Annotated in this window: 55 protein-coding genes (1 of these 55 only partly in view); 20 read left to right on the top strand and 35 right to left on the bottom strand. The window is 46.7% G+C overall.

Translation table 11 applies throughout. The features are described from left to right. The 4 genes from QT987_RS05625 to QT987_RS05610 form a co-directional block, all read right to left on the bottom strand. Window positions 1–2,402 carry the 5' portion of a CHAT domain-containing tetratricopeptide repeat protein gene (locus QT987_RS05625; protein ID WP_333238035.1) on the bottom strand. The gene continues 418 nt to the left of window position 1, outside the view, so only the first 2,402 of its 2,820 coding nucleotides appear in the window; the start codon lies at window positions 2,400–2,402; its stop codon lies off the left edge, out of view. A 35-nt stretch (window positions 2,403–2,437) separates the two neighbouring features. Then, entirely contained in the window at window positions 2,438–3,211 is a 774-nt protein-coding gene (locus QT987_RS05620; RefSeq protein WP_333238033.1) for a DUF928 domain-containing protein, read from the bottom strand. A gap of 536 nt (window positions 3,212–3,747) precedes the next feature. Continuing rightward, a complete protein-coding gene (locus QT987_RS05615; RefSeq protein ID WP_333238030.1) occupies window positions 3,748–5,679 on the bottom strand; it encodes a CHASE2 domain-containing protein in 1,932 nt (643 codons plus the stop codon). 95 nt (window positions 5,680–5,774) lie between these two features. Then, window positions 5,775–6,446: a response regulator transcription factor gene (locus QT987_RS05610; protein ID WP_333238028.1), complete on the bottom strand. Its 672-nt coding sequence runs from the start codon at window positions 6,444–6,446 to the stop codon at window positions 5,775–5,777. A gap of 363 nt (window positions 6,447–6,809) precedes the next feature. Here QT987_RS05610 and QT987_RS05605 point away from each other — a divergent pair, with 363 nt between their 5' ends. Next, window positions 6,810–7,628 carry a methyltransferase domain-containing protein gene (locus QT987_RS05605; protein ID WP_333238025.1) on the top strand — a complete coding sequence of 273 codons (819 nt, stop codon included), beginning with the start codon at window positions 6,810–6,812 and terminating at the stop codon, window positions 7,626–7,628. 555 nt (window positions 7,629–8,183) lie between these two features. Here the strand turns inward: QT987_RS05605 and QT987_RS05600 are convergent. From QT987_RS05600 to QT987_RS05580, 5 genes are all read right to left on the bottom strand, one after another. Then, window positions 8,184–8,774 carry a Uma2 family endonuclease gene (locus QT987_RS05600; RefSeq protein ID WP_333238023.1) on the bottom strand — a complete coding sequence of 197 codons (591 nt, stop codon included), beginning with the start codon at window positions 8,772–8,774 and terminating at the stop codon, window positions 8,184–8,186. Between the two features lie 150 nt (window positions 8,775–8,924). Then, window positions 8,925–11,138: a phosphoketolase gene (locus QT987_RS05595; RefSeq protein ID WP_333238020.1), complete on the bottom strand. Its 2,214-nt coding sequence runs from the start codon at window positions 11,136–11,138 to the stop codon at window positions 8,925–8,927. Between the two features lie 328 nt (window positions 11,139–11,466). After that, window positions 11,467–12,690, bottom strand: coding sequence for a COP23 domain-containing protein (locus QT987_RS05590; protein ID WP_333054773.1), 1,224 nt, complete (start codon window positions 12,688–12,690; stop codon window positions 11,467–11,469). Between the two features lie 321 nt (window positions 12,691–13,011). Further along, window positions 13,012–13,332 (bottom strand): hypothetical protein, encoded by a 321-nt coding sequence (locus QT987_RS05585; protein WP_333238017.1) that lies wholly within the window; start codon window positions 13,330–13,332, stop codon window positions 13,012–13,014. Between the two features lie 265 nt (window positions 13,333–13,597). Further along, window positions 13,598–14,206, bottom strand: coding sequence for a COP23 domain-containing protein (locus QT987_RS05580; RefSeq protein WP_333238015.1), 609 nt, complete (start codon window positions 14,204–14,206; stop codon window positions 13,598–13,600). A 681-nt stretch (window positions 14,207–14,887) separates the two neighbouring features. Between QT987_RS05580 and QT987_RS05575 the strand changes: the two genes are divergently transcribed. The 3 genes from QT987_RS05575 to QT987_RS05565 all read left to right on the top strand — a co-directional run bounded on the left by QT987_RS05575 (window position 14,888) and on the right by QT987_RS05565 (window position 17,127). Beyond that, window positions 14,888–15,493, top strand: a complete 606-nt coding sequence (locus QT987_RS05575; RefSeq protein WP_333238013.1) for a hypothetical protein — start codon at window positions 14,888–14,890, stop codon at window positions 15,491–15,493. 138 nt (window positions 15,494–15,631) lie between these two features. Next, window positions 15,632–17,008 (top strand): cytochrome P450, encoded by a 1,377-nt coding sequence (locus QT987_RS05570; RefSeq protein WP_333238011.1) that lies wholly within the window; start codon window positions 15,632–15,634, stop codon window positions 17,006–17,008. Beyond that, a complete protein-coding gene (locus tag QT987_RS05565; RefSeq protein ID WP_333104963.1) occupies window positions 17,005–17,127 on the top strand; it encodes a hypothetical protein in 123 nt (40 codons plus the stop codon). The genes QT987_RS05570 and QT987_RS05565 overlap by 4 nt, the downstream gene beginning before the upstream one ends. 420 nt (window positions 17,128–17,547) lie before the next feature. Here the strand turns inward: QT987_RS05565 and QT987_RS05560 are convergent, their stop codons facing one another. After that, the gene (locus tag QT987_RS05560; protein ID WP_333238009.1) at window positions 17,548–17,835 is read right to left on the bottom strand and encodes a hypothetical protein; all 288 of its coding nucleotides are present in this window, start codon (window positions 17,833–17,835) and stop codon (window positions 17,548–17,550) included. 494 nt (window positions 17,836–18,329) lie between these two features. Between QT987_RS05560 and QT987_RS05555 the strand changes: the two genes are divergently transcribed. The 3 genes from QT987_RS05555 (at window position 18,330) to QT987_RS05545 (ending at window position 20,847) form a co-directional block, all read left to right on the top strand. After that, window positions 18,330–18,590 carry a MoaD/ThiS family protein gene (locus QT987_RS05555; protein ID WP_333238006.1) on the top strand — a complete coding sequence of 87 codons (261 nt, stop codon included), beginning with the start codon at window positions 18,330–18,332 and terminating at the stop codon, window positions 18,588–18,590. 490 nt (window positions 18,591–19,080) lie between these two features. Further along, complete coding sequence (gene thrC, locus QT987_RS05550; protein WP_333238003.1) at window positions 19,081–20,379, top strand: threonine synthase; 1,299 nt, start codon at window positions 19,081–19,083, stop codon at window positions 20,377–20,379. Between the two features lie 192 nt (window positions 20,380–20,571). Continuing rightward, window positions 20,572–20,847: a MoaD/ThiS family protein gene (locus QT987_RS05545; protein WP_333054763.1), complete on the top strand. Its 276-nt coding sequence runs from the start codon at window positions 20,572–20,574 to the stop codon at window positions 20,845–20,847. Window positions 20,848–21,073: 226 nt separating this feature from the next. On the opposite strand, the gene QT987_RS05540 is transcribed toward QT987_RS05545, so the two are convergent. From QT987_RS05540 to QT987_RS05530, 3 genes are all read right to left on the bottom strand, one after another. Continuing rightward, window positions 21,074–22,960: a ribonuclease J gene (locus QT987_RS05540; protein WP_333238001.1), complete on the bottom strand. Its 1,887-nt coding sequence runs from the start codon at window positions 22,958–22,960 to the stop codon at window positions 21,074–21,076. A 297-nt stretch (window positions 22,961–23,257) separates the two neighbouring features. Beyond that, window positions 23,258–24,151, bottom strand: a complete 894-nt coding sequence (gene dapA, locus QT987_RS05535; protein ID WP_333237998.1) for a 4-hydroxy-tetrahydrodipicolinate synthase — start codon at window positions 24,149–24,151, stop codon at window positions 23,258–23,260. A 106-nt stretch (window positions 24,152–24,257) separates the two neighbouring features. After that, window positions 24,258–25,301, bottom strand: a complete 1,044-nt coding sequence (locus tag QT987_RS05530) for an aspartate-semialdehyde dehydrogenase (RefSeq protein ID WP_333237996.1) — start codon at window positions 25,299–25,301, stop codon at window positions 24,258–24,260. A 1,011-nt stretch (window positions 25,302–26,312) separates the two neighbouring features. Here QT987_RS05530 and tig point away from each other — a divergent pair. The 3 genes from tig to clpX all read left to right on the top strand — a co-directional run bounded on the left by tig (window position 26,313) and on the right by clpX (window position 30,279). Further along, entirely contained in the window at window positions 26,313–27,734 is a 1,422-nt protein-coding gene (gene tig / locus QT987_RS05525; RefSeq protein WP_333237994.1) for a trigger factor, read from the top strand. A 502-nt stretch (window positions 27,735–28,236) separates the two neighbouring features. Then, the gene (clpP, locus tag QT987_RS05520; RefSeq protein WP_333045253.1) at window positions 28,237–28,926 is read left to right on the top strand and encodes an ATP-dependent Clp endopeptidase proteolytic subunit ClpP; all 690 of its coding nucleotides are present in this window, start codon (window positions 28,237–28,239) and stop codon (window positions 28,924–28,926) included. 9 nt (window positions 28,927–28,935) lie between these two features. Continuing rightward, a complete protein-coding gene (gene clpX / locus QT987_RS05515; protein WP_333103398.1) occupies window positions 28,936–30,279 on the top strand; it encodes an ATP-dependent protease ATP-binding subunit ClpX in 1,344 nt (447 codons plus the stop codon). Window positions 30,280–30,535: 256 nt separating this feature from the next. Here clpX and QT987_RS05510 read toward each other — a convergent pair whose 3' ends face one another. Continuing rightward, window positions 30,536–32,617 (bottom strand): DNA polymerase III subunit gamma/tau, encoded by a 2,082-nt coding sequence (locus tag QT987_RS05510; RefSeq protein ID WP_333237993.1) that lies wholly within the window; start codon window positions 32,615–32,617, stop codon window positions 30,536–30,538. Between QT987_RS05510 and QT987_RS05505 the strand changes: the two genes are divergently transcribed. Both QT987_RS05505 and QT987_RS05500 read left to right on the top strand, forming a co-directional pair. Further along, entirely contained in the window at window positions 32,594–32,830 is a 237-nt protein-coding gene (locus tag QT987_RS05505; protein WP_333208245.1) for a hypothetical protein, read from the top strand. The two genes, QT987_RS05510 and QT987_RS05505, sit on opposite strands and share 24 nt — an antisense overlap. A gap of 325 nt (window positions 32,831–33,155) precedes the next feature. Then, window positions 33,156–34,067, top strand: coding sequence for a hypothetical protein (locus QT987_RS05500; RefSeq protein ID WP_333054755.1), 912 nt, complete (start codon window positions 33,156–33,158; stop codon window positions 34,065–34,067). Window positions 34,068–34,084: 17 nt separating this feature from the next. On the opposite strand, the gene QT987_RS05495 is transcribed toward QT987_RS05500, so the two are convergent. The 4 genes from QT987_RS05495 to QT987_RS05480 all read right to left on the bottom strand — a co-directional run bounded on the left by QT987_RS05495 (window position 34,085) and on the right by QT987_RS05480 (window position 38,742). Next, the gene (locus QT987_RS05495) at window positions 34,085–34,807 is read right to left on the bottom strand and encodes a DevA family ABC transporter ATP-binding protein (protein ID WP_333054754.1); all 723 of its coding nucleotides are present in this window, start codon (window positions 34,805–34,807) and stop codon (window positions 34,085–34,087) included. A gap of 125 nt (window positions 34,808–34,932) precedes the next feature. Continuing rightward, a complete protein-coding gene (gene devC / locus QT987_RS05490; RefSeq protein WP_333237989.1) occupies window positions 34,933–36,093 on the bottom strand; it encodes an ABC transporter permease DevC in 1,161 nt (386 codons plus the stop codon). Window positions 36,094–36,289: 196 nt separating this feature from the next. Then, window positions 36,290–37,933 carry an HlyD family efflux transporter periplasmic adaptor subunit gene (locus tag QT987_RS05485; protein WP_333237987.1) on the bottom strand — a complete coding sequence of 548 codons (1,644 nt, stop codon included), beginning with the start codon at window positions 37,931–37,933 and terminating at the stop codon, window positions 36,290–36,292. Window positions 37,934–38,004: 71 nt separating this feature from the next. Next, window positions 38,005–38,742, bottom strand: coding sequence for a phycocyanobilin:ferredoxin oxidoreductase (locus QT987_RS05480; protein ID WP_333208240.1), 738 nt, complete (start codon window positions 38,740–38,742; stop codon window positions 38,005–38,007). 129 nt (window positions 38,743–38,871) lie between these two features. Between QT987_RS05480 and tatA the strand changes: the two genes are divergently transcribed. Next, complete coding sequence (tatA, locus tag QT987_RS05475; protein WP_006632937.1) at window positions 38,872–39,063, top strand: twin-arginine translocase TatA/TatE family subunit; 192 nt, start codon at window positions 38,872–38,874, stop codon at window positions 39,061–39,063. A 61-nt stretch (window positions 39,064–39,124) separates the two neighbouring features. On the opposite strand, the gene panB is transcribed toward tatA, so the two are convergent. From panB to QT987_RS05425, 10 genes are all read right to left on the bottom strand, one after another. Next, the gene (gene panB, locus QT987_RS05470; protein ID WP_333237983.1) at window positions 39,125–39,901 is read right to left on the bottom strand and encodes a 3-methyl-2-oxobutanoate hydroxymethyltransferase; all 777 of its coding nucleotides are present in this window, start codon (window positions 39,899–39,901) and stop codon (window positions 39,125–39,127) included. A 20-nt stretch (window positions 39,902–39,921) separates the two neighbouring features. Beyond that, window positions 39,922–40,221: a type II toxin-antitoxin system RelE/ParE family toxin gene (locus QT987_RS05465; RefSeq protein ID WP_333054748.1), complete on the bottom strand. Its 300-nt coding sequence runs from the start codon at window positions 40,219–40,221 to the stop codon at window positions 39,922–39,924. Beyond that, the gene (locus QT987_RS05460) at window positions 40,218–40,484 is read right to left on the bottom strand and encodes a type II toxin-antitoxin system ParD family antitoxin (protein WP_333054747.1); all 267 of its coding nucleotides are present in this window, start codon (window positions 40,482–40,484) and stop codon (window positions 40,218–40,220) included. Before QT987_RS05460 ends, QT987_RS05465 begins: the two co-directional genes overlap by 4 nt. 148 nt (window positions 40,485–40,632) lie before the next feature. Further along, window positions 40,633–41,049 (bottom strand): aspartyl protease family protein, encoded by a 417-nt coding sequence (locus QT987_RS05455; protein ID WP_333237981.1) that lies wholly within the window; start codon window positions 41,047–41,049, stop codon window positions 40,633–40,635. A gap of 153 nt (window positions 41,050–41,202) precedes the next feature. After that, complete coding sequence (locus QT987_RS05450) at window positions 41,203–41,472, bottom strand: hypothetical protein (RefSeq protein WP_333237979.1); 270 nt, start codon at window positions 41,470–41,472, stop codon at window positions 41,203–41,205. Window positions 41,473–41,721: 249 nt separating this feature from the next. Continuing rightward, a complete protein-coding gene (locus QT987_RS05445; RefSeq protein WP_333237977.1) occupies window positions 41,722–42,522 on the bottom strand; it encodes a hypothetical protein in 801 nt (266 codons plus the stop codon). Between the two features lie 64 nt (window positions 42,523–42,586). After that, window positions 42,587–43,066, bottom strand: a complete 480-nt coding sequence (locus QT987_RS05440; RefSeq protein ID WP_333237975.1) for a hypothetical protein — start codon at window positions 43,064–43,066, stop codon at window positions 42,587–42,589. Between the two features lie 90 nt (window positions 43,067–43,156). Further along, window positions 43,157–43,540, bottom strand: a complete 384-nt coding sequence (locus QT987_RS05435) for a toxin-antitoxin system TumE family protein (protein ID WP_333054741.1) — start codon at window positions 43,538–43,540, stop codon at window positions 43,157–43,159. A 1-nt stretch (window position 43,541) separates the two neighbouring features. After that, window positions 43,542–43,919 (bottom strand): hypothetical protein, encoded by a 378-nt coding sequence (locus QT987_RS05430; RefSeq protein WP_333054740.1) that lies wholly within the window; start codon window positions 43,917–43,919, stop codon window positions 43,542–43,544. An 83-nt stretch (window positions 43,920–44,002) separates the two neighbouring features. Continuing rightward, window positions 44,003–45,760, bottom strand: coding sequence for a serine/threonine-protein kinase (locus QT987_RS05425; protein ID WP_333237973.1), 1,758 nt, complete (start codon window positions 45,758–45,760; stop codon window positions 44,003–44,005). Window positions 45,761–46,379: 619 nt separating this feature from the next. On the opposite strand from QT987_RS05425, the gene QT987_RS05420 reads away from it, so the two are divergent. The 3 genes from QT987_RS05420 to QT987_RS05410 all read left to right on the top strand — a co-directional run bounded on the left by QT987_RS05420 (window position 46,380) and on the right by QT987_RS05410 (window position 48,739). After that, window positions 46,380–47,810, top strand: a complete 1,431-nt coding sequence (locus tag QT987_RS05420; protein ID WP_333045238.1) for a form I ribulose bisphosphate carboxylase large subunit — start codon at window positions 46,380–46,382, stop codon at window positions 47,808–47,810. Between the two features lie 137 nt (window positions 47,811–47,947). Beyond that, the gene (gene rcbX / locus QT987_RS05415) at window positions 47,948–48,358 is read left to right on the top strand and encodes a RuBisCO chaperone RbcX (RefSeq protein ID WP_333237970.1); all 411 of its coding nucleotides are present in this window, start codon (window positions 47,948–47,950) and stop codon (window positions 48,356–48,358) included. Between the two features lie 45 nt (window positions 48,359–48,403). After that, window positions 48,404–48,739: a ribulose bisphosphate carboxylase small subunit gene (locus QT987_RS05410; RefSeq protein ID WP_190745620.1), complete on the top strand. Its 336-nt coding sequence runs from the start codon at window positions 48,404–48,406 to the stop codon at window positions 48,737–48,739. Between the two features lie 210 nt (window positions 48,740–48,949). On the opposite strand, the gene QT987_RS29860 is transcribed toward QT987_RS05410, so the two are convergent. The 4 genes from QT987_RS29860 to QT987_RS05390 all read right to left on the bottom strand — a co-directional run bounded on the left by QT987_RS29860 (window position 48,950) and on the right by QT987_RS05390 (window position 51,498). Continuing rightward, window positions 48,950–49,180, bottom strand: coding sequence for a hypothetical protein (locus tag QT987_RS29860; protein ID WP_445299609.1), 231 nt, complete (start codon window positions 49,178–49,180; stop codon window positions 48,950–48,952). Between the two features lie 21 nt (window positions 49,181–49,201). Then, window positions 49,202–49,861, bottom strand: coding sequence for a restriction endonuclease subunit R (locus tag QT987_RS05400; protein WP_333237968.1), 660 nt, complete (start codon window positions 49,859–49,861; stop codon window positions 49,202–49,204). A 169-nt stretch (window positions 49,862–50,030) separates the two neighbouring features. Beyond that, on the bottom strand, window positions 50,031–50,264 hold the full coding sequence (locus QT987_RS05395) for a hypothetical protein (protein ID WP_333237966.1): 234 nt from the start codon (window positions 50,262–50,264) through the stop codon (window positions 50,031–50,033). Window positions 50,265–50,274: 10 nt separating this feature from the next. Beyond that, on the bottom strand, window positions 50,275–51,498 hold the full coding sequence (locus QT987_RS05390) for a hypothetical protein (RefSeq protein ID WP_333237964.1): 1,224 nt from the start codon (window positions 51,496–51,498) through the stop codon (window positions 50,275–50,277). 220 nt (window positions 51,499–51,718) lie between these two features. Between QT987_RS05390 and QT987_RS05385 the strand changes: the two genes are divergently transcribed. Continuing rightward, the gene (locus QT987_RS05385) at window positions 51,719–51,988 is read left to right on the top strand and encodes a hypothetical protein (protein WP_333138436.1); all 270 of its coding nucleotides are present in this window, start codon (window positions 51,719–51,721) and stop codon (window positions 51,986–51,988) included. 127 nt (window positions 51,989–52,115) lie between these two features. Here the strand turns inward: QT987_RS05385 and QT987_RS05380 are convergent, their stop codons facing one another. After that, window positions 52,116–52,490, bottom strand: a complete 375-nt coding sequence (locus QT987_RS05380) for a hypothetical protein (RefSeq protein ID WP_015179219.1) — start codon at window positions 52,488–52,490, stop codon at window positions 52,116–52,118. A gap of 262 nt (window positions 52,491–52,752) precedes the next feature. Between QT987_RS05380 and QT987_RS05375 the strand changes: the two genes are divergently transcribed. Continuing rightward, window positions 52,753–53,322 carry a Uma2 family endonuclease gene (locus tag QT987_RS05375; RefSeq protein WP_333237962.1) on the top strand — a complete coding sequence of 190 codons (570 nt, stop codon included), beginning with the start codon at window positions 52,753–52,755 and terminating at the stop codon, window positions 53,320–53,322. A 7-nt stretch (window positions 53,323–53,329) separates the two neighbouring features. Here the strand turns inward: QT987_RS05375 and ruvC are convergent, their stop codons facing one another. Both ruvC and bchI read right to left on the bottom strand, forming a co-directional pair. Continuing rightward, window positions 53,330–53,863 (bottom strand): crossover junction endodeoxyribonuclease RuvC, encoded by a 534-nt coding sequence (ruvC, locus tag QT987_RS05370; protein WP_333054731.1) that lies wholly within the window; start codon window positions 53,861–53,863, stop codon window positions 53,330–53,332. An 89-nt stretch (window positions 53,864–53,952) separates the two neighbouring features. Further along, a complete protein-coding gene (gene bchI, locus QT987_RS05365) occupies window positions 53,953–55,068 on the bottom strand; it encodes a magnesium chelatase ATPase subunit I (protein ID WP_333237961.1) in 1,116 nt (371 codons plus the stop codon). A gap of 111 nt (window positions 55,069–55,179) precedes the next feature. Here bchI and QT987_RS05360 point away from each other — a divergent pair, with 111 nt between their 5' ends. After that, window positions 55,180–55,365, top strand: a complete 186-nt coding sequence (locus QT987_RS05360; protein ID WP_333103367.1) for a hypothetical protein — start codon at window positions 55,180–55,182, stop codon at window positions 55,363–55,365. 102 nt (window positions 55,366–55,467) lie between these two features. Continuing rightward, window positions 55,468–57,671: DUF4114 domain-containing protein (locus tag QT987_RS05355; protein ID WP_333237958.1), on the top strand; the 2,204-nt coding region annotated here is incomplete at its 3' end.

Raw genomic sequence — 57,671 nt, 5'->3', positions numbered from 1 at the left:
ATCGATGCTTGGGGCATTTTTTGGACGATCGCAGCTTTTGTCCCTTGTGCGCCTGTGATGGCTTGAGTATTGAGCAGAGGCGCGATCGCGATCGCTTCAGCTTCGGCTCCAGGTAGAGGAGACAATTGCTGTTTGGGCTCTCCGGGAGACAAAGATACCTGTGGCATCGTGGGATTACCGAGCACCAGAGCATTTCCGCGACCGTTGGCTGGCTGATTGCCTAACTTCTGTCGTTGTTGTCGGGTTAAATCCAATACTTGAATCGAGGGGGCGGTGAGAATGGTGTGTTTTTCGATTAAGTAAGTACCGTTGGCATCTTGCAGGGCGGGAAAAGGCACCTGGAACAGGGAACCTTGGGGAATGAAGATGACGTGGGCATTGGGATCTTTTGGGAGGAGGCTGGCAATGGGCTCGATTAGCAGTTGATGCAGCGTCGGTAAGTTGGGTTGGGGTTGGGCAGAACCAAAACTGCTGCGACTGCGGACAGCGAGAAATTCTTGATTGCCAATAATTAAGCTGGCTAGAGAGGCGTTGTGTTTTTGCCACAGGGGTTGGAGGTCAACTTCGCGGAACGTGATTTCGCCCGTCGGTTGAATCACCCAAATGTAAATCGCGGATTCACGCCCTAGTTGTTTGCCCTCAATCTGGAAGGTGTCGTAGATGATGGAATACTGCACCAAAGTGGCGTTCTGTGCTTTCGCGATTTGGCGGATTTGATCCTGGTTGGGAGCAGTGGCGATGACCGAATTGGCATCACCAGTTGATAAGCGTTGTGTCAGTAGATCGACAAAGGCACGGGCACGTCCCCGTTCGGCAATTTCTAAAGCGGCGATCGGGTTATTCTGAGCCACCCGAACTTTTTCTAACATCCTATAAGTGCTAGCTTGTCCTTCAAAGATGGAGACTTTATTCGCATCGTTGGAGCCTAGCATTTGACGCATCGATTCCCAAACTTGAATGGCATTGACGAGCATTTTTTCAGATTCTGTTGGGTTGCCAGCTTTTAAGAACGTCGCTCCAAGGTTGTCGAGCGCCGTACCTTCTCCAAGGCGGTCTTTAAGGTCGCGGGCGATGGCTAAGCGCTGCCGTGTATACTCAATGGCTTGGGGATAGTTGCCTAGAGAGCGGTAAGCAAATCCTAAATTGCCCAGTGCCCTACCCTCTCCAAGGCGGTCTTTAGTTTCGCGGGCGATGGCTAAGCACTGCTGTGCATACTTGAGGGCTTGGGCATAGTTGCCCAGAGAGCGGTAAGCGATTCCCAAATTGCCCATTGCTGCACCTTCCCCTCGGCGGTCTTTAATGGAGCGGGCGATGGCTAAACTCTGCTCCATATACTCGATGGCTGTGACATAGTTGCCCAGAGAGAGGTAAGCGGCTCCCAAATTGCCCAGTGCAGCACCTTCCCCTTGGCGGTCTTTAATGGAGCGGGCGATAGCTAAATGTTGCTGTGTATACTCAATGGCTTGGGGATAGTTGCCCAGAGAGCTGTAAGCGATTCCCAAATTCCTCAGTGCAGCACCTTCTCCAAGGCGGTCTTTAAGGTCGCGGGCGATGGCTAACCACTGCTGTGAATACTCAATTGCTTTAGCATAGTTGCCCAGAAAGCGGTAAGCAACTCCCAAATTGCCCAGTGCTGAACCTTCCCCGTAGCGGTCTTTAATGGAGCGGGCGATAGCTAAAGTCTGCTGTGAATACTCAATGGCTTTGGCATAGTTGCCCAGAGAGAGGTAAGCTGCTCCCAAATTGCCCAGTGCCCTACCTTCCCCGTAGCGGTGTTTAATTTCACGGGCGATGGCTAACCACTGCTGCAAATACTCAATGGCTTTGGCATAGTCGCCCAGATAGTGGTAAGAGGTTCCCAAAATACGCAGTGCATTACCCTCCCTTTGGCGGTCTTTAAGGTCGCGGGCGATGGCTAACCACTGCTGTGAATACTCAATGGCTTTGGCCGAGTTGTTCAGAGAGTGGTAAGCGAGTCCCAAATTGCCCAGTGCATTCGCTTCCCCAAGACGGTCTTTAAGTTCGCGGGAGATCGCTAAATTCTGCTCCATATACTCGATGGCTTTGGCATTGTTGCCCAGAAAGCGGTAAGCGACTCCCAAATTGCCCAGTGCTGCACTTTCCCCGTAGCGGTTTTTGATGGCGCGATAAATTTGCAGTGCCTGCTGGAACGAATTCAACGCTGCTGGGAATTGGCTAGTCTCAAGCTGTTGAATTCCTTGCTCCACAAGCCGATCGCCCTCTGCTTCACTAACCTCGATCGCCCCAGCAACAACCGGGAGTTGAGATTGCTGAGGAATGTAAAAGGCAACCAACAAAAAGCAAAAGGCGAGGGGAAAAAGGAAGCCCGATCGCACTTTAAGATCGCTGGATTTAAGCAGTTTTAGCGAGAAAGATTTCATAGGATTTAGTCTGTGGATTGCGAGGGTTAGCGCCGTCATTGTCGCTGTTGTTCGATCGCCCTAATTTGTCGCAATCGATCGCTCCAATCTTTCAAAGGTTCGGCTTCCGAACTAGCAAGAGAATCTAGCAATTCCAGCACAGCCGCTTGGTTTTGAGAAGTCTCAGAGGCTTTCCGCGCTTCCGCGATCGCGTCATACCACAGCCCAGACTCCGCATACAGGTCGATCCGCTGTTGGGGAGTTTGCGCCGCTGCAAGTTGAGTCTGCAACGATGCAGCAGGCGCAACGACTTGGATTTCTGCCGCCGCCACGACATTCCTCGAAGGAACATTCGGATCGCACACCAACACCACTTGCCACTGATAGGATTGCCCGATCGACAGTTGGGGCCCATTTGAAGGCAAAGCAACGGACATTATTCCCGGCTGACTCTGGATCTCGGTTCTGTAAAGCAGTTGTCCCGATCGAGCAAACAGCCTCAATTGCAACGGACGAGAAGTGCGATCGGGTACAAACCAGGTAAAAGTCGGATGCCCAGAAATCGTCTGTCCCACATGGCTAAACGGCACTAAGGCAGTCAATCTCGCCGATGAATTAGCTTCGCAACTGCCCCCGCGAGTGGTATTCGTCCCCGTTTCTTTCGGTTTAGAAGGGTTTTCAGGAGGAGTGTATTGTGCCAGCGCTACAGGAGCGATCCAGAACGAAACACTCAGCATTAAACTCGCAAGGCCCGCAGAGTAAACGGTTCGACGCTTCAACTCGTGAGTCATCATCGCAATCCCCTCTGTAACTATTTCTACAGTAATCATCAATACACAAACACAATAGAGGACTACCTGCAAGCGTCCTTGCGGGAAGGTGCAAAGATAAGTACCTACACAAAATTAATTACACATCCAACTTTGTTACTCTTTAGACGTATCAAGGGTTTCAAGTCAACTCAGTCGGCAATTAATTTTGTTTACCTACTTATTGGTGTCAGCTTAAGGGCAAACCCTCAGTCCGGCAGTCCGGCAGGGGTTTAAACCCCTGCCTCAAAGCGAAAGTCGTCTGAAGACGACTAATGAGTTCTTCAGTCCTCTTTGAGAGGACTTTCGCTATGAGACAGGGAATTCATTCCCTGGCGGACTGCCGGGTGGGCGGGAGGACTGGGTGGACTGACAGCTTAAGTTGACACGCTTTGGGCATTGCCGTATCCAGAGTTGCCGTGTTGTCGATCGTTATATCTGAGCTCTTGAACCATTCTCAAGAACGGGCAAGATGCCCGTTCCACAAAGAGTGAATTTCTTGTGGAACTGGCATCTTGCCCGTTCATAAACGATTTGACAAGGGTGAACCCAACCAATTACCAGAACCACCGCCGTTTTGCTGACCAGGTTAACTCGCACACCATCCCCTTCGGTTGATTCGGGTAGCGCCGAAATGCTCCGCCTAACTGTTTGGCTAAGTTCTTTGCAAGCTGGGTTCCTAATCCTGAAGGTTGAAGTTTAGGGTTTGGCTCTTCGGTTGTTTCCCTGTCTCGATCGATTTGGGCCAAGCTAAGCGTTTCTGACTGAGACGGTTTCCCCCTACCATTATCCGCCACCCGAATCACCTGCCGATCGCCCTCCTGAGTGCAAATTACGGTCAAGCGAGTGGCTTCGATCGCGTGTTTCCCCACATTGCAGAGCGCTTCTTCCAGAAAGCGGCAGAGTGCTCGCTTGTGTTCCAACCGCAGATGCGAGGTGTTCAAAGGATCGAACTGCACAATTTTGAATTTGAGCGTTTTGAGGTAAGGCAGTTCTTGTTCTAACGTGTTGCAATAGACTTTGTAGAGCAATTCATGCAGTGGAGCCTGCAGGGCTAATTCGATCGCACTTCCCATTCGCAAATGCGGTTCATCGGCGATCGCTTCTCGCTGCACTGAGCCGTAAACTGCCCGCAATTCTTGATTCAAGCGTTGCAACTCCGGTAGAAACGGCGGCGGCGGATCTTGCTCCCCAACTGTTCTCAAAATCACCACTAATGTTTGTAAAGGCCCGCTATGAATCGCATTAAAAGTTTGTTCGATCGCAAATTGACGTTCCTCCAAGCGCAGTCGGAGTTCCTGTTCGTGGCGATAAAATAACGCTGCCGTCAACCCAACCCCATTCAACACGAGTACGAGCAATACAGGTACGATTGGCACCCACCATCCCAAAAGAATGAACCAGTAACAGAGCGCGATCGGGGTAATACTAGCGATTAAGAGCCCGATCACAATTTTCCAGGGCGATCGCAGAAATTGTCCCAAACTCATCCCCAAGAGTCCCCAGACCGCAATCCAGAGCGTTTCCCAGCCCTCCCCCCAAACCTGAAGCAACGGTCGCCGATCGAGCACCGCGCTAATCATCTGGCTGGTTTCGTGGGCCTGCATTTCGACTCCGTAAATCCGTCCGGGATTGATACCTGCGATCGCACCTGAACTTGCCAAATCCTTCGCGCTAAAAGACATCATCCCAATCAGCACAATTTTGCCTCGAATCCAATCCGGGTTGACCTGTCCCGATTTGATTTGCGAGAGAGAAAGCAGGCGAAACGGCATTGTCCCGCTGCGAACATTCAGCAAAATTTGGTTCCCGCCTGCATCCGCCCCCACATATCCGCCAGAGTTTGACTGCACTCTGGTCAATTCAATGCTGCCAAAGCGCTTCGCCTCCCGATCGCGAATTCCATTACCTAACTTAATTCCTCGGGTTGCTAAATAGAGTTGTGCCAGCCGGATTGCGAAGGAAAAACGGTATTCCTGTCGATCGTTGTTAGTGCCCAATAAACTGCGACGCTGGTAGCCATCCGCATCGAGTACGAAATCTGCAAAGCCAACCTGTTCGGGTGGTAGCGCGGGCGGAGGTGCGACGGTAAAGCCACTGCGATCGGGCAGTGCAATCTCCACTCCGATCGTATTCTTGCTGCTGCGAAACACCGATGTCAGTTCAGCATTACCCGGTTCAACCGGAATATCGCGGACAATATCCAGCCCGATCGCGATCGGTTGATAGGCCTGCAAGCGTTTGAGTAAATCTGCAATATCGCGATCGGGAATCGGATAAGTTCTAGCGCGTTGAATATCCTCCTCAGTGATGCCGACAATTACAATCCGTTCATCCATTGGCTCAGGGGGACGCAGCCGCAGAAATCGATCGAACGCAACCAACTCCCAAAACTGAAGCGCACCGCTCAATCTAGCCATCATCACAGCGACAATCACCATCAACCCTGGAAGCGAGCCGCGCCGCCAAGTCGAGATATCTGCTTTCACTGCTTGTTCTCGATCGGGCTTCAATAATAGACATCTCCAATAATTCTTGTGGAACAGGCATCTTGCCTGTTCTGGACTTGGTATTCGGTCGAGGCCTAATCAATCAATCCTTGTTCCCTAGCTCGCACTTCCGTTTGAATCCGCAGATTTTTGTCATTTTCGGTATGCACATCTAGCACATCTCGAATCTTACTCCAGTAACACTGCACAGTGCGTTCAGAAACATTCATCCGTTTGGCGATCGCAGTATCCTGCAAGCTCTCGTGAAAAGCAAATTGCAACACCTGCATCCAGGCGGGTTTGAGTTGGAGCCCATTGCGGATCTCTCTGGGTGTAGAAATCCGCTCGTGCAGCGCCCAATCAACCATTGCCAGCAAGTCTTTGATCGGGTGGCTCTTATCGACAACTGTGAAGCCGCCCATGTGATTGTCGATCGACGGTTTCAGCCAAACTAAAGTCCGAACATGGGCACTCTGCACCACAATATTCAGACTCGGATACTTATCCATCAACGTTTTGAGGAGTTGAAGCCCTGAATTCGCTTGCGCTATGGAGCCGATCGTCTCTGGCATCACCAGATCCACAATCACCAAATCCGGGGTTCTCTGCGCTATTTGCTCAAGGGCTGCCTGAGCCGTCGAAGCCGTCAGAATGTCTGCCTCTGGATATTCTTGCTTCAGAATGTTAAGCGTGCCACCTAACACCATCGCATGGTCATCCACAACTAAAAAGGTTCGTTTTTCAGATTGAGCTAGAGTTTTGGGCATAGTGCATAAAATAAAAATAGTAAGGGATGCGGGAAAATCAGCATCTTTAGTTTAGGTAATCCGTCATCTTCTTACAATAGAGGAATTACCGGGTTTCCGTCCTGCATCTGTCCGCCAAATGTAGTTGTGGATGTCGGCAACGAGAATTGCGCTTTAGCGCAATTCTGATGATTGTGTTGCAAAATCCGCACTTCATCGTCCTGTATTCATCTCTCTCTTCTCGAACTCTGCGTTCTCTGCGTCCTCTGTGGTTAAATCATTCCCATGCCACCGGAAACGATCTTACGCACAGATAACTCGATCGGAGATTTGATTATATTTCTATTATAATCCTGGTATCCTAGTAAGAATAAGGATAATTTCATGCCAGCAGAAGGTTCGTATCAAGCAAACACGTACAATCTGGAACTTGACGCAGAAATTCAACGGTTAAAAGCTCAAGTTCTCCTCAGTTGGGAAAAGGAAGCGCGCAATTTAAAGTGGTTCGGTTTAGCCGACGGGATGAATGTTTTGGAAGCAGGTAGCGGGCCTGGATTTTTCACCGAAAAACTGTTAGAATTGCTGCCAAACAGTTCGGTAACAGCGGTAGAAATTGACCCGGTACTGCACGAAAAAGCAGTAGCATATTTGCAGGATAAAGGGGGCGATCAAGTAAATCACGTCCAAGCATCGGTTGCGGATACTGGTTTGGTGGCTAACACTTTCGATTTTGCGATCGCCCGTTTGCTGTTCGTTCACCTTCCCGATCCCGTCGCAGCAGCTAGAGAAATATTCCGCATCTTGAAGCCTGGGGGAAAACTGGTGATTATCGATAGCGACGCGGATATGTTTTGGCTGACAAATCCACCGTTGTCAGTCGAGATTGTCCGCGAGAAATTCAAGCAGGTGATGGCGTCGCGGGGCGGCGATTTATCGATCGGGAGAAAGCTGTGCCGCATTCTCAAAGAAGCTGGGTTTGGTAGCGTTGATTTAGAAGCGGTTGTCAGCCACAGCGATATCATCGGAATTAAGGCGTTTCAACCTTTGCTTGACTCCGGGCCCATTTTGCAAATGGTCAAACAAGGGCTGATTTCAGAGTCGGAAATAGCCAGCTATATGGTTTCGCGGGATGAGTTTGTCGCTGCGGGCGATCGATCAATGATGAGTTTTTGGTTGATGGCGTGCGGGGGAAAAAATCAATAAAATTAAGACAGGTTTTTCACAAAACATTGATATTCTGCCGCAGCAAAACCTCTAGCACTCTTGCTAAATTCCCAGCTAACAAATCAAATCCGCGCTTCAGCGTCGGGCGTAAAATCGAGTCAATAGTCAACAATCACAGACGGTGCCACTATAATTTATCTAATTCATCTGCGTTAAGCTGTTCTCCATTTAAATTGTGTGTCAAAAATCACTCAAATTATTGTGGGATGGGCTTCTAGCCTGTCCCGAATATGCAATTTAAACGCGCAACAGTTTAATCTGTGTTTATCTGCCCTCATCGGCAGTGAAAAAAAGAGAATTTTTTACCGCATATAACAATGGATTGACGCAGATTCACGCAGATGAAGGAAGAGAGATAGGAATAATTTAGTAACTTTACACATACCAGTCGAACCAATCGTTGGAGCCGATCGCGCAAAGGCTGTTTGTGAGAGTCAATGGTTCTCTGTCACATTTTAGCTTAACCAATCAAGTCGTTAGCGAAACCCTCGCAGACGATCGCACTTTTTACCAACTCCTCAGCATTCAACCCACTTACCTAACCCCATTAAGAAACTCTGTCCTGGCCTCAATCCTTGAAGACATTAAAACGCAACGCACCAGTAATTCTAAATCCAATTCCGGCAGCAACTCACTTCTGGAAACTTGCTCATAATTATCCTCCCGCAACCCATACACAGCCAACTGATTATTTTCCCAAAACCAGACTTCAGGAATGCGAAGTCGCAGATATTTAGCTAGTTTATTGGTGCTACCGCTAGTCATCGTTACTTCAACGGCTAAATCGGGATGCTCTTTTCTTGAACCTATATAATAAGACTCGTCTGGTTCAAAGGATACATCTCTTGCCCGGTCTCTGCGAGTTGCGCTTCCTACAGGAATATATTCAATTCCCCTTTCACAAAAGTAGAGTTGTAGCAAAAAATTAAGAAGACAACTGATTGTCTCATGTGCTTCACCCAGTGTCATAAACTCGATCCACCCATCAAGATAAGTTATCCGCAAACCCGGAGAGTCGGCCATCAAAGATTCGAGATCCTCAAATTGCTCCCAAGTATAATAACCGGGGAGAATCAATCGCTGTTCTGCAAGCGTACCTATTTCTTCTAAAAGTTGTGCTGTCATAGGTATCACCATCCTATTTGAATATTACTAGCCCCTACCCAGCACAAACCAGGCAGGGGCATTCACTCACATTCTAGCTTAATAGACATCTCTAGAAAAGCAAGCTTTGAACAGGCAGGATGCCTGTTCCACAATAATTATTGGAGATGTCTAATGAACTAGCTCGATCGCCCTTTTAGTCAACGCCTCAGCAGTCAACCCATTAAACGCCATCAACTGACCAGCACTAGCAGTAGTTTCCCCCCGCTTCCAGGCGAAAGTATCCCGCTTGCAATTGCTCCGTAGCATCACAGGTTCCAACATCCCAGAAGCACCGCCTGTCACGCCAATCAAAGCATCTCCGCCAAACATTTCTGCAAATTTCTCATCGCTCAAAAAGCCGCCGTCAGCTTCCGAACAAGTATCCCAAGCAACATCGCTAGCACGATACAAACGCCGGGGATTCACAACAGAAACAATCCGCACTCCAATCCCTTCTGTTTCCAAAAATGCCGCCGCTTCAAACACTGGCATTAACGTCATGTCGCCGACAACTGCAAACACAACTGTCTTATCTCCTGCTATTTCGTGCAGCACTATTGCACCGTCTTGCAAACCTTGGCGAGTCTGTTCAAAAGTAGTGCGAATTGGCAGTGGCGACTTGCTCGCAGTAATCACAACTCCCTTATTTTTAGCAGTCAAAGCCCACTCGTAACAAGCTTGAATGCTGTTAGCATCCGGTGGAAACAAAGGAAACACATTTCCGTTCCGCATCATCGCCGCAAAATAAGCCTCAATTTCCGGCCGTTGGTGCGTCCAACCGTTGCGGCCTTGTTCCAATGCACCCGCTGTAAATAAAGTGACAGTTGCCGGAGTTGGACGGCGCAATTCTGCCATTGCTTGGGTTACAGTTTGCCAAATTGGTAAACCGTTGATGGCAAAAGATTCGTAGGAACACCACAAACTCCGCGCTCCAAATAGCGATAAACCTACCGCTAAACCAGCGCAAGCATCTTCGCTCAAAGGTTCGTAAACTTGACCGTTGGGCGATTGATTGTACAGGTCATCTGTCGTTGGGTGGATAATCTTTAGAGCTTGGTTGATATTGGCAATTGCCGATGCTTCATTGCCGTCAGCATTAGTCACAAGAAAAGTACGATCGCACTCGCCGACTTTCCCTACCAAACGTCCCATTGCTGTTGTCGAAATCTTCGCTTCTCCCCCAACTGCAAATTCTTCTAAAGGCAATTCGCCTAAATCTGCCAGCGGCAATGTAAACTCAGTAACAACTGTTTTCGCCGCCGGCCCGCCGCCCGCACGCTCGCAATTTGTCCGCACCAATTGCCAAGCAGCAGCAGTTAAAGCGCGCTCTTTTAAAGCACTGACAATGTGCGGAGCATCCAGCGTATCTTTCGGATAAAGGTTGTGAGATTTTGCTCCGCGCGCGTGGACGCCGGCACCTTTTAACTGTTTGATAATAAACGCAGTTAATTTGCCACCGAGAGCAGATTTTGCCGCTTTGTCTACTCCTTGTAAAACAGCTTTGGTAAATGCCATCCGCTGTTCGAGCGAAAAAGCAGTGCTGTCCACATAATCTTCCGGTTGATTTTTATCGTCAAATTCCTTAGCATCAACTAAGATAACTTCTTCAAAACCGTTCCCTTGCCAATAAGCAATCATTTCAGCATTAGTTTTAGTCGAAACCATGCTGTGATGTTCCTGAGAATATCCGTTCCAAACCAACACAGGGAAAAAGTTAGTAACACTCGGATAAGCAGTGTGGAAATGCGCCATACTGCTCATCGGATAGGGTTCGCCCATGCCGCCGTCGCCCATTGTGAAAGCAAACAGTTTTTCGCGGTGCAAAAGCGCTCCAGCCATTGCGAAATGCTGCCCTTGTCCGAGGGGGCCGGCCGGTGCTAAAAGGCCGGGAATGAAACCGGAAAGATGTCCTAACAAACCGTCTTTTTCTCGGAATTTATCGCGTACTTGCTGCACGTTGAAAATTCCCATATCCTCCAAAGATCGATCGAGAAACATGGCACTGTAAAATCCCGGCGCGTGATGGCCGACTTCGGTGACAATGTTCTTGTGTCCGAGCATCACCAAAGCGGCATAGGCCTCAGCTTGGCTAGCAAAACCCCCCGGATGTCCCGATGCCTTGCTGGCGGTGACTTGCAGCGTCAGGTAGCGCAGCGCGTCTGCTCCCAGCATCGTTTGAAAGACGGCGACGGGATCGGCAGGATCGGCGATCGACTTGCTCCCCTCGGCGATCGCAGGTGTTTTCCCATAAGTATCAAAACCAGGGACTGTTTCAGAAAAATATTGAATGCCTTCGCAAAAAGCGGGCGTTGTTGACGTTGCCTGCGGGGTAGTTGCTGTCATGCTTGATACCGGAAAAATTTGAATTGGATTAATATAATAGTAATTTTATAGCTTCCGTGTTCCAAAAAATCATGAGTTCTATTAAGCTGTTGCGGCCTTTAAATTGTCTGTCAAAAAACAATCAAAGTCTTGTGGGGAGTAGGGGTTGAGCGTCCCGCCCGCCTCGAATATGCAATTTAAATGCGCGACAGCTTATGTCAGTGATAAATAAGTAAAATCTCTCAAATTTTCAGCTAATAAGTAGTTGTTTGAGAACCCGGAGTTTTTTAATAAATCCGGGTTCTGTGTTTACCCATTACTAATCCCTCTCAAATCTCAAATCGCCAATCTAAAATTGTTCCAGCCGTTCCCGCACATCGATATACAGCACAGTACCGCTTTCAGAAAGAGAAGGCACAGCTTTTTGATTCCGCAGCCAAACAAAAAAACTGCTAAGTGCAGGAGTCGGATCTTGATCGCGGCGCAGCGTGTAGATCAAACCTTCGCAAGGCCCATTAACGCGGCTAGTCGTGCAAATCGCTTTCTGGTTATTTACTATACCCACCGTCACATAATTTAGCTGTTTATTTCGGTTATAATTCTCAAGGCGCTGAGTCACTTGTTGGCAGCGAGTTAAAGGATCGTAGCCAGAACTAGAAAAGAAATTAGAATTCCAGCGAATCCAAGGCTCCCTGAACCCTTGCGGATTTTGATACACAGTCACCGGCTCGCCCGTGGAGGTATCGCATACAAATCCTCCATAACTCCGATTCGGCTGGTTTTGATCCGAGGCGCTGCTGAGAGAAAGATTGCTGAGAATGTCCCAGCCGTTACGCTTGTTTTGTGAAAGCAATGCCATAAAAGCATCGATCGGGATTGCCGCATTTAACCCCGTTTTTATCTCCTCAATCTGACCGTTCCACTGACTTCTAATTGTGCCAACAGTATCCCCCTGACCGTGAATTCCTATTACCCTGCCATCAGCATTAAATACAGGCCCGCCGCTCATCCCGCGCCTGGTTACAGCTTGGTAGCGCAGACGATACCCTGATGAGGCGCTGCCCAAGCGAGAAGAGATGATACCAGTAGTAAACTCAAGTTTTCGTTCAACTCCCGAAATTGGCAGCGGATAGCCAGAAACGTAAATAGCAGAACCAACAACAGCACGTTCTGACTCGCCCATTGGTGCTACTGGATACTGTTCTCGGCTCTGAAACTGGATCAAAGCCAAGTCTATATCCGTGTCATTTTTCGGTAGGCGCTGTATTCTAATCGCAGCATAATCCTTCTCTAAATGAGTGCGAATGCTGTATTTTTGAGCGAGGCTTGCCACTACATGATTAGCTGTCAAAACAGTGTAAATATTACCCTGTTTGGCAATAATTACTCCCGAACCACTAGCAAAAAAACCCAGCGTATTGTTGACTTCCACAGTTGTCAAGGTCGCTAGCTGGGCAATTTCTTCGGCTGTTTTGGCACAGGCAGCATATTGTTGACTGACAAGCGCCGTCACTGTTAATGCACCTGTCAAGATGATTGTCAGCGCGTCAAACCGCAAACTCCACACATTCATCGATAACTCCCTAGATGAAACGAGGCGAACTGCCAATATATACTAATTGGAATTCCCCAACTGGATTTAACCATTTTTTCCGATAATTCCGCTGTTGGTTCACTTCCCTCTTCAAAAGCATAAACGCAAAAATTTGGATCTCGATACTTGCCCCTACAGTTAATCCCAATCAAGAAACCTTTGGCATTAAAAATCGGGTCGCCACTCATACCGATTTTACCTCATTTGTATAGCCCAACCTATAACCTTGAGGCAAAGATTGGGGTAGCGGCACCGAAACGAAGCCCGCGTCAATCGATTTTAGATTTTAGATTTTAGATTTTAGAGGCGACCCCACGGATAAATGCTCTTTCTTGAGGATTTTCGATTTTCGATTTGGGATTGACTTGCGCGAGATAAATCACGTGGCGGGTACCACCTTTGAAATTCGTGGTCAGCGAAACTCCCAACCTCAGCACCCGCAGGAAAGCCGACTGCCAACACTGGCTCAGACACCGCTCCGGGTTCAAGGCTGAATAGTGCTATTTTATACTCGATCGCGCTGCGAAACATAACGATCGCCCGATCGGTATTGCCCAGCCGCCTCAGAACTCCTAGCAGTGGGTGGAGGAGGCCGTCGTCGGTGACAAGTCCGATCGCCACAACCTGCTAGTTAGTGAGCACCGTATAGGTTTGGCCCTGCTGCCGGACGATCGTCCCGGAACCAGAAGATATTCCGGTCGGGATGCGTACCGCTGTTTGACCAAGAATTTCTTGATGGTACAAGCCCCCGGCTTGATCCGTGGAATCAATCCAAAATCTAAAATCTAAAATCCTCAAGCCCCCGAATTTATCCGTGGGGTCGCCTCCAAAATCCAAAATCTAAAATCTAAAATCTAAAATCGAATGACGCCCCAACTTTTCCACCTCAATCCTTGGAATTGGTGATGGGATGGAAAATTTGCCAATCTTTAAGGCTGTCCGAACGGTGGGGAAAAGGGGGCAGTTGCGCGCTATCGGCAGTGTTTTCCCCTAGCTTTTCGCTGACATCAATGTAAGGAATTTTACTGGTTTCATCAAAAGACGGCATCCCGACATATCCTTGGCGCCAAGCCAACAAATTATACAAAGAGCCGATCGGGTCTTGGCCGGGTCTGAGGGTATAAATCAAATTTTGACACCGCCCATTGACTTGATTCGCCGTGCAGATGACGTTCTGGCCGTTCATTTGGCCCGCAGTAATGTACTTAAGCATTCGTTGGCGGCGATAGATTTCGAGGCGTTGACTCACTAATTGGCACCGAGTTGCCGGATCGTAGCCAGAACTGGAGAAATAATCGGAAGTCCACTCAATCCAAGGCTCTACGGCACCTTTAGGGTTTTTGTACACCGTCACCGGCGCACCGGTCGAGGTATTGCACCAAAATCCACTTTCCCCCGGTGCTCGCCGACCGTAACTCGGTCCAGAAGCAACCGTCAGGCCACTGAGGGCGCAAGCTGTTGCCGCCAAAACTTTTGTCAATAATTGCTTTTTCATGATATGTCCACTCTTTATTTAGAGGATTCGGGACAAAAATCACCGAATGCTGAGATAACCCTCTTGACGCGCCTGTTCATTAAAGATCCGCTGACTTCGGAATAATGTTATTCGCGACTTGACCAGAAACCCGTTTTTTTTACGAAAACACTTCGTTGCAGCCGTTATGCCTGGTTAAAAAACCCGGTTTTTTTGCTCTTGATGCGTAAGTTTTGATATTGTTCGCGACTTGCACGTTCCCTCTAACCGCGATTTCGGCGCTGTTAAAAAAGCGATCCGAAGCCGAGCTTAAAATGCGCGCGCCAGTCGGAATTCTGTCCTCATTACTACTAATCAAACTCAGGCTTTTACCAACCGGAAAGAGGCTTTTAACCTCAGACCTTGGAAGGGATCGAGTTGGAACGGTACATCACACCACTGACAAGGTATTTGATATTACTTACGAGCTGGGTCGCAAGCTTGATCTGCTGAGACAGGTAAACTGCTGGGTCACACCAGCGAGGGGCAAAACCCCTCTTATCTGATCTAACACTAAAATCCACGTATTAACAAGAACTCTTAACTTGTTTTCATCTCCGTACTGCGGGAAATACTTCTAAGTGAGTGTAATCAGGGTCTAAGTGCTTTCTACCACCAAAATTCACCCTCCATACACTGACGTTTAGTAAAGTATTAAAAACTATGAACCGTATCTGCAAACCGTTAGGATATTTAGGCCTTTGGTTAATTTTGATGGGCGGTAGCAGTTGTTCTAGCTCCGATGCAGCTACCTCAACCGAAAACCAGAGCCAACTCTCAGCAAGCGCCACTCAATTCCAACACCTACAGCTAACGGGAAATCAAATTGAGGCTCGATCGAGTCAATTCACGCAGCCTTCTAACTCTGTTGCCTCTGTTTTAGGCAGTGCTGACCTCTCAGAAAATACTGCCACCGTTACGGTTTATAAGGTAGATAATTTGTGTCAAACTCTGAACCCGGAAACAGTTACAGGCCCAGAGAACCAGTTAATGTCATCGGCGGTTAATGAAGTGTTAAAGCAGCAGATTTTCGATAGTCTTGGTTTGGCTGGCTATCGCCTCAAGATCGATCGCGACCTCGGAATAGCTACCGTGGATCTGCGAGCCTCCGGAAATTCGCGGCAGAAATTGCAAAATCTGTCGAGTTGTCAAATGTTAGGTTTGTTCGGGGGCGTGCGCCAAACTTTAACCAGTTATGCTCCTTGGCAAATCAAAACTGTTCGTTTTACAGAGCTTGGAGAGAATATTTTGAGCACAGTTCGAGAATAAGCTATTAAAATTATTGGAGATGGGAATTACACAATTCTCCCCTTAAAAACAAGGGTTGGGAGGGATTGAATAAACCTTCAAACCCTTTGAAGTTTTTTGATACTGCTAAGTCCTGTGACCCAAACCCCGGTAATTCCTATGACACTACCTAACGGCCCCACAGATCCACCCCTTGTGCAGCTAATTCAATGGATCGGCGATCCCCTGACATTCATGGATAAATGTGCCAAACAATACGGCGACATTTTCACCGCTCAACTGAACAAGGGGAAACCATTGGTGATGATCCGCCACCCCCAAGCTGTCCAGGAGATGCTCAACAGCAACGCGTTTCACGCTCCAGGCCGCCTGAACAGCCTCCTCAAACCCTTGCTGGGAGAACAATCCATGTTTCTCCTCTCAGGAGAAAGGCACAAACGCCGGCGCCAATTATTGATGCCGCCCTTTCACGGCGAACGGATGCGGAATTACGGCCAACTAATTTGCGATATTGCTCAAGATGTTGCCAGCAAGTGGTCGGTCGATCGACCTTTTGTGGCCCGCAGCGCCATGCAGGAAGTCACCATGCGGGTAATCTTGCAGGCTGTCTTCGGCATGGATGACGGGCCGCGGTTACAAGCACTCAGGCCCTTACTTGCCTCAGTCGTCGATATGACCAACTCTCCCCTGCGATCGAGCATACTGTTTTTCGGCTGGATGCAGCAAGATTGGGGCTCTTGGAGTCCTTGGGGACGCATGAAACAGCGGCAGCGGAAAGTTGACGCACTCATCGACGCGGAAATTGAAGAACGCAGACAGCAACCAGACACCAGCCGCACCGACATTCTCAGCTTAATGATGGCCGCGCGCGACGAAAACGGGCAACCAATGACGAAGGAAGAATTGCGCGACGAGTTGATGACGCTGCTGCTGGCCGGCCACGAAACCACAGCAACGGCCCTAGCTTGGGCGTTTTACTGGATTCACAGTTTGCCCTCGGTGCGCCAGAAGTTGCTGCAAGAATTGGACAGTTTGGGGGAAAATCCCGACCCGATGGAGATTTTCCGCTTACCTTACCTGAGTGCTGTTTGTCAGGAGACGCTGCGAATTTACCCCGTGGCAATGCTGACGTTTTCGCGAGAAGTTCTCACGCCCGTGGAACTGATGGGATATCAACTCGAACCGGGCACGGTTGTCATCGCCTCGATTTATTTGACCCACAGACGGGAGGATTTGTATCCAGAACCCCTGCAATTTAAACCGGAACGGTTTTTGGAGAGGCAATTCTCGCCTTATGAGTATTTGCCCTTTGGAGGTGGCAGCCGCCGCTGTATCGGCTTGGCGCTGGCACAGTTGGAGATGAAACTCGTGTTGGCAACAATTTTGCGGAATTTCGACCTTGTATTGGCCGAGAAAAAGCCCGTACAGGCCAAACGCCGAGGGGTGACTTTAGGGCCGGCTGGCGGCGTGCGGATGGCACTGCTGGGGCGGCGGATGCCGCAGCCGAAGCCTGAACCTGTTGCTACTGGGGTTTGAAGTCGCAGCAGTTGCAGCGGGCGATCGAACTTTCTGCTTTGAGTGCAAACAATTTAGCGAGAATGTGCGATCGTCCGCCAATGCCACCATTTTTTGTAGCACCCGCTACAGATAAATAGCTAGAATCCTTAACCTGTAAGCCTCCCCCCTCTCAATTTTCAAATTCTCAGTCTAAAATAATAGGAGCCTCGCAAACACAGCCTGAAAGCAAAAGTGGGTGATTGCAATAGTCCTCTTGATATCTCAAAAGCATCCCTGCCATACTTTAAAAACATATGCATACCCTGTTATTCAGCAAGGTCGGAAGCGTGTTGGCATTGCCACCAATCTTCCGGCCTCTTTATTTTTTGGGCTACTTCAGGCATTGGAGACAAGATGCAGAAGGCAAGGCAAAAATATAAATTCTCCCCCTGTCCCCCTCTGCCCCTCTCCCCAATGTAGAGCTTCTCCCTCTAATTCCAATAGAATCCGACAGCAAGTTTAAGGAATCACTAAGGAATAATTAATAACTTGTTAAATTATCTCCTTTGGCCCTTCTCTCAATCTTCTGTTTTCAGAAATTCTGACACCGAGACAGACTTCGGGAGACTCTCCATATCTTGAATTTCGCTTTCGTGGGCAAAAAACTCGACTTCTTTGTCGTCAATCTGGATTTGATAGCTAGCGGTAGCTGTCACAACCCGTCGCTTTTTTTTATCTTCTATTAAAACCCAACACACGACAGGTCTTACCCATCTCTCAACGTGCTGGTTTTGCTTGGTACTCCCAAAGGCATACCAGCCTTTAGCTTCAATAATCTGAAGCACTTTAAAATCGTTACTTGCCATATATCTCTATCGCGTTAACTTCAGTATTCTTCTTAGATAGAACGGCTAGCTTGCTAAGCATGGCAAAGGTTTGACTATCCCAAGCCACACTTTATAACCTGATTTTTTGTCAGGAAAAGCGGGTTGGCAGGGCCTTGTCTGCGTTGTTGCCTGCTAAATGTAGTGCGAGCTTTTTGTACTCTCCCACAATTACCGTAAAGTATCTATACCGCATCCTCAAAAAATATTCTCGCATTAGCCTCAACAGCAGCCAACTAGACCTTAGCTAGCTGCATCTAAGTGGATGCCAACTGCTTCTAACGCCTGGTTGGTGAGAGCGATCGGCATACAATCCTGTTAAGAGTTTTTGCTGCAATCAACTATCATCTTTACCCGATGGGGTAAAACTTAACTAGAGGTTGCCGCTTTCAATTCTAAGCCTCGGTGCGCCTAATTACTAATTAATTGTATGGTGTAGTTGATAATTGCCAAACCGTCGATCGCACTCAACAGCCGTGTCTAACTCTTCGATTACCATCACCGTTAAACTGTTCGCCGCCTTCGGTGAAGCCTACGGCGTTTCGGAACTTACATTAGAACTTCCTCCCGAAACCCCAGTGTCTCAAGTGCTCGAAAGCTCGATCGCCCAATATCCTCAATTAGAACAATGGCGCGATCGCACCCGCTTCGGCCTCAACATGGAATTCGTCCCCCCCGACACCATCCTCCAAGACGGCGACGAAGTTGTACTCATCCCTCCCGTCAGCGGCGGGTAGGCTAAGTTGGTTCATCTGAAATGTTGCACCATTCTCAATAAGCTATTTATGAACAGGCTTTCCGGCCTGTTCCACAAAGAGTGAATTTTCTTGTGGAACAGGCCGGAAAGCCTGTTAAGCGAGAATCGTGCAACATCTCAGTTAATCAAAAATTCGAGGTTTTGTAGTTGTGTTCGATCGCACGACTGCCCAATTCTTAGCCAAAAAAAGATTTATTAAGTTTTGTAACAATTTCGTCGGCAAATCATCCTTGATCTCGATCGGGCTGGCGTGCGGGCCTGAAAATCTGGATTAAGAACCCGATCCTGAAAACAACTCAAATCCTTGTGGTCTGGGCGTCCCGCCCGCCCAAATATCAAAGTTAAATACACCACTGTTTAATTGAAAAATCAATCCCGACTAAAAAAATCGGGTATGGTTGACGAGGTAAATTGACCGTGTTAATCTTGCACAAGACTAAGAAAACATCGCAAAACTAGAGAGTTGAGCTATGACCCAGGCCACCAGAACACAATCCACAGCAGCAACCTTCACAGCCCTCAAATGTAAAGAATGCGGCGAAGAGTACGAACTCCAAGCCAAGCACGTCTGCGATTGCTGTTTTGGCCCGCTTGAAGTCAAGTACGACTACGACGCCATCCGCCGCAGCGTCACTCGCCAAACCATCGCAGCCGGCCCCAACTCGATCTGGCGCTACCGCGCATTTTTACCAGTCGCTACAGATAACGTCATCGATGTCGGCACGGGGATGACTCCTCTATTAAAATCCCACCGCTTGGCGCGCCGCCTCGGTCTAAAAAATCTTTATATTAAAAACGATGCCGTCAATATGCCCACTCTCAGCTTTAAAGACAGAGTGGTGTCAGTCGCCCTCAGCAGAGCGAGAGAATTGGGTTTCACAACGGTATCCTGTGCCAGCACCGGCAATTTAGCTAACTCTACGGCTGCGATCGCCGCCCACGCCGGACTCGACTGCGTAGTCTTCATCCCCTCCGACTTAGAAGCAGGCAAAGTCCTCGGCACTCTGATTTACAATCCAACTGTCATGGCAGTTCACGGCAACTACGATCAAGTTAACCGTCTCTGTTGCGAAGTCGCCAATACACATGGCTGGGGATTTGTCAATATCAACTTGCGTCCCTACTATTCCGAAGGCTCAAAAACCCTCGGTTACGAAGTTGCCGAACAGCTAGGCTGGCAATTGCCCGATCACATCGTCGCTCCCCTCGCCTCCGGCTCTTTGTTCACAAAGATTTACAAAGGCTTTAATGAATTCATCGAAGTCGGTTTAGTGGACGAAAAGAAAGTCAGATTCAGCGGTGCCCAAGCTGACGGCTGTTCCCCCATCGCCCAAGCCTTCCGCGAAGGCCGTGATTTCGTCAAACCGGTGAAACCGAATACAATTGCTAAGTCGATCGCGATCGGCAATCCAGCCGACGGTATGTACGCCTTGGAAATCGCCCGCAAAACAGGCGGCAACATTGAATCCGTCAGCGACACCGAAATCATCGAAGGCATGAAACTGCTAGCAGAAACTGAAGGCATATTCACTGAAACCGCAGGCGGCACCACAATCGCAGTCTTGAAGAAACTCGTAGAAGCAGGTAAAATCAATCCCGATGAAACCACAGTCGTTTACATCACCGGCAACGGTTTGAAAACGCAAGAAGCAGTTCAAGGCTACATCGGCGAACCCATCACCCTCGAACCGAAACTAGAAGCATTCGAGCGCGCCCTAGAACGCGCCCGCACGCTCGAACGCCTAGAATGGCAACAAGTTTCGGTTTAATAAATAGTCATTAGTCATCAGTCATTAGTCATTAGTTATTAGTTATTAAGCTGTTGACTACTGACTGAGGACTACTGATTAATAGTCATCAGTCATTAGTCATTAGTTATTAGTTATTAAGCTACTGACTACTGACTACTGACTACTGACTACTGACTACTGACTACTGACTACTGACTAAGGACTAAAAAAATGACCGTCAAAGTTTTAATTCCAACCCCCCTGCAAAAATTTACCAACAATCAAGCCACCATCGAATGCGCCGGCGATAACATTTCCGAACTCATTGAATCGCTGGAAACAAATTGTCCCGGCATCAAAAAAAGCCTGTGCGACGAAAAAGGAGAACCCCGCAGATTTCTCAACTTCTACGTCAACAGCGAAGACATCCGCTTTTTGGATGGCTCAAACACAGCCCTCCAAGATGGCGATGAAGTTAGCATTGTTCCAGCAGTTGCTGGTGGCTGATTTTGCAACCGCAGATGGTGGCAGATAAACACAGATGAACGCAGATAGAATTAATTACTATCTGCGTTCATTTGCGTTTATCTGCGGTTAAAAACGATTCCCTCACTTAGTGAGGAAACCTATTTGTGAAATCCAATCTAGGCTTGTAGTTGCGCTGGGGCGTCCCAGCGCAACTACAAACATAAAACTCATTTCTTTGTTCGCAGTGCGTCAAGGAATTATCCCACTAGGAAGCTGCCCTTGCAGCAGTCCGGGGACGGCGCCGGCCCGTCACCTGATTGGCAGGAGATGGCAAGGATGGGGATGATGGGGATGATTGCGATGATGGCGATGATTGCGATGATAATAGCTTAGGTGCTTCCAGGGCACCTGGAGATACTGCTGCTTTTTCCGATCGCACTGCTTCTTCAGGAATTTGCATCAGGAATACCAGCAACGGATTGCTTTGCAGTTCCCGGCGCATCACTCGCTGAATAGCCTTTTCTATTTGCGTTTGCACTCCTACCCAGTCAATATCAACTTGTGAGTCTGAAGTAGCAGGTTTTACAAATTCTGACCAACGATCGCTCAAAACTGTTTCAATGGTTTGAGTGATTAATTTGATCACCTCTGCGCGATCGGCTGATGTCACTACACCTTTCAAGTGGACTTCCGGCTTAGCAACTAATTTGCCTTCCCAGTTCAAAGCCGCCGCTACAGTTACAACGCCATCTCCGGCCAACTGCTGACGTTCCTTGAGGACACTGGCTTTGACAACGCCCGATCGAGAAGCATCTACCAATTCAATTCCTGAAGGCACTTGACCAGCAACTCGCATTGAATTTTCGGTCAATTCTACGACATCGCCGTTGTCAATAACCACCATATTGCTAGCGGGAATGCCCATGCTTTGAGCCGTCTTGGCGTGCTGGATCAGCATCCGGTGTTCTCCGTGAACCGGCAAGAAGAACTTGGGACGAGTCATGTTAATCATTAACTTTTGGTCTTCTTGACAACCGTGACCCGAAACGTGAATGCCTTTGTCGCGGCCGTAAACCACGTGTGCTCCCAGCATCATCAGTTTATCGATCGTGTTTACCACTGCGATCGTATTTCCGGGAATCGGATTAGCTGAGAAAATGACAGTATCGCCTTTTCTGATTTTCAGTTCGTGATGTTCGCCGTTAGCAATGCGAGTCATCGCCGCCATCGGTTCGCCTTGGGAACCTGTAGTTAAAATCAGCACCTTGTCTTCTGCCAAATTGCGGATTTCTTTCAGCGGTTTGAAAATACTATCTTCGCATTTGATGTAGCCAAGATTGCGGCAGTGAGCGATGACGTTAAGCATCGACCGGCCAACCACTCCGACATACCGATTGTTTTTCTTAGCCAAGTCCAAAACAATTTGCAATCGGTGTACCGACGAAGCAAAAGTCGTCAGCATTATCCGTCCCGGTGCTTGAGCGATAATTCTGTCTAAATTCGGCGCCACAGAACTTTCCGAAGCGGTAAAACCGGGAACTTCCGAGTTAGTAGAATCGCTGATCAAGCACAGCACGCCTCTCTCGCCGTACTCCGCCAGCTTTTGCAAATCAAAATGCTCGCCGTCTACAGGAGTGTGGTCAATTTTAAAGTCTCCGGTGTGGATCACAATTCCGACGGGAGTGTGAATTGCCACCGTAAAACTGTCGGCCATCGAGTGAGTGTTGCGGATGTATTCGACTAAGAAATTCTTGCCAATTCTGACAGTATCCCTGGGTCGAACCGTTCTCAATTCTGTGCGGTGAGACACTCCGGCTTCTTCTAGTTTTCCGGCTAGCAAAGCCATCGCCAAACGGGGGCCGTAGATGACCGGAATTTCAAATTGTTTGAGGTGATAAGGGATACCGCCGATGTGGTCTTCGTGACCGTGAGTCACGATCATACCTTTAATTTTGTGGCTGTTTTCCCGCAGGTAAGTCATGTCTGGAAGGACAATATTTACCCCGTGCATTCCATCTGTCGGGAACGCTAAACCAGCATCTAAAAGAATTATTTCGTCGCCGTACTCGAACACACAAGTGTTTTTACCGATTTCGTGCAGCCCGCCGAGGGGAATAACTTTTAGAGCAGATGCAGTTGTATTTTTGATCATGCGTATCCTTTGTTAGTTATTTTTGTTATTGGTCTGTGGTCTATGGTCTGTCGTCTTTCGTCTTTCGTCTACGGTTCGTTGGTAGGGCGATATTTTTCCAAATATTTATGGAAAAATCCCTGGCGGGTTTTACTCTCCCGTACAGTCAGTTGTCTTTGGCCTTCATTCTTCTATCTTCAGTCTTTAATCCTTGACTGTTAGCTACTTACTAACACTTAATTACTAATGACTGATGACTCAGAACTAATGACTGATAACAACCAATATTCAGTTGTCTGAAAACTCGTTCTCGCTCGTCTAGCTAGCTGATACTGCTGCTAGCTGACTCAGTACGTCCTTTAACTTTTGAGTTACCTCAACGGGCGGATCGCACAGGGGCGGACGGGTGGAGCCTACATCCCAGCCTTGAAGCTTGAGAGCTGTCTTGACGGGAATGGGATTTGTGGTGAGAAAAAGAGCTTTAAACAGGTCAAAAAGTTGCAAGTGAATCTGGGTAGCGACTTGAACTTGACCGGCCTCGAAAGCTTTGATCATCTGTTGCAGTTGTTCTCCTACCAGATGGCTGGCTACGCTAACTACACCAGATCCTCCTACCGCCAACATTGGCAAAGTTAGGGAATCATCTCCAGAATAGATGGCAAATTCAGGGGATGTCAAGCACCGAATTTGACTTGCTTGATCCAAGTTGCCACTTGCTTCTTTTACGGCCACAATGTTGGGGATTTCGGCCAATCGAGCCACCGTCTCCGGCAACATATTCTGACCAGTGCGACCGGGGATGTTATATAACATTATAGGCAATTCTGGAGCAGATTGCGCGATCGCCCGAAAATGATTATATAAACCTTCTTGCGGGGGTTTGTTGTAATAAGGAACCACCTGCAAACAACCATCTAACCCTAGTTTAGCTGCTTTTTTCGTAGCTGCGACTGCTTCTGAAGTAGAATTCGATCCTGCTCCTGCGATTACCAACGCCTTACCGGCCACCGCCTTTTGTACCACCTGAAATAATTCGTACTCTTCATCCCACGTCATAGTGGGAGACTCGCCAGTAGTGCCGCACACTACCAAGCTATCTGTACCGCGATCGGCTAAATGAACTGCCAATTGTTCTGCTACCGCATAGTTAACGCTGCCGTCTTCCTTAAACGGCGTAATCATTGCAGTCAGAACCCGTCCAAACTTTACCACACTTTCTCCGATTTTAGACTGTTGATGTTTGATTTTAAATTTTTGATTTCAGATGAAAGGTTTATCTAAAATCCCCAATTTCAATTTTCAAGTTGCGAGGGTTCCCCTAATTAGAAGCCGCCGCCACTTGGCTTCGCAACAAATTTTTTTCTACCAGCAACTCAGCTATCTGCACCGCATTTAAAGCCGCCCCTTTGCGAATTTGATCGCCCGACAGCCACATTTCCAACCCGCAGGGGTGAGAAATATCTTGGCGAATCCTGCCGACTAACACGTCATCCTTACCGCTGGCTTCTGCGGGCATCGGGAAATAATTAGCTTGCCAGTCTTCTACCAGCTTAACCCCGCTTGCCTGCTTTAAGATTTCCCTGGCCTCGATCGCGCTAAAAGGCTCTGCAAACTCTAGATTAATCGCTTCCGAATGAGCCCGCAGTACGGGAACCCGCACACAAGTTGCCGTAATTTTAATCTCGTCCGTACCAAATATCTTCCGAGTTTCGTTTACCATTTTCATTTCTTCTTCACAATACCCCAAATCGTTAATCGGGGTGTTGTGCGGAAACAAATTAAATGCTAACGGGTAGGGAAATATATCTGTTTTGGGAGTTTCTCCCTGCAAAATTGCTCTTGCTTGAGCTTTCATTTCCTCCATTGCCCTGGCCCCCGCCCCGCTGGCAGACTGGTAAGTTGCTACAACGATGCGCTGTATCGGCCTAACTTTGTGAAGTGGCCAAACGGCAACCGCCATCAAAATAGTCGTGCAGTTGGGATTTGCAATTATACCTCGGTGAGCGGCTGCCGCTTGGGGATTGACTTCGGGAACCACTAGCGGTACCGTCGCATCCATGCGGAAAGCGCTAGAATTGTCAATTACCACTGCCCCGGCTGCCACAGCTTGCGGAGCCCATAATTTAGAAGTAGAGCCGCCGGCAGAGGCGAGCACCAAATCTACATTATCAAAAGATCGCGCCGAAACTGCTTCGACCGGCAGCATCTCGCCACCAAAAGGCAAAGTTGTGCCTGCTGAACGTTCCGAAGCCAGCAGCTTCAAGTTAGAAATCGGAAAACTCCGGCTGTGCAAGAGTTCTAGCAACTCGGCCCCGACTGCGCCGGTAGCTCCTAAAATGGCAACTCGATAGGATTGAGACAAATTAGTTTCCTCCACAAATTAAAGTCTAAACGATCGAAATCAAAAATTTAAATAACTGCAATTCTCAATATCAAACTTAATTAATGTTATGCGATATCAGGAGCATGAGAGGATAGCAATGGTGCAGTTAACCTAAAAGGGCGATCGAACTTCCCGATCGATCCGTGCGATCGTACCCAATCCCAGTTTAGCATCTTTTGCCACTCGCCCACGCCCAATCCGCATCCGGTTAAGTTTTGCGATATATCTGCATTTTCGCAGGCGCATCCATTGACTTTGACTGGCCGCAGAGACCGGCAAGATTGACATCACAGGGCGATATGTGCTATGGTGCATCGGCAATTAGTGGACTTAACCTCCACATTCCTAGCAAAAGCTAGTATCCTCAAACCCAAACTATTTGGCAAGAGCCAAAAAAGTAGCCGGCAATGACTTACAGTCTCATCCGGTAAAGGTGTTGTAGTTGTGCCGTTACGAGTCAAAGCGTACAAAATTAAAATGCAGGCAAAGTCAGATTTGTATGTATTTTATCAAGGAAATTGGGTCTAAAACCCTGTCCTTCTAGGACGGCTTTAATTTCTTAAATCCCTTCCTAAAAGTCAGGAAATTTCTAGTATTCTAGAGTAGTCAAGGTTAAACTCCTGCGCCCTAGTGCATAAAAACAGTTAACGACACACTTTGGCGCGTAAACCGGGGGACAAAGAGCGGCGAAAACTCTATAAACAGCTAGGGGCTTAACACAGTTCCTTTAACCAGAGAAACAAACTATTTAGTCTTGTTAAGTAGGGTAGGGCATACCCGAACTCTAGGTAAATATCCTAGTACGCTTTTGGAGATAGACCAAGAGGGATGACTGCGAATCAGGCTCGTTAATTGGTAGGATTTCTACGGTTAAAAAGTTTGAGGATTGCCGAAAGGACGCAACATTTTAAGGTCAGTCGCTGAATTAAGAATCCCTGACCTAAAGGACAGGGAGTGTCAATACACTATTGTTAAATATCAAAAAAGCCGATGAAAGTAACCCAGGAAAAACTTCCAGCTAGCCAAATTGGTCTGGAAATCGAAGTACCGTCAGAAAAGTCAAAACAAGCTTACGAGCAAGTAATTAAACAATTTGCTCGCGAGGTTAGTATTCCTGGGTTCCGCAAAGGCAAAGTTCCCCGTCAAGTTTTGCTACAGCGCCTAGGCCAGAGTCGTTTGAAGGCGACGGCTTTGGAAAATTTGATTAATGATTCCCTGCAAAAAGCCCTCGAACAAGAAAAAATTGCGGCAATTGGCAGTTTTGAACTTCGCACCGAGTTTGAAGAATTACTAGAGAAGTTCGATCCAGAACAGCCTCTGATTTTTTCGGCGAAGGTTGATGTACAACCCGAAGTGAAAATGGGTCAGTACACAGGTTTGCAGCTTCAAGCAGAAGAAGCTAAGTATGATGAGGGTCAGGTAGATGAGGTATTGGCAAAATATCGATCGGACAAAGCTACTTTAATCCCCGTAGAAGGCCGGCCGGCTCAGTTGGGAGACACGGCTTTGGTTGATTTCGCCGGCAGATTTGCGGAAGCACCCGAAGGCGAAACTCCCGCAGAAATTCCCGGTGGCGAAGCAGAAGACTTCCAAGTAGAATTGTCGGAAAATCAGTTTGTACCGGGCTTTATCCAAGGCATGATCGGGATGAATCCAGGAGAAACGAGAGAAGTTTCTGTACAGTTCCCCGAAGAGTATAGCAGTGAAGAATTAGCCGGAAAACCAGCAGTCTTTACGATTACCCTCAAAGAACTTAAGGAAAAAGAATTGCCGGAGTTGGACGACGACTTCGCCCAAGAAGTCAGCGAGTTTGAAACCTTAGCAGAACTGCGCGAATCGCTCGAAACTCGGTTTAAAGCAGACCAAGAAAACAAGACATCAGCTAATAAGGAAAAAGCTATATCAGCAGCCCTTGTGCAGCTAATAGAAGTGGAAATTCCCGAAACAATGCTCGATCGCGAAATCGATTATTTGTTGAATCAACAAGCCCTCCAATTGAAAAATTACGGCATAGATATCAACCAACTGTTTACCGAAGAAAATATGGGGCCGATGCGGGAACGCTCGCGCCCGGAAGCAATCGAGCGCCTCAAGCAGAATTTAGCTCTGGCAGAAGTAGCCAAGCTGGAATCCTTATCTGTTGAACCAGCAGAAGTAAAAGCAGAAGTAGCAAAAATCAGAAAGCAGTTTCCCAAAGGAGATTTTGACCCCCAAAGGTTGCAGGAATTTGTAGCAGAAGACTTGCTCAAACAAAAAACCCTGAAATGGTTGGAAGAAAAAGGAACAATCGAACTTTTACCTGAAGGCTCTCTGACTCCCGCAGCAGAATCGGAAGAATTAGAAGAATCAGACGCTGAAGTTTTGGATGTTTCAGCCACAAGTGTCGAAGTTGAAGTCGTAGGCGAAGAGTAGGGCCCAGCATGAAAGTAGTAGGGACACCGCACGCCAGCCCTTCTTTGTGTCAACAAACACGTTAAACCCGCAGTCCGGCAGGGGTTTAAACCCCTGCCTCAAAGCTAAAGTCCTCTTAAGAGGACTGAATAATTCATTAGTCCTCTTAAGAGGACTTTCGCTATTAGACAGGGAATTCATTCCCTGGCGGACTAGCGGGTCCACTGGTGGACTTGGCGGGCTGAAAGCTTAAGTGGACACTAATGGGGTCTTGGAGTGTCCCTAGGGCGGGGATCGGGGGTATCTGAAGTGCGATCGAATTTTACGTTCACTGTCGAACTACTGTTGAATTTGAGTTAAATAGTCACAAGATTTTTGCTCGACTATGCCCTGTTTGGCCAATGCCCAATTCCCCATTCCCCCCATATCTGTTCAGAAGAGGCATAATAGTTAAAAGCTGGCGGCTTAATTTAAAGCTTTCATCAGCAGCAGCAAATTGTCTAGAATCCTTGACTGGTGTCTTATGGTTGTATCTCAATCTTCCAATTACCTAATTACAAGCTATAACGATTTTGATGTCAGTTCCAGCCCCAGCAATGTAGTGCCGATGGTGCTAGAACAGTCGGGGATGGGCGAGCGGGCCTTTGACATTTACTCGCGCTTGCTGCGGGAGCGAATTGTGTTTTTAGGAACTCCCGTAACCGACGAAGTTGCTGACTCAATAGTGGCTCAGCTATTGTATCTAGATGCCGAAGACCCAGAAAAAGATGTCCAAATGTACATTAATTCCCCCGGCGGCTCGGTGACTGCCGGCATGGCAATTTATGACACAATGCAGCAAATCCGCCCGGATGTGGTGACGATTTGTTACGGTTTGGCAGCGAGTATGGGCGCATTTCTGCTGACAGCAGGAGCTCACGGTAAGCGGATGTCTCTTCCGAGTTCCCGGATTATGATTCACCAGCCGCTTGGAGGCGCTCAAGGTCAAGCAGTTGATATTGAGATTCAAGCCAAAGAAATCCTTTATCATAAGCGTAAGCTGAATCAACTGCTAGCGCACCACACAGGTCAACCGATCGACAAATTAGAGGCGGATACAGAGCGCGACTTTTTTATGTCAGCCGAGGAAGCCAAAAATTACGGTTTGGTCGATCGAGTTATCGAAAAGGAAAACCTTCCGACGGCGGGAGAGAATGTCACTGCACTGAATTAAGAGGCTGTTATGTCTAAGTACGACTCCCATCTAAAATGTTCGTTTTGTGGCAAGTCTCAAGAGCAAGTACGCAAGTTGATCGCAGGGCCCGGGGTGTATATCTGCGACGAATGCGTTGACTTGTGCAATGAAATTTTAGATGAGGAGTTGTTTGATTCGAGTGCAGTACCCGCAGCGGCGGTGGCTCCGAAGCAGGAAACGACGCAAAAGCGCCGCGCTACATCGGGCAAAAGTATGTCGCTGAGCCAAATTCCGAAGCCGAGGGAAATTAAAAATTATCTCGACGAAAATGCGATCGGGCAAGATGAGGCGAAAAAGGTGCTCTCGGTGGCAGTTTACAACCACTACAAGCGCCTCAGCTTTATCCATGCCAAAAATAGCGGCAAGCACCCGCCGGAAGAAGTAGAACTGCAAAAATCGAATATTTTGTTAATCGGGCCGACGGGCTGCGGAAAAACTCTGCTGGCTCAGACGTTGGCAGATATGCTGGACGTGCCGTTTGCGGTGGCTGACGCGACGACGCTGACGGAAGCAGGCTATGTCGGGGAAGATGTGGAAAATATTTTGCTGCGGCTGCTGCAAGTGGCAGATATGGACGTGGAAGAGGCGCAGCGCGGAATTATTTATATTGATGAAATTGACAAAATAGCCCGCAAGAGCGAAAATCCTTCGATTACGCGGGATGTTTCTGGGGAAGGCGTGCAGCAGGCGCTGCTGAAAATGCTGGAGGGGACGATCGCCAATGTACCTCCCCAAGGTGGCCGCAAGCATCCCTATCAAGACTGCATCCAAATTGACACTAGCAATATCATGTTTATCTGCGGCGGTGCTTTTGTCGGTCTAGAGAAAGTGATAGAGCAGAGAACGGGCAAAAAGTCAATGGGCTTTATTCAGCCCGGAGAAGCTCAGCCGAAGGAAAAGCGGGCTGCTGATGTACTCAAGCAACTGGAACCGGATGATTTGGTGAAGTTTGGGATGATTCCTGAGTTTATCGGGCGGGTGCCGGTGGCGGCGGTGTTGGAACCGCTGGATGAGGAAACGCTGATGGCGATTTTGACGGAACCGCGCAATGCTTTGGTTAAGCAGTATCAAAAGCTGCTGAAGATGGATAATGTGCAGTTGGACTTTAAGCCGGAGGCGATTCGGGCGATCGCCCAGGAGGCATACCGTCGCAAAACTGGAGCACGGGCGCTGCGGGGAATTGTCGAAGAATTGATGTTGGATGTGATGTACGAGTTGCCGTCGCGCAAGGATGTCGCCCGGTGTACGATTACTAAGGAAATGGTCGAGAAGCGATCGACGGCTGAGTTGTTGGTACTTCCCTCTTCCCTACCCAAGCCAGAGTCAGCTTAAAAGTAGATATTCACAATCACTAGGTGACTATAATTCAACCTAAAACTTTTAGGGTATTAAGAAACCTGGAAGGGCGGCCACTCTTAGCAGCGCCCCTACTAAAAAAACCGGGTTTCTCGGTTTTTTTTAGTGATCTTTTTTTTTAGTGATCTATAGCAATCATCGCATCATTTGTGAATTTCTTACTCCCTCCCCTTGGTAAGGGGAGGGTTGGGGTGGGGTAAAAAATTTACGACTCCTGCAAGGATTGCTATAATTACCAATCTATAAAATCATCCTCACCTAACTCAGAAGATAACTCGGAAAAATCCGGTTCAGATTCCAATCTAAAAGTGTCCGACTCCCAAATCTCCAAGTCATCCGACAAATCGACTACTTGCCCGTCAAACATATCAGCCCATTGCCTAGCCCTATTCGCGACATCTCGCGCGTCATCACGCACCGCTATAGCCTGAGCGTTAAAGTCATTTTGAGAGTCTGTAGAGCCGTTTGTGGGCGATCGCGATTCGGAAATTGCCGGCACATTAACAGCGGTATTTTCAGTCGCAGGCGGGTGTTTTTGTTCTTCTCTACCCTTCCCCAAAAAATCATCTGTAATCTCAGAAGCCGCCGACTTCTGCACCTGTTGGCCCGCATCATCCGCAGGATGAGAATTGCTGGCATTTTCGCCACCACGTCCGTTAGAAGTTGGCAAATTCTTGGTGCGGGAACTATTAGTTTCAGCGGGATTTGTCAAGCCCACCTTTACTGTTACTCGACGGTTAAAAATTTGCAAAAAAGCTTCTGCAATATTAGCTACTTTGTCTTTAACCATATTGAGCAACGGCTGCGAACTAATCTTAACATAAGCAGTATCATTGCTAAAAATTACTAGCTGTCCATGTTGACGAAGCAGCGATTGAGTTCCATGGGGCCGCACGCGGTCAAGTACCTGTTCCCACACTCGATTTAAATCGATTTCATCGCCTGAATTAGCCGGGGAATAATTTGTTTGATTCGTTTCAGCAGTTGGTGCAGGTGCGGGAATTGCAGCAGGAGGTGTGCTTTCTATTCGATTAGCCACAGGCGGCGAAGTCGGCGGAGGATTTTGCGAATTGGGAACAGAAGATTGTTCAATATTAGATGTTTGACTTCCTCCCGATTGTAGGGGCGGTGCCCCCGTGCCCGCCCTTGGTTGGGGGGGGTAATTTTGTGGTGGTTGAGCAACATTTTTCGCTGGTTCGGCTGTTGGTTGCTGCTGAGTTCTAATTGCTGATGGCAATAATCCCAACAGCGTTACTTCCAGCCACAAACGCGGCTGAGTGGTGTTTTTAATTTGCACTTCGTGGGTTTGCAAATGTTTCTGACCGGCCAAAATCAACTCGGCATCCCAATTGCGGGCAAAATCCGCCAATTTTTCCCAAGTTGCCGATGTTAAAGCTACTAAATCTGACCGTTTCGGTGCAGCTTTGGCTATTAGCAAATCTCGGTAAAAGCTCGCGAGACTTTGCAGCACGATTAGCGGTTCCCGACCGCGATCCATTAGGTGACGAGTCATGTCTATTAATGCTGTAGCGTTATCTGTATCAATAGCTTGCAGCAAATCCATTAAATCATTTTCGGGAACCGCACCGACTAAATCCCAAACTTTTTCGACTGTTACTTGACCGGGAAATAAGCTCAGTTGGTCGAGCAAACTTTCGGCATCTCGCAGACCTCCTTGGGCGATTTGAGCAACCATTTGTACTGCATCACTGGCAATATTGATGTTTTCTAATTGGGCAATTTTGTGCAAGTGAGCAATCATTGCTTCGAGGGGTATGCGGCGAAAATCAAATTTTTGACAGCGAGAAATAATGGTTGGTAATACTCTTTGTGGGTCGGTTGTGGCGAGGACGAATACAACGCGATCGGGCGGTTCTTCTAATGTTTTCAATAAGGCATTAAATGCCTGGGTACTGAGCATATGAACTTCGTCTATTACATATACTTTATAGCGGCACTGTACGGGGGAAAATTGAGCTCGTTCGATCAAATCCCGAATGTTATCTACTCCGGTGTTGCTGGCGGCGTCAATTTCGATGACATCTAGTGTGGAACCTCGGGCAATTTCTTGGCAAACGTTGCATTTGCCACAGGGTGTGGGGGTGGGGGCAACCGTAGAAATACAGTTGAGGGATTTGGCGAAAATTCTGGCACTGGAGGTTTTACCGGTGCCTCTGGGGCCGGTGAATAGATATGCTGGTGCTATGCGCTCTTGTAGGATGGCGCTGGTGAGGGTTTGGGCGATCGCCTCTTGACCGACTAATTCGGCAAATGTCTGAGGGCGATATTTGTGGTGCAGGGGTTCGTAGGTCACGATCGAATATTGGTGGTATTAGCTGTAATCTTAGCTAAGGAGACGTTGTTCGATCGCAAAGAGAGCTCGACTCTCACAGCAAGCCGCCCGGTGGGCTTGCACGGGGGGAGTGAGCCAACAGTAGGAATTAGCACTCTTCAATGTCCGCCCCTCGATCGTCCGGGCGATCGACTGTTCTGCTTGATGTTTTCCGCAGCTCGCTTCCAGAGTTAGTATTAATTTATGTGTATTTCTTTTTATTTTTCTAGAAAAGGAGACCCCCGAACCAACATTTTTTTTAGCTGTATTGGTATAATATCTTACAGACAATTCACCATTTCTATTGGCCAGTACCAGCGCACGATTTTCCGATATTTCGGAAACCTGCTTGCAGTTAAAGATAAAGTATTAATTAGAGGGTGCGTGCTCCAGTTGCAGAAATCCAGTTGTACCAAGATGATGGTGGAATGATGTCAATGTTGGTTGATCCAGTTGCACTACCAGCTCTACTCTGGAGTCCTGTATAAATATAGCGTCAAATTTTACCCTTTAAAAGCCCATGTCAACCCAAATAATCCTTGTAGAACCAAGGTTGGCAGTAGCCTCTCCCAAACCTAAACAGGCTAAACCCGGAGATCCGTCCTCAGACCAACTCTTCATGGGAGCGTCGGGATTACTGTTGTTATTGCTTATCGGTTTAGCTGTGTTTACCAAGCTAAAACTCGACGATTTGAGCAAAAAGCTCAAGTTTGAGGAGTTTAGAAATCGAGAACTCCAGAAAAAATACAAAATGGCTCTGGAAACCATGTCAAAGATGGAAAAGAATCCCGACCTTATCCACTCGCGAGACTTTAATTTAGACTACCTGAGAATGCGAATGGCGGAAGAAGTCTTTCACTTTGCCATTGTGAATCAGATTAAGGTAAAAGTCAAAGAGAAAATTAGTATTGCCCTGCGTCCGACTCAGGCTGCAGTGGGAGATAAAAACGGGAATGCCGGCAGTGGCAGGCAAGTGGATTCGATGTTTGATATCGAATACGAAACTGGCGATCCGGCGGTAAAAATAGAAAAACGAGTGCTGTTTCGGATTCAAATTAAGCTGATGAAACTGCCGACTCAGGCTACATCAGCGACAATTAATCAAATTATTGACTGTTTGGAAACTTATCTGAGTCCTTCAGACGACCACGACAGTTGGCAGCCGACAATTCAAGGTCGCATCGTTCATATTGAGTGGGATCAAAAAGCCAAGCCGACGCCGATGTTGGTGCTGGAACAGTCGAATGAAGGGGTGAATGTTACCTTTAGGACTACGAGAACGCCTGCGGGCCGACCTGCAAATGACCTTGAGAGCCAGTTGACAGGAGCGAAAGGCCAAAAAAACGGCAAAAGTAGTTCTAAAACTCCAGCCAAAGGTGCAACAAAAAGTCCTGCCAAGGTAGGAGGAAAGCGTCCCGGTTCTCGGAAATAAGTTGAGGTGGATTAATATTATTTTCCCGAAAGAACGCCTGTGGCAGCCGCTGTTGATGTATCTTGTGCGAGGTAGCCGTCTTCCATGTGAATAATGCGATCGGCTATGTCTAAAATGCGGTTGTCATGGGTGACAAGCAAAATAGTGCTGTGCTGTTCTTTGGCTAAACCTCGCATGATTTCTACCACATCTCGACCTGATTTACTGTCTAGTGCTGCTGTGGGTTCGTCTGCTAATACTAATTTCGGCTGGCTGACTAATGCGCGGGCGATCGCAACTCTTTGTTTTTGGCCGCCAGAAAGACTGCTTGGGTAATAATCTATTCTGTCTCCCAACCCCACAGCTTCCAGAATCCCTTCTATTTTATCATTAGTTTCTTTGTTAGAAAGATGGTTGTGTAGGTCGAGGGACATTTGCACATTTTGCCTAGCACTCAAGCATTTCAGCAAATTATGAGCTTGGAAAATATAACCGATGTCGCGACGGACTTGTACTAATTTATTTTTCGGCGTTCCCCGCAATTCTTGGTCGAGAATTTTCAGACTACCTTCTTGGATAGATCGCAAAGCTCCAATCAAGGTTAACAATGTTGTTTTACCAGACCCAGAAGGCCCCGTCATCAGAACGATTTCGCCCGGATAAATTTCGAGGTTGATGTCAAATAATGTCTGTTTGCGAAGTTGTCCTTCGCCGAAGGAATGATTGAGATTTTTAATCGAGACAACTGGTAGAGTGTTCATGGTTATTAGTTATTAGTTATTAGTTATTAGTTATTAGTTATTAGTTATGAGTGTTTTTTTATTTCATAATTCCTCATTCTTTAATCCGTGTATCCGTGTCAGAATCCGTGTCGTGCCTTCCTTCCTTAAAAAATATCCGCCGGATCTGCCGCCTGCAACTTCCTAACCGCGATCGCCCCTGATACAGTACACATAATAACTGTCATTGTAAACACAGTTACAACTTTTCCAAAAGTCATGTACATCGGCAAACTCGTAGCAGTTCTCGCTAAATTGTACAGCACCATAGAAATCCCAAGCCCTGGCAAATAACCAAGGATTGCCAAAATTAAAGCCTCTTGAAAAACCACACTCAAAAAGTAACTGTCTTTATATCCCATCGCCTTTAACGTAGCGTATTCTGGCAAATGGTCATTAACATCAGTATAGAGAATTTGATAGACAATCACGATTCCAACGATAAACCCCATTGACGCGCCGAGAGTAAAAATAAATCCGATCGCCGTGCTTTCCTCCCAATATTTTTTCTCAAAAGCTACAAACTCTTCTTTAGAAGCAATTGTCACGTCTTGCGGTAAACTTGCCCTCATTTTTGCAATCACTGCCTTGACATCAGTTCCCGGCTGCAAGTGAACAATTCCGACATCAATTAAGCCTCTAGTTCTTCTACTGTGAAAAATCCGCAGAAAGTTCAAATCGCTGGTAATAATATTGCCATCTGCACCGAAAGATGCTCCTAAAGTAAATAACCCCTCTACAGTAACGCGACGGTTATCTATTTCAGTTTCCACAGGCTTTCCCTGGTTGAAATAGTCTGCTACTGGCCCAAACTCCGGGCGGGAAGCTCGATCGAATAAAACGACATCTGAAATTTTGATTTTGTCCAAATTATCCTTAACTTCCGGCAGCTCAAAGATGGGACGAGCGGGGTCAAAACCGATTACCATCAGTTGGCGGGTATTGTTTTTGTCTGGTTCGGGATTTTTCCACAACCCAAAGCCTAGATATACCGGGCTGATTCCGGTAACGCCATTAAAACTCAAAGCTTGATACAAACGCCGTTGGGGGAAACTTTTCATGGCTATTAAAGCCGTTGACTGGGTGCTGGTGATAAAAATATCCCCTTTTAATTGCGAGTGAAAGCTGATGGAACTTTCAAACAGCGCATCTCTAAATCCAAACTGGATAAACATCAGCAAGTCGGCAAATCCAATGCCGGCTAGCGCGATTACTAAGCGCATTTTTTCGCGAGTTAACTGTGCCCAAGCTAGCGGTATTTTTGCCATAAGAGTCAATCAATTTTAGATTTTAGATTTTAGATTTTAGATTTTAGATTGGGGATTTTGGATTGAATAATTTTAGGATTTAAGCACGGGTGTTGAGAAACCGGGTTTTTTACCCTTATATTTGATTCACACCCTTAATCTCGGTAAAAAACCCGGTTTCTTGAGTCCCCATGCGTCAGTTTTGTCAACGTAAAATTTAGATATCTATTTTAACTTCAACCTGCAAGTTTGTTAGGGTTGCAACTTTCTTGCTCGATGCCGGATCGAGGCGAATTCTTACTTCGATAACTCTCGCGTCGGTGTCGGCTGCGGGGTCCGTATTGAGGACATCTTTTTTGCCGATTTGTTTGCCGATGCGAGCGACTGTCCCTTCCAAAGTGCCTGCAAAAACCGGGCTGGTGACTGCTGCGCGCTGGCCGTTTCGCACTTTGGCGATGTCGGTTTCATAAACTTCTGCTACGGCGTACATTTGGTCGGTGCGGCCGATTTCTACGATGCCGTCTTGAGTGTTGACACGTTCTCCTTGTCGGCTGTGAACTTTGAGAATGTAGCCGGATACGGGTGCTTTGACGTAGCTTAAGTTTAAGTCTACTTGAGCTTTTTGTCTGGTGGCGATCGCACTTTCGACGGCGGCTTGGGCGGCTTGCACGTCTTCGGGACGTACTTCGGCAATTTGGTCTAGATTTGCTTTGGCTTGATTGATTTCTTCTTGGCCAGTTTCTGCTTTTTGTTTGAGTATTGCTTCGGCTTGATTAATTTGTTCTCTACCTGTTTCTATCTTTTGATTTAAGGTGGCTCTGGCTTGGTTAATTTCCTGCCTACCAGTTTCTAATTTGCGTTTGAGATTGGCTCGCGATTGATTGATTTCCTGCTGGCCTGTTTCTACTGTTTGTTTGATTGTTGCTTTCGTTTCGACTATTTGCTCTTGCAGTGTTTGCACGGTTTTTTCTAATATAGCTTGCGCTTCTTTGACTCTCTGGCGAGCCGTCTCTACTGCTAAGCGTTTGGTGTCGTAGGCGGAAGCAGAAATTGCGCCTGTTTCGGAGAGTTCTTTATTGCGTTTTTCCTCGGCTTCGGCGTTGGTTAATTCGGCTTTTAGCCGATCGACTGTAGCGTTTTGAGAGGCAATTTCGCCCCGCAATTGAGCTTCTAACCTAGCCAATTTGGCTTGCTGCACCTCTGTTTCTCTTTGGAGTTGTGCCTCAAATTTAGCAAGATTAGCTTGTTCCGCTTCGGTTTCTCTTTGCAGCGCGGCCTCGAATTTGGCGACGTTAGCTTGTTCGGCTTCGGTTTCTCTTCGCAGTTGAGCTTCTAAGCGGGCGACATTGGCGGCTTCGGCTTCGGTTTCTCTTTGCACTTGTGCTTCAAACTTGGCAACTTCTGCTTTCCCGGCGCCGACAACGCCTGTTTTTGCGCCTGCTTGAATTTTCGCTAATTCTGCTTGTTTGACTTTGACTTCTTTGTCGGCTTGTTGGAGGATTGCTTGGAGCCGATCGCGCGTATCGAGAACTGCTATGATTTGTCCTTGACTGACTCGATCGCCCTCTTCCACCTGCAACTGTTCAATTCTTGCTCCCTCCGACGCCGAAGGGGCCGACAATTTGATAACTTCCCCCTGGGGAGTCAACCTACCCAAAGCGGTAACGCTGTTGCGGGTGGCGACGGAAGTTGCAGCCGCCGTTGCAGCCGCCGCCTTTAACTCTTCGGCTTTTCTAATTTGAGATACTTGCCAAAAACCGACTCCTGTGGTAATTACAGTGGCGGCGATCGCTAAACCGATGACTCCTCGCCCTGGGGGTTTTAAAAATGATTTATCCTTAACCCGTGATTCCTTTACCATTACTTATAAAGTAGGTGATTTCCTGATTAAGTTTTTTCCACCCACTATGAAGTATTGTAAACCAATTTCAGCTATTTAGGGATATCAAAAAGCACCTCGGTCATGTAATGTTCTGCCCAATCTTGACCGAAAGCTTTTTCGAGTACGCGGCGGGTTTTGTCGTTTTGCTGCTGCTGGGTGCAGTAGTAAATTTGAGCGTCTAGAATTTTCGATCCTTCTGCGGCAGAGACTGGTTCGCAAGCGACTGCCTGTTGGCAGTGAATTTCAACGTAGGATTGAACAATATCCAGAAACCGAGTTTCTTCTTCGAGAGACTCTGGCCGCACAAACAGACAAAATTCTGAGAAAATATCCCCCCATTCGGGAATTTGGCGGGGACAAGAAAATTGGTCTATCTGCAAACTTTCCAGTTGGGTTCGGTAGGTTTCCGACAAAGTTCGATCGGGATTGAGGGGAGAAAGGTCTGCGATCGCGGCGCTAACTTGGCCTTTGCCTGCTACTATATCCGTACCGAACATCGGCAAAGCATAATTCGGTCTGGGAAACATCACGCAGTGCAGTATGTCAAGTACCGGCCCGACTTTAGCGAGTTCGAGGTGTATTTTGCGGAACTGGGGCGTTTGATAGCAGCGGTTTTCAATGATCAGTTTTTCTCCTTCCAAGCGCCCTTCTACGTATCCCAACTCAGCGGGCAGGTGGTAGGGTTCGAGGTCGAGATAGCGGTGCCATACTGCTTCCATCCGGTCTGCTAAATCGCGGATGAGATGGTGCTGTTGTTCGCGCAGAGAAGGCTGGGATATTTCTAACATTCCTATTTATCGGGGGATAGCTTAATAAAACTTGATTCTACTCTTGCAGGATGCAGGAAAAAACGTAGATACTTTAACAATATCAGTAGATTGACTTACGATCGAGCAAGTTTTACAGGAGATGAGTGTATGTTTGGTCTGGGATTGCCCGAAATGGGCATTATTGCGGTAGTCGCTATTCTAATTTTCGGCCCCAAGAAGATTCCTGAGTTAGGAAATGCTTTGGGTAAAACGCTGCGGAGTTTTAAGGAAGGGGTTGGTCAATCTGAGGATGAAGCTGTTGAGAAGGATAAAGAGGAAGAGGGTCAGCCGAAAGTGTAAATTAGGTTTGTAGTGAGGATTTTAGTCCTCATTTTTAAGGGTTCAAGCGCTCACTACGAACCTATTCGGGAAATTTGCCTTCTCTAACTTCAAGGGAATAATCTTTCACAGCTTGGGTAATTGTTTCTCGCAAATTCGCGTAAGCTTTCGCAAAAGGCGGCTGTTTTTCAGAAAGTCCCAGCAAATCGGAAGTAACTAAAACTTGACCGTCGCAGTGCGGCCCTGCGCCGATACCAATGGTGGGAATAGTTAATTTTTGGGTAATTTGAGCGGCTAAGTCTGCGGGAATGTGTTCTAAGACGATCGCAAAGGCACCGGCTTCTTGAAGCGCGATCGACTCTGCTATGATGCGATCGGCAGCTTCAACAGTTTTTCCTTGTTTTTTGTAGCCGAGTTGGTGTACCGACTGCGGAGTTAAACCGACGTGTCCCATCACTGGAATTCCGGCGGATGTTAGCTGCGAAACTGTGGCGGCCATTGCTGGATATCCACCTTCTAATTTTACAGCTTGAGCGCCGGTTTCTTTCAAAACTCTCCCCGCCGAGTGCATGGCTTGCTGGGGACTTTCTTGGTAAGTCAAAAACGGCAAATCGACCACAATTAATCCTTGTTTAACTCCACGGCGCACTGCTTTAGCGTGGTGCAGCATTTCATCGAGGGTTAGCGGTAGGGTTGTTTCGTAGCCTAAGACTGTCATGGCGAGGGAATCGCCGACTAGGATGATATCTACGCCGGCTTGATCGATGAGTTGGGCGATCGCATAATCATAAGCTGTCAGGGCAACAATTGACCGCCCTTGTTGTTTCCACTGAATTAATTGATGAGTAGTGACTGACATTTTAGTGCAAAAATATAATATTATCTGTCTTCTACAAAAACATCCTCAAAGTCTCTATAACCACTCAACACCCTTTCAATTTGGATACCATTTTTAATAACGCGGTAAAAAATTACATATTTATCTACAGGGAAACTGCGTAGAGACGGTGCTAATTCCTCACGACTGCGCCCCATTTCTGGAAAATCTGCTAATAAACGAAATTTTTCCTGAAAAACATTAAGAAAATGGTTGGCTGCATTGGCGCTAAACTGCAACAGATAGTTCGTGAGTTCCCTTAAATCTTGCTTGGCGGGGGCACTCAAAGTGTATCGACTCATTTTTCACCCTCATCGGCTTGCTGAATCTCCTCACGCAGTTCTCTTAACACTTCTTCACCATCAAAAACCTCTCCGCGATCGGAAGCTTCAATTCCAATCATTATTTCCTTGCGGAGTTCCTCTAAACGCACCAAGCGTTCCATTTCTCGTTGTTCTAGCAATCGTAACGCAGCCCATACCACTTCAGAAGCTGATGAGTATCTACCGTTGTTGACTGTTGACTGAACAAACTGCTCTAGTTCGGGAGTTAAGGATATGTTCATTACGTTGAGTCACCTATTTGAGTCAACTACTATTTCCCATAATAACAAAAAACTATCAAATTTTGCGATCGGGATTTTAAACAATGAATCAGAGACAAGTAAGCTCTCATGTAGGTATAGCCAGCATTTAACGTTAATAATTTAGATTTTACACCCGAATATAGCTTTGCATTCCCTCCGCCGGCAAAACAATCAACCGCTGATTTTTAAAGTCCGGTTCTAAACCCAAATCTTCGAGGGGAATTAAGCCGAGTAAAGGTTCTTCTCCTGCGGGAATTTCTACACAATCATACCTGCCTTCCCGTTCAGCTACGGCAAGACTGACATCTTTGAATAGACGAAATTTTCTGGTTCCTATTGCCGTATGTCCGTCGATTTCGCCTAGCATGGGCAAACCCAACTGACTGATAATATCTGCTGGTAAGCAGAGTCGAGTTGCGCCTGTATCGACTAAGACGTTATCGATGGTGATAGAGCGTATTTGCTCTGCGGGGATGAACCCTCTTTCTCCCAGAATTTCATCGATGTGATTGGTGACGGTTATTGTTGCGGTGACTCGGCCCATTTTTTTATCCTTTTGTTTTGCTATAGAATGTTGCCGTTGCCTTTCGACTAAACGATCTACAATCGAGGTTGCCTATTTTACATTTTAACAATATTTGTAACTAAAAGCGCTGTTGTTCTTTATTCTTTAAATTGGGTTGAGAAATATGGCAACTTAATAGCAAAAATGTTCTCTAATTATTGAATTACGAAGCTTCTGCCATTCTTGTTTAGAAACATCTGCACGAGTTTTGTCACCCGATGGATCGCGGATATCCCAAATTGTATCTGCAATCCGATCTAGCGATCGCCCATGATAACGATAATCGAAGTCCCAGAAAGCATCACCGACGCAATCTCCTTGTGTAGTAATCATTTCTCGATCGACTGTATTACGAATAGCATTCCATTCGCGGATGTAGGCAGAAGAATCGTCAGATCGCAATTTTCGACCTCCCAATTGAGGATTCACTCTATAAAAAAACCAATCCGTCAGCCTATCCACAGCTTGAGTTCGTGATTCATAATCGCGCGCTGTAGCACAGTCTAGATTGGAACCACCGAGTACAAGGGATATAGCTAACGCACACACCCCTAAAAACTTCGATTTTGACTTAAGTGAAAGTGATTTAGTTAGCACGATTAAACCCAATAAAAATTATCAATATCCCAGATATAGCTGGTAATAAATCTTTTATTTCCATCCATCTTTAGAACAAGAAATTCCTCCTGTTTTAGGTGCGAGAGTAGATAAACACCAATAACTTTTTCCATCAAACACAACGCCTTTTGTGATATATTGTAACTCAGATAGAGGTTGCCACGGTCGGTCGATATTAGACTCATCATAATATCGATATTGTTTTCCCTTGACCTCTAAACCCTGAGCCGAACCTCCCAACCAATAACGACCTTCTTGAATTATGTTTGATGACGATTTTTGTTGAGGGCTATCTGTCTTTTTCTCAATCCACCAATTCCTCACAAAACGTTTTGTATTTTCAGAACCTCTTGTTGTAGCGACTACAACTAGCAGTTCTCCTTGTTGATTGATAAACTCAAAACGACAAGGCCCCTCTCCTGTACCCGAACAATCCTTAATCTCTTTATATCCTAAATCAAATAGCTCTTTAACCGAACGATCTCTGAGGTTAGGTTGACCTTGTAAGCTGGGCTGCCACCCTTGTTGAATCAGGATTTGGCGCGCCTCTTTGTATGGCATACCTTGTTGAAGAGGTATTTTTCTTGGGGCATTTACAGAATTTTCAAGGCTGACTTGAACTTTTTTATTTAAAGCCTCGATAGTTGAATTTTCGGGTGGATTATTCAGGTAATTTTTTTTAGTTGTGGTATCGATGTTTGCACTATTTATGCTGGGAAGTTGTTGCTGTGTGGCAGCATCCGCCAAACTTGTATATCCAATGGCGATTAGTCCCATCAATGGTGCAATAATTCTGGTTGTAATAAGAGTGCGATCGCATATCCAACTTTTCATACTCATCGGTTTAAAATCTTTCGTTTTACAATCAATGCTGCGTGCGGCGTAAGGCGATCGAGTATCACAGTCCACAATTGGAAATATACATTTCGCGTCGAATTGCTGACCATTCACTAATGCCGATCCGATCGCTTTTGGGAATGGGCTGTCCGGTTCGTTGAGGATGGCGGCTGTAAAAAATTGTATCTGCAAGTAAATCGTAGGTTTGTTCGTAGGTTTCGCCGTTAATTGTGGTGAATTCCCATCCTATCTCTCCTGGGGCTGGCCTAAAGCAGACTTCTTGTACCGACTTGACTCGCGGATCGATCGCCTCGCGCAATCTCCGCCATTGATTGCTATATTCGCGATCGCCCGCTTGCAGTTTGCGATGGTTTAACTGAGGATTAACCCTGTAGAATAAGAAATCGGTCAATCGATCGACGGCTTGTTCTCGCGATTCGGCTTTGGCTAGATTGGGGCTGCTGAGGACAAGGGCGATCGCGATCGCACAAATTATTGATAATCTGGAGACGGGTTTAATTGACAGCGACTTGATTAGCATAAGAGTCTATAAACCGGGTTTTCATGAAAATACTTGGTTACCGTCCGTAGACTCCGCAAAAACCCGGTTTCTTTGGTATTTATGAACATATTACAACAATAACCTGTTGATTTCATGTAACACTTCAGCTAACGTGGGTGCGGAAGAGGCCACAATATTTTCTTCACTCTCTTCATGCTTATGGTGAGGTAAATTAGGTAAATTCAACTTAGGTTTATGGTCAGCATTATCATAACGAAAAATTAGATTTTCCGACGAATTAACATAGTGATATGAATACATATCCCGCTCAACTTCTGTAATTACATAGACAAACTCGCGCAGATGAAGTAATGAGCCATCTGGAAAGTAAACCCTCCCCCGCAAAAACCCGGTATAACTATCACGTTTGGCTTCTGTCAGTTGAAAAGACTCAACTGCTGTACAAGCAGCAATAGCCTCCCGAATTTGCTCAAAATACTCCTCAATGAACAAACTATGCCTCCCTCATTTCACTCACTAATTGAGCTGTGGCTAAATCGGCGGTGATTGTGGCTATAGTGCCATACCGCCGGGACTGCGGCGTTACAAAAAATTCAATACTGTTTAATTCCTTAGCATTATCTTGCAATCTCTTCAGCATCCTAGATTCACCAATCCACTCATCAAAGTCGGGACTATGATGTAATTCATCATTGCTAAACTTGCTTAAAAACTCTTGAGTGGAAAATTGATATTGAGTTTCAAACTCTCTCAATCTCTCCTCAGTGACTCTAATTCCATCGGCGAGTAATTGTAACTCTTTAGTAATCGCATCTGTGACGAAACGCAGGATTGAGTCTGGGCGTTCACAGATGATTTTGATTTCAGCCATTCTTGTGACTCCTTTTGAAGCTTAGATTATTATACCAAATCCGGTGGCATTGGAATTGATATTACGCAAAACAATCATAACCATTACTTCCATCCCAACCACCTTAACAAAGGCACAATTAAATAATGACTAACTCCCAAACAAAGCCCGATCGCACTTCCCAACAAACCAAAAAACACAATCGAGCCCCAAACTTGCAGCCAGCCGAAGGTAACGTTAGACAGTGACAAAATCCCAAAGAAACTCCCCGGAAAAATGTTCCACGCATTCAGAAACAGAAACATTCCCGTAGAGAAAACAGCCACTACCAAAGCGTGAACTAATTGATGACTCCGCAAACCCATTCCTACAGTCATAGAGGCGATCGCAAAAGCTCCCAAAATAACCCCCTGCACACCACTAGAAGCTGTTGCTTCCATCCAGCACAAACCCGCCAACAAATAACCCTGAGCTCCCATCAATCCAGACAGCCAATACTGTTTTTGCTGGCGAAAACTCCCCGCATCCGTCAAACCGATCGCAGTTCCGAACCCCGCAAATCCAAACAGCAGCACTTCCGGCCCGACAGCGAAAGTCATATTAGGAATTAATTGCTGCAAACCTTCATTCAGAAAACTGGCAATTTCCGGGCCTAGAGGCGAAGCATAACCCAAAACCAAACCGCCGATCGCCCCCGCACTTCCACCAACGGCACCCAGCACCATTTCCCAGCCAGTATCCAGAGAAGCTACCACGATTTGGGCGATCGCGCCGAACAGCACAACCGTCAAATTTGCCGTTTTTTGTGCCCCTGCCACCACTACTTGCCGACAGAATTCTACAATAGCTTGACCCATTGGGGCGATGGCAATTTTGCCCTTACTCCTAGCATAAATCTCCTGCAAACGCGCCCGAACATCACCAGCAGTCGCCGGACGTTCCCGCACGTTCGATCGCACCATATCGTCCAACAAATTCGCAAAAGGCGGACTCACAGATACAATGTGGCGCCACCGCAACTCTCCCGTCATCGGATCTTCAATTTCCGCCGGATACTTCCCCGTCAGCAAGTGAATGCAAGTCCGCCCCAACGCATAAAAATCCGTCGCCGGCACCACACCGCCTCCCACAATTTGTTCCGGCGGACTGTATCCGGGCGAAATCAACCGCGTCGAACTCGGAGAATCTTTCCCCACCGGTTCGACACCGCCCATCTGTTTAACTCCCCCAAAGTCGATCGTCACCAATTGCAGTCCGCCCAAACCCTTGCTTAGCAAAACTTGGGGCGATTCCGGGTCTCGCAGCATCAAATTTGAGGGTTTAATGTCGCGGTGAATAATCTGACTCCTGTGCAACTCCTCTAAAATTTCCACAGCTTGACTCAGCCAACTAAACACCCATTCCTGCGGACATCCTTGAGGGTGCTCGTCGAGAACTTCTTCTAAAGTTTTGCCGTGAATCTTTTCCATTACCAAACAAGGCAGCCGCTTCGCCGCCGGATTTCCCTCCCCGCCTGCAAAATTTTGTGTTTGGACGTGAAAATAACCGTCAGGATCGACTCTAGGGACGCCAGGGTGCCGCAAAAGTGCCAAAACCCAAGCTTCTTGCTCGAACAGTTTCAGGGCTTTCGGGGCCGTTTCGAGCAACACTTTCAGGACGCGCTCGGTTTCAGTTTCTGTGTCCCAGACTGTGAAAATTGCTGCAAAACCCCCGGAACCGAGGCTTTCTAGAGGCACGTAGCGATTTTTTAGCCGCAGCGGAGCTCCGCAACTATGACAAAAATTGTTGCCCCAAGTCTGAGGGTAGGGCCTTGGGCAATCTGGATTGATGCAGTGGACGGCTTTTGAAGGGGGGTGAGGCACAACCAGAGTAAAAATGGGGCTAAATATCCATAGTAGACTTACGCGCAGCTAACCCAGAAACCCGGTTTTCAGCGAGGTTAAATGGCTGTAACGACGGATTGGGTTTGAGAGCACAAGTCCTGTCCATATTATGTGCTATGCTGTCGATTTTTGACTTCGCGGTCTCCGATTCACGGGATTTTAGATTTTAGATTTTGGATTTTAGATTGCTACATACTGAATAACAGTTGAGATCGATCGGGCGATCGATCTTAACTCCCAACCATAACTTTAGGTATTTCTAACTACTTCCCCCTTGCCGATTACCCATTACAAATTCTGATTTTTAAGTATTAAATTCTTTACATAAACCGTATTGATCCGCTGTTCCGCTTGCTGCACCATATCTTTCGGTCGAGCAAAATTCCCCCCCACTCTGCGATCCCCAGCCTTTCCTCCTGCATCCTTCGCCCCTAGAATTTCATAAGATATGTTACAAATATTTGCTTAATGTAAAGCAAAATAAATAATACTTATGATGATTAAAAGAATATTAAAATTTGAGAGTGACACTTTGTTGATATATTTTTAACAGCCTGCGATCGGGCAAAAAAATTAAGCGAATACTAGGAAGCGAGATATGGCTTACGCGCAAACCCAAACTCAATCAAAGGCTGGGTATAAAGCCGGAGTTCAAGACTATAAACTAACGTATTACACGCCGGACTACACGCCGAAAGATACAGATATTTTGGCTGCCTTCCGCGTCACACCGCAGCCGGGAGTTCCCCCAGAAGAAGCTGGAGCTGCTGTGGCTGCTGAATCTTCTACAGGTACATGGACGACTGTTTGGACTGACCTCCTGACCGACCTCGACCGCTACAAAGGTCGCTGCTACGACATCGAACCAGTTCCCGGTGAAGACAACCAATACATCTGCTTCATTGCCTATCCTTTGGATTTGTTTGAAGAAGGTTCCGTCACCAACTTGCTGACCTCTTTGGTCGGTAACGTGTTCGGTTTCAAAGCTCTGCGCGCTCTGCGGTTGGAAGACTTGCGGATTCCCATCGCTTACCTGAAAACCTTCCAAGGCCCTCCTCACGGTATTACCGTTGAGCGGGACAAATTGAACAAGTACGGCCGTCCTTTGCTGGGTTGTACAATTAAGCCCAAATTGGGTCTGTCTGCTAAGAACTACGGCCGTGCCGTTTACGAAGTTCTGCGCGGCGGTTTGGACTTCACCAAAGACGACGAAAACATCAACTCGCAACCGTTCATGCGTTGGCGCGATCGTTTCTTGTTCGTTCAAGAAGCTATTGAAAAAGCCCAAGCAGAAACCGGCGAAGTCAAGGGTCACTACCTCAACGTAACTGCCCCCACCTGCGAAGAAATGATGGAGCGGGCTGAGTTCGCTAAGGAAATCAAAACCCCCATCATCATGCACGACTACCTGACCGGTGGTTTCACTGCAAACACCACCTTGGCCAAATGGTGCCGCCGCAACGGTATCTTGCTGCACATTCACCGCGCTATGCACGCCGTGATTGACCGTCAGAAAAACCACGGTATCCACTTCCGCGTGCTTGCCAAGTGCTTGCGGATGTCCGGTGGAGACCACCTGCACTCCGGTACAGTTGTGGGTAAACTCGAAGGCGAAAAAGGCATCACGATGGGCTTCGTAGACTTGATGCGCGAAGACCACATCGAAGAAGACCGCAGCCGCGGTATTTACTTCACCCAAGATTGGGCCTCCATGCCCGGTGTCATGCCGGTTGCTTCTGGTGGTATCCACATCTGGCACATGCCGGCTTTGGTGGAAATCTTCGGCGACGACTCCTGCTTGCAGTTCGGCGGCGGCACCTTGGGCCACCCTTGGGGTAACGCACCTGGTGCAACTGCTAACCGCGTTGCTTTGGAAGCTTGCGTCCAAGCTCGTAACGAAGGCCGCAACTTGATGCGCGAAGGCGGCGACGTAATTCGCGAAGCTTGCAAATGGTCTCCTGAACTGGCTGTTGCTTGCGAACTCTGGAAAGAAATCAAGTTTGAGTTCGAGGCAATGGATACCCTTTAAGGATTTTTGGTTTGAGATTTTAGGTTTTAGGTCGCAAACTTGCTGGGAAGTCTTTATCTTTGAAGAAGATTTACAAGTAAGTTTGCATCCAAAATCTAAAATCCAAAATCTAAAATTTGAGGGAGCTGGGGTCAAAAATGGATCTCAAACAAGTTGCGAAAGACACCGCTAAGGTGCTGGCAAGTTACCTAACCTATCAATCCGTGCGGATGGTGGTCGCTCAGTTGAGCGAAACCAATCCTCCTCTGGCAATCTGGTTGAATGAGTTTTCCACTAAGGGCAAAATCCAAGATGGAGAAGCTTATATTCAAGAGTTGCTTTTGGAAAATCAAGATTTAGGCTTTCGGATCATGACTGTGCGAGAGTATCTGGCTCACGATGTGACGGAATTTTTGCCAGAAATGGTTTGTACTGGCATTCAACAGGCGAATATGGAACACAGACGCCAGCATTTAGAGCGAACTACGCAACTTAATTGGTCTGTTTCTAGCAGTAATCCTGAAACATCAATAGATTCTGAACCGAATCTGGATAATTTGTCGAGTTAATCGATCGACAAGTGCGATCGAACACACACCTTAGAGATACAAAAAATGAAGACTTTACCTAAAGAGCGTCGTTACGAAACTCTGTCCTATTTGCCCCCGCTGACAGACGCCCAAATTGCCAAGCAACTCCAGTACATCCTGGATCAAGGCTACATTCCCGGCGTAGAATTCAACGAAACCTCTGCTGCTGAAATGCGCTACTGGACTCTGTGGAAGTTGCCTTTGTTTGGTGCTCGCAGCGTCCAAGAAATCATGGCTGAAGTTCAAGCTTGCCGTCAAGAAAATCCTAGCTGCTACATCCGCGTCATGGGTTTTGACAACGTGAAGCAATGCCAAGTGCTCAGCTTCATCGTCCACAAGCCTAACACCAGAGGCTACTAAAAAGTATTGGCTGGCTAATCTAACTTTTAGGTTAACAGTCATTGCAGATTGGAGGCGGAGAATTTTCTCTGCCTCTTTTTTTAGGTTCGTTCGTAGTAAGGACTTTAGTCCTTCTGCTTCTGCTTCTTCTGTAGGTTGGGTTGAAGGATGAAACCCAACATCTACCGGGCGTTGGGTTTCATTCTTCAACCCAACCTACGAAAGTCGATATTATTTAATCCTCATTGCTGATAGCTTACAAATAGCTTTTAAAACTTGCAGCAACAAAATTGAAGGTTCGGCTTCCATCAAAGTCAAAAATGGCATTAGCTGATAGGTTGGGGGATTTCCTCTGCGGATATGGACGAACTGATAAAACTCTCCTTCTGCTTCTGCTTCTTCTGTAGGTTGGGTTGAAGGATGAAACCCAACATCTACCGGGCGTTGGGTTTCATTCTTCAACCCAACCTACGAAAGTCGATATTATTTAATCCTCATTGCTGATAGCTTACAAATAGCTTTTAAAACTTGCAGCAACAAAACTGAAGAGTCGGACTCCATCAAAGTCAGAAAGGGCATTAACTGATAGGTTGGGGGATTTCCTCTGCGGATATTGACAAACTGATAAAACTCGCCGCTAGTTGCCAATCCCCAAACAGACTCTTGATATTCTAAACTTTTAGAGGCGTAAGTTAGGAGTTGGGGCAAACCTGCGCGGGGAGCAATTAGACTATTTTTAGATTCTATTACTAAAATCCAAAATGGTATATCAGCGGCAATTTGTTTCTCTTTATTGATTGCTAAAATGTCAAATCTGCCTGTAATCGTTGTGTCTTCATCTTCTATAGTTATGTTAGCAATGTCTTGTTCTAGACTCATCTTGATTGGGCGGCGGTAGAAGCCAGCCAATCGCATTAAGGGAAAGGTAGTTAGAGCTTGTACCAGTCCTTCAGAGACTCTTTCCACTGAGAGGTATTCGCGAAAATCGTTGCGGATTTGGGCGAGTTCTAACTGTTCTATCTCTGTTAAGGATTCTAAGGATAAAAAATTTGTGTACGTGTCATTATTAAGCTGCTCTTGGAATTTCAAAAATTGACAGACTTCACCGAGAGTTATATTTTTGGCGTTAATAGTTGTTGTCATGTTTTGATAAGTATTTAAGTTTTAGTTATAATTATAACATAGAGATTGTGATAGTCAATTTGTACCATTCTTAGGAACAGGCAAGATGCCTGTTCCACGACATATTAATTTTTTTGTGGGGCGGGCATCTTGCCCGCCCATGAAAGTGACAAAAGGGATAACTGCGAACCTAATCTATCCTTTCCATCACAATTCCATCAACTATTTCATAACCCCAATTAAAATGTCGATTTGCTAACTGCTGGGCCATGTCATATTCGCCTAAATTGCATAGTTCAACTAACATTTGATATCCTTCATCTCTTTCTCGCTGCAACCTTTCCTGCCGCAGTTTTTCTCTCTCTTCCTCAGAAGGATTTGGTCGTTCTTCCCCCAGGGGATTGATATCGCTAATTCGTTTCATATCCGTCTCATTAAAAAGGGATTGATTCGACTATTTCACCGTCAACTATTTCATAGCCCCATTCTGGGTTAGCAGCGATTTGTTGTTCAACTATACTTCTGCCGAGAGGAGTTTGGTAAGCTTTTTGCAAAGAGGAAATACTGGGGATTTCGGCGGCGGTTGGCAGCTCTTTTTGTTCGAGTTTTGGCGGTTCAGCAATTGTTTCAGATGTGGATTGATTGAGGGCTAATTGCGGCGCGATCGCCCCTAACTTCCGCATAACGCTATCCTTGGTGATTTGCGGTTTTTCGTTGAAGGAAGAGGGCAGATATGGTGTGTCAACGCCCTGCTGTTTGGCTTTGAGTGCATCATCAGCAAGGCGATCGCACTTTCGCAGAAATCCCTCCCACAAATCTTTGCCCAAAACCGGGTTTCTCAAGTCAGCACGGGCTTTAGATACTGCTGCTTCTAGCGGTTCTCCTTTGTGCACGTAATACTGAATTCGCTCTTCTTCAAAAGCAGGATAAGGCACTTCCGGCTCGATTTCCCAATCTCGCTTAACTTTCTGACTTTCTCCTAAAGGAATTCCGGCGATAAATTCATCCCAAAAAGTCGAGGTTAAGCCTTTTGTCATGCTGTCAATAATTTTAAATGCCCATCCAGAAGGATTGCCGAATCCTAAGTTGCGCTCTTGAGCATATGCTTCTAAAGCTCGCTGAAAATTGTGAAGTTCTTCTTGGGAATTCCAAGGGCCGCTAAATCGGTAATGAGGCGTTACAGCAACGGCTATTTGCTGGCGGGGTTGCCCGAAATATTTGTCGGTTTTAACTACATGATTTGGGGGTGATGTTTCGGGGATTATTTCTACAGGGCGATTGGTGCTTTCGCGGCTTGTCTGTGTTATAATTTCTGGCAGATTCGGTGTCCAAAAGTTATTGAGTTTTTCCTCGAAAGCGTCAATGTCCGCCCAGAGTTCTAGGGTGTCGGTGTTGGGATTTGGTAGTTTTTCTTTCAGGAGCGATCGCACTTTGAGCTGCTTTCTCGCTAATTCCTGTTCTTCCTGATTTAAACCGGTGGCTTTTTCTATTTCTGCGCTGTTAGTTTTCACCCATTCGCCGGAGTTGGACTGTTGTGATTGCCATTGCAATAATTGGCACAGAAAAATACTGGCTGTGACTCCGCCGGTGATTTTGGCGAGTTTGGGATAGTAGATGGCGGGGTTTCCTAGATTTCCTAAAAATATTCCTATTTTCATTTTTTATATTCCTAATTCCCTTGAATAGTAGGGTGATTTTCGGCGCACCATACCTCGACTAAACTAGCATTGAAAAACTTAAGATTTTCTTTAAGCTTCTGTCTATTCCCGACTGAATGGAGTTTCTAGAGTAAAAACGGGGATCGCTTATTCGATCGCCTGATTGACAGGAATCAGTTAAGCGTAATAATAAATTATTTACTGTACAGCTCCTCCCAAAATGAATCCAGAACGCCAAGAGGCTTATTTGAACTTAATCGAGCGAGTGCTTACCTGTCCCAACGGCCAAGAACCAGAGGTTTTGAGTTCCTGTTCCGATTTAATTGATGCGGGATTTGTGCAAATGCTAATCCAGATATCGGCTTCAATGGCCCGCGAAGGTGACGAAGATACTGCTAATTTTTTAGTACAACTTGCTCGTTTGCTGGGGAAATCTTTGGGTTTGTCGCCGGATTTGATGCTGGCTGGGTACAGTAGTGGACAGGGGTAGAGAAAAAGTGCGTTAGCGAAGCCCTCGAAGAGGATCGTCTCGTTGTATCATGTTTTGAGAAAAGAGGGCGATTCCCTACCCTTCGGGATAGCTTCGCCTCACCTAATTTTTAAATGCAGCGATGGCTTTACAGTTTATATTCGAGAGGTTCACAAAAATCATTCACCCCAGTTTTAAATACATAAATAATCACCGAAGTCACCAAAATATCAGGGCAAATTTTTGCTGCAACTAAATCTCTAAATGCTGCATTCAATTGTCCGTTTGTCAACTCTTCTTTAACCTCTGATTTGCAGATAGCAACGCGGCATCTTTTGGCCAATCCGTCTAACCAATTTTCCGAGATATTCGGTTCTTGTCCGGCTTGAATTGCTAGAGATATCGCAGCATCTTCGATGTTACCTTCGCAATCTTCGATGGCGTCTAGGGCTTTTAGGGCTTCGGGATATTCGGCTAATTGCGAGCGAAATTGGGCAATTTGTTGTGAGGTAATAATCACCATATTATTTTCCTGGGTTCTCTGTTGGCGGGATAAGTTTAGCAATTAAAGGTGATATTATAGCATTTTTTTGATTGGGGTGGGAATTGGGCGATCGAACTTAATTACATTTTCAACTAATATTTTGCACTTCGCAATGGTCGGGCTGGGGCTTAAGCCCTGGTATTAAAGCTTAAGTCCAGGCTATGAGGAGTGATGTTAAAATTAACAAAATGCGGCGCTAAAATAGGTTTGCAGGATTCATATTTCTAGGGAGTTAGGAAAAATGACAACCATTATTTTAAACTTAGATACTGTCGAACTAACAGACGAACAGTTTTACCGTTTATGCCAGATGAATCGAGATTGGCAATTTGAACGGACACCTAAAGGAGAAATTATCATTATGTCACCCGTAGGCGGAGTCAGCGGCAATCGAGAAGCCTATTTAATTACAGATTTGGGCTTGTGGAACCGTCAAACGCAGCTAGGGAGAGTGTTTAGTTCTTCTACAATTTTTCGCTTGCCTAATAATGGCTATCGAGCTCCAGACGTGGCTTGGGTTAGCTTAGAAAGATGGTCTGCTTTAACAGCAGAAGAACAAGAGAAACTTCCGCCAATTTGTCCTGATTTTGCCATTGAATTGCGATCGCGCCCAGACCCGCTGCGGCCGCTTCAGGAGAAAATGCAGGAGTATCTAAACAGCGGTTTACGCTTGGGTTGGTTAATTAATCCTCTAGACGAAAAAGTGGAGATTTATCGCCCTTCTCGCGAAGTAGAGATTGTACAATTTCCTGTCAGTTTATCGGGAGAAGATGTCTTGCCCGGATTTGTGCTTAATTTGCCGATGATTTGATATTGCATCAAATTTTTCCTGTTTCCAACTGTATTTTCTTCGGACAAATATCATCATCGTACCAACCAGTCAAAGCCACCGCCAAAGCATCCGCCGCATCGTCTGGTTTCGGAATATAACCCAACTCCAACTCCCGCGCCACGGCATCTTGCACTTCGGATTTATCCGCATTACCGCGGCCCGTCAAAGCTTGCTTAATTTGAGCCGGCGTAAACTCGAACAACGGCACTCCACACTGCGCCAATACTAGCGTCAAAACGCCCCGCGCTTGCGCTACAAGTATGGTATTTCCCATCTTGTAAAAGAACAGTTTTTCGGCAATTGCTATATCAGGTTTAATCTGTTCAATTACCTCGTGCAAATCGTCGTAAATTGTTTTCAAGCGCTGTCCCATTTCCTGTTTTGGCGTTGTTTGTATGACGCCGCAATCAATCATGGAAACGCTGTTTTTATCTTGTTTGCCGGGGACAATTTGACAGGAAATTGCCCCGTAGCCAAGATTTGCTAAGCCCGGATCTAATCCTAAAATTCGTTTTTCCATTGCCAGAATTAGTAATTGGAACTGGGAAGGAGGCATTAAAAATTTGGGAAATGTTTCCTCACTACCCATTACCAATTACCAATTATTAATTACCCCTCAGTTGTTTCTAGGCCGAATACCCGATCGAAAACTTTAGTCACTTTATACCCCGAATCTATTGATTCTAGCGGGTCTTTCCGCAACCGGTGCCGCAAACACAGAGTCATCACCCGGCGAATATCGTCCACAGTCACCTCTGTGCGGCATTCCAAAGCCGTGAAAGCTTTCGCAGCCCGATTCGTCACCAAATCGCCCCGCAGCCCGTCTACGTCCAATTCCGCGCACACTTGGGAGATTTTTACCCGCAACTCTCGATCGATAGTTACCGATTTCAACCTTTCCTGAGCTTCCACCAACTTCTGCTGCATATCATCTTGTTCGTGCTGATATTTCGCGAGAAACTCCGGCGGATTTTGGTCAAAACTCGATCGCTGTTCGACAATTTCCACTCTTAAATTCGGGTCTTTTACAGTCCGAATTTCTGCGTGCATCCCGAATCTGTCGAGCAACTGCGGCCGCAATTCTCCTTCTTCTGGATTCCCGGAACCGATTAAAATAAACTTAGCCGGGTGGCGGATCGAAATGCCTTCTCTTTCAACAGTATTCCAACCGCTGGCGGCCGAGTCGAGCAAAACATCGACTAAATGATCGTCGAGCAAATTGACTTCATCAACGTACAGAATGCCGCGGTTAGCTTTAGCTAAAAGGCCGGGTTCAAAAGCTTTAACACCTTCTGACAAAGCTTTCTCGATGTCGATCGTACCGCAAACTCGGTCTTCGGTAGCGCCCAAAGGCAAGTCTACCATTTGGACTTTTTTGCGGGCGATTTTAATGTCAGTTTGAGATAAAGTGCGATCGCGCACTTCGTCACTCATCAAATCTGGATCGCTGGGATGACTGTTAAAAGGATCGTCAGCCACCACCTCAATTTCCGGCAGCAAATCAGTGAGGGCGCGGATTGTGGTAGATTTCCCAGTACCTCGATCGCCCATAATCATCACCCCGCCAATTTTGGGATCGATGACATTCAACAGCAGCGCCAGTTTCATCTCCTCCTGGCCAACAATTGCAGTGAAGGGAAAAACAGCGCGGCGGGCTGCGGTAGCGGTAACGGTTGGTAGAGCGCCCGCATTTAGGGTATTGCTGACTTCGGCAGTAGGACTCACAGGATAACTCAAAATATAATAATTGCTTGTTTATTGTAGGGGATAAGGGATTCTCTGGGGCGATCGCACTTGTAGGATGCGTGAGGGCCAGAAATCTTTGACTGGTGGCGTGTGACTGTTGACTTTCACGCACTTTGGTCTTTCCGCAGTGAAGTGCAACTAAGCTTTTCTGTATTTAAATTGCACCTTTGGGGCGGGCAGGATGCCCAACCCCTACTCCCCACAGGAGTTTTAAGCAAAATCACCAGTAAATTAAATGCGGGTAGATTGCAAATTTTGGGCGATCGGCAACCCTAATGTAAACTTATGTAACGATTCACCGCCCTTCGCATAAAAACCTCAACTTCCCCCAGATAGATAATTAAGAGCGTTTTCAACCAACTATTTTTCAGGGGTAGTATGACTGAACTTAACATCGGGGCATTGACTGGCAGCACAAGCTACACAGGTAGTGTTGACACTACAAATATTTTTGACCTTTACAAATTTAACATCAACAGTCCGGGAAGTTTCCAATTGTCGATCGACAGTTTGAGCGGGAATGCCGACGTATTTTTGTTAAACTCTAGTGGCGCAACACTTTACAGTTCCACCAACGCGGGAACCAGTGCAGAAACAATTAGTGTTGACAGCTTACTAGCCGGAGACTATTCAGTCAAAGTTTTGCAAATTAGTGGCGACATCAAATACACGCTGAATTTAGCACCAACCAGCACTCAAAAACCATCCGACGCAGACACCCTCACCGGTGCACAATTAGATTCTCCACTTCCCTCAAACAGCGCCGAAACTTCGGAAAAACCGACTGTAAACATAGATGTAATTACAGGAACTCCTGTTGATGACAAGACTGTGACTGCAGAAACAACATCAACAACTACCGACAAACCAGTCACTACAGACTCCGAAACAACTCTCACATCTGAACCGGAAAAACCTATAGCAACGAGTGAATCTGCGGCAGAAATCACCTCAACAACTACCGAAAAATCAGTCACTACAGACTCCGAAACAACTCTCACATCTGAACCAGAAAAACCTGTAGCAACGAATGAATCTGCGGCAGAAACAACATCAACAACTACCGACAAACCAGTCACTACAGACTCCGAAACAACTCTCACCTCTGAACTGGAACCACCTGTAGCAACGACTGAATCTGCCACAGAAACATCAACAACTACCGACAAACCAGTCACTACAGACTCCGAAACAACTCTCACATCTGAACCGGAAAAACCTGTAGCCACGACTGAATCAGCTAGCGAAGAACTGCCAAATGAAGAGACTACATCAGCGGGGGAAATCGCACCAGAGAAACCACCAACCGATTCGGCAATTTCAACCGCCGAAGAACCCAGCGAAACTGCTGCCACAAACAATCCAAATAGCACAGCCGCCGCCAAAACAGATGCAGTTGCAGGCGAAACAGTTGCCACTCAAGAACCAAAAACAGGCGAGACTGTAGTTACTATTTCCCCAGATGCCAGCAAGCCAGAAGACGAAACAAATACTGACACTAGCAACGGGGAAGAAACAGAGAAAGAGAATTCAACTACTACCGTAGCAACAACTGAAACCCAAAAAGAACCCGAACCGACTACGGACAAAAAGTTAGTTTCTCCCTTTACATCGGGGGTATTTACTACCGATGAAACTGGTCGAATCAGTGTAGACTACACATTTGATGGTGGGAGGTTCCAAGGTGAGTTAGCTATTTTCAGCTTAGACGATTTAGACAAATTTGAACCTGGTTCGGAAGCATTCATTAAAGAAGTAGCTGCGCGTTCTTTAAGTAACTCGGTGAAAGGTCATGTAGTGATTAATGATGCTACAGAAGGCGCCCGGTTTTCCGGTTTGTTAGGAGAGAGTAATGCTAACGAAGGAGTCTACTTAGGAGTCAAGAGTTTTGCCGTAACTGCTGGTGGTAAATATGGGGTGATGTTGGTACCCAACGGTAGCGTCAAATTCGTTTACGATAATCCGACTGTTGGGGGCAATCAACGTCCTTTATTTTCTATGGCAATGGCGAATCCTGTGGAGGGATTTCACTTTGGTCAAATTGCCGATGTCACGGGAGAAGGCAATACCTTTGTCATGGAGGATATGCGGTTAGATGCAGGGAGTGACAGGGATTATAATGATATCATTTTCCAAGTGCGGGGTGCAACGGCAACAACTGCTTTGGTGGATAGTGTGATTAACCCCGATAAAGAGTGGCGGAAAACTGATTTGGGCAACGCACTTATTGCTTATGCGAAAGACCCAATTGTTAAAGACCCAATTGTTAAAGACCCAATTGTTAAGGACCCAATTGTTAAAGACCCAATTGTTAAAGACCCCATAGTCCAAGACCCGATTGTTAAAGACCCGATTGTTAAAGACCCAATAGTCCAAGACCCAATTGTTAAAGACCCCATAATCCAAGACCCAATAGTCCAAGACCCGATTGTTAAAGACCCAATAGTCCAAGACCCGATTGTTAAAGACCCAATAGTCCAAGACCCGATTGTTAAAGACCCAATCGTCCAAGACCCGATTGTTAAAGACCCAATCGTCCAAGACCCGATTGTTAAAGACCCAATCGTCCAAGACCCGATTGT

The organism is Microcoleus sp. SVA1B4 (genome assembly GCF_036700545.1).
In the GTDB taxonomy this organism is placed as follows: Bacteria; Cyanobacteriota; Cyanobacteriia; order Cyanobacteriales; family Microcoleaceae; genus Microcoleus.
This window is presented reverse-complemented; position numbering and strand designations above follow the sequence as displayed.

Bases quoted from the DNA above. Each gene is read 5' to 3' on its own strand.
- ruvC (WP_333054731.1), bottom strand. From the start codon at position 53,863: ATGGAAAAACGAATTTTAGGATTAGATCCGGGCTTAGCAAATCTTGGC.
- QT987_RS05390 (WP_333237964.1), bottom strand. From the start codon at position 51,498: ATGAAAATAGGAATATTTTTAGGAAATCTAGGAAACCCCGCCATCTAC.
- QT987_RS05500 (WP_333054755.1), top strand. From the start codon at position 33,156: ATGTCAACCCAAATAATCCTTGTAGAACCAAGGTTGGCAGTAGCCTCT.
- QT987_RS05600 (WP_333238023.1), bottom strand. From the start codon at position 8,774: ATGACAGCACAACTTTTAGAAGAAATAGGTACGCTTGCAGAACAGCGA.
- QT987_RS05445 (WP_333237977.1), bottom strand. From the start codon at position 42,522: ATGAAAAGTTGGATATGCGATCGCACTCTTATTACAACCAGAATTATT.
- QT987_RS05590 (WP_333054773.1), bottom strand. From the start codon at position 12,690: ATGAATGTGTGGAGTTTGCGGTTTGACGCGCTGACAATCATCTTGACA.
- QT987_RS05480 (WP_333208240.1), bottom strand. From the start codon at position 38,742: ATGTTAGAAATATCCCAGCCTTCTCTGCGCGAACAACAGCACCATCTC.
- QT987_RS05465 (WP_333054748.1), bottom strand. From the start codon at position 40,221: ATGAGTCGATACACTTTGAGTGCCCCCGCCAAGCAAGATTTAAGGGAA.
- QT987_RS05595 (WP_333238020.1), bottom strand. From the start codon at position 11,138: ATGACAGCAACTACCCCGCAGGCAACGTCAACAACGCCCGCTTTTTGC.
- QT987_RS05410 (WP_190745620.1), top strand. From the start codon at position 48,404: ATGAAGACTTTACCTAAAGAGCGTCGTTACGAAACTCTGTCCTATTTG.
- QT987_RS05430 (WP_333054740.1), bottom strand. From the start codon at position 43,919: ATGGCTGAAATCAAAATCATCTGTGAACGCCCAGACTCAATCCTGCGT.
- QT987_RS05620 (WP_333238033.1), bottom strand. From the start codon at position 3,211: ATGATTACTGTAGAAATAGTTACAGAGGGGATTGCGATGATGACTCAC.
- QT987_RS05440 (WP_333237975.1), bottom strand. From the start codon at position 43,066: ATGCTAATCAAGTCGCTGTCAATTAAACCCGTCTCCAGATTATCAATA.
- QT987_RS05485 (WP_333237987.1), bottom strand. From the start codon at position 37,933: ATGGTAAAGGAATCACGGGTTAAGGATAAATCATTTTTAAAACCCCCA.
- QT987_RS05610 (WP_333238028.1), bottom strand. From the start codon at position 6,446: ATGCCCAAAACTCTAGCTCAATCTGAAAAACGAACCTTTTTAGTTGTG.
- tatA (WP_006632937.1), top strand. From the start codon at position 38,872: ATGTTTGGTCTGGGATTGCCCGAAATGGGCATTATTGCGGTAGTCGCT.
- devC (WP_333237989.1), bottom strand. From the start codon at position 36,093: ATGGCAAAAATACCGCTAGCTTGGGCACAGTTAACTCGCGAAAAAATG.
- QT987_RS05570 (WP_333238011.1), top strand. From the start codon at position 15,632: ATGACACTACCTAACGGCCCCACAGATCCACCCCTTGTGCAGCTAATT.
- tig (WP_333237994.1), top strand. From the start codon at position 26,313: ATGAAAGTAACCCAGGAAAAACTTCCAGCTAGCCAAATTGGTCTGGAA.
- rcbX (WP_333237970.1), top strand. From the start codon at position 47,948: ATGGATCTCAAACAAGTTGCGAAAGACACCGCTAAGGTGCTGGCAAGT.
- QT987_RS05495 (WP_333054754.1), bottom strand. From the start codon at position 34,807: ATGAACACTCTACCAGTTGTCTCGATTAAAAATCTCAATCATTCCTTC.
- panB (WP_333237983.1), bottom strand. From the start codon at position 39,901: ATGTCAGTCACTACTCATCAATTAATTCAGTGGAAACAACAAGGGCGG.
- QT987_RS05420 (WP_333045238.1), top strand. From the start codon at position 46,380: ATGGCTTACGCGCAAACCCAAACTCAATCAAAGGCTGGGTATAAAGCC.
- thrC (WP_333238003.1), top strand. From the start codon at position 19,081: ATGACCCAGGCCACCAGAACACAATCCACAGCAGCAACCTTCACAGCC.
- QT987_RS05395 (WP_333237966.1), bottom strand. From the start codon at position 50,264: ATGAAACGAATTAGCGATATCAATCCCCTGGGGGAAGAACGACCAAAT.
- QT987_RS05575 (WP_333238013.1), top strand. From the start codon at position 14,888: ATGAACCGTATCTGCAAACCGTTAGGATATTTAGGCCTTTGGTTAATT.
- QT987_RS05400 (WP_333237968.1), bottom strand. From the start codon at position 49,861: ATGACAACAACTATTAACGCCAAAAATATAACTCTCGGTGAAGTCTGT.
- QT987_RS05540 (WP_333238001.1), bottom strand. From the start codon at position 22,960: ATGATCAAAAATACAACTGCATCTGCTCTAAAAGTTATTCCCCTCGGC.
- QT987_RS05580 (WP_333238015.1), bottom strand. From the start codon at position 14,206: ATGAAAAAGCAATTATTGACAAAAGTTTTGGCGGCAACAGCTTGCGCC.
- QT987_RS05380 (WP_015179219.1), bottom strand. From the start codon at position 52,490: ATGGTGATTATTACCTCACAACAAATTGCCCAATTTCGCTCGCAATTA.
- QT987_RS05560 (WP_333238009.1), bottom strand. From the start codon at position 17,835: ATGGCAAGTAACGATTTTAAAGTGCTTCAGATTATTGAAGCTAAAGGC.
- clpP (WP_333045253.1), top strand. From the start codon at position 28,237: ATGGTTGTATCTCAATCTTCCAATTACCTAATTACAAGCTATAACGAT.
- QT987_RS05455 (WP_333237981.1), bottom strand. From the start codon at position 41,049: ATGGGCCGAGTCACCGCAACAATAACCGTCACCAATCACATCGATGAA.
- QT987_RS05545 (WP_333054763.1), top strand. From the start codon at position 20,572: ATGACCGTCAAAGTTTTAATTCCAACCCCCCTGCAAAAATTTACCAAC.
- QT987_RS05375 (WP_333237962.1), top strand. From the start codon at position 52,753: ATGACAACCATTATTTTAAACTTAGATACTGTCGAACTAACAGACGAA.
- QT987_RS05605 (WP_333238025.1), top strand. From the start codon at position 6,810: ATGCCAGCAGAAGGTTCGTATCAAGCAAACACGTACAATCTGGAACTT.
- QT987_RS05460 (WP_333054747.1), bottom strand. From the start codon at position 40,484: ATGAACATATCCTTAACTCCCGAACTAGAGCAGTTTGTTCAGTCAACA.
- clpX (WP_333103398.1), top strand. From the start codon at position 28,936: ATGTCTAAGTACGACTCCCATCTAAAATGTTCGTTTTGTGGCAAGTCT.
- QT987_RS05385 (WP_333138436.1), top strand. From the start codon at position 51,719: ATGAATCCAGAACGCCAAGAGGCTTATTTGAACTTAATCGAGCGAGTG.